Consider the following 50,103-nt stretch of genomic DNA (forward strand, 5'->3'; position numbering starts at 1 on the left):
CGGTTAATTCTTTGGAACTTCCATTGTTGTTCTGGCATCATCAGATTAACCATTTGTCCGCCGATAGAACCTGCTTCTCTTGCTGTTAAATCACCATTGTAACCATTTGATAAATTAACACCAACTTCAGAAGCAGCTTCCATTTTAAATTTTTCAAGACCTGCTTTTGCCTGTGGTACTAATGTTTTTTTAGCCATTTTCATTTCACCCCTTTAATAATTTTTAAGTAATGAGTAAATTCATTACACTATTATTATTAAACATATTTCAAAATATATTAGAGGTAATTTTATGAAATTCTTAAGATTATTTTTTTGATTTTAACCTTTTTCTTAATAGAACCATCTCAAGATCTTTTTTATTATAAGGTATAAGCGGGTATAAATAGCCTTTATTATTAATAGCCCTTGTTGTACATAATATAACCACTGCAAAAACCGTTCCTCCAATCAGTCCATACAACCCGAAGAATTCAGTTAAAATAGTTGTAATTATTCTCATAAATTTTAATGCATACCCCAATTCAACACTTGGTTGTGCAAAATTAGCAAGTGCAACTATAGACATATAAAGAATAGTATCAGGGACAAACCACCCTGTTTTAACAGCAAATTCACCTAAAAGCAATGCTCCTATAATACTGAAGGAACTAACAAGGCTGTTTGGAGTATTCACGGATGCAATTTTCAAGCCATCAATTGCAAATTCAAGAAGCAAAATCTGTATAATAAGAGGTACACTGTTTCTTTCGGCAATTTTTATTACACTAAGCCATTCGGGAACTAAGTTTTCATTATTCATAAAAAACAACCACAAAGGAATGAAAAAGTACGATGCAAGGAAAAATATATTTCTTATTATTCGTAAGTATCCACCAATAACAGGAGGAAAATAAAAGTCTTCTGCTGCCTGAACAAAATCGAAAATTGAAGTAGGAAGTATTATTGCAAGAGGTGAATTATCGACAAACACAACAATTTTTCCCTCTAAGATTGACGCCGCAGCCACATCAGGCCTTTCGGTATATCTTACTTTAGGATAAGGGTTTAATACTGATTTTCTTGTTATTGTTTCAACAAGTCCCTGTTGTGCCATTGTTATACTTTTAATTTTAATGTTATCGATTTCATCTTCAACTTTTTTTAAAAGTTTTTTATCTACCAGATCATCAATATAACCGACAGCAACGTCAAGTTTACTTCGTTCGCCTAATTCTTTAATTTTAAATATAAGTTTAGGATCTCTTATTCTCCTTCTTACAAGTGCCGTATTTACAACGATAGTTTCTACAAAACCATCTTTCGAACCTCTCAAAGTTTTTTCTTTGTCAGGTTCTTCTGTTGTTCTTGAAGGATAACTTCTTAAATCAATAAAAATTGCATCGGAATATCCATCAATAAATAATATAGATTTTCCGCTTAAGAGTTCTTTTATAACATCATCCCATTTATTAGTTGTTTCAACCTCAACATAGGGAAAATGATGATCTATAAAATCCTGCGCACTTTTATATCCTGCCATAACCGAAGGATCTATTGCATATAGAAAGTCCATTATTCTTTGCATAACGCTTCCTTTTACAAAACCGTCAACAAAGTAAAAACACGATTCTTTTCCGCCTATTTTATATTTCTTTTCTAAAATATCAAAACTTTCCGAAACAGGCAGTATGCTTCTTGCCTTTTCTATATTTAAAATCAAACTGCTTTCTATCATAAAAAACACCCTTTTTTATAAAAAAATACTTTAATACATTTATTATGCATTAAAGTATTTAAAAGTATTCTAAAAGCCATAAAACAGTTTTTCAGTTTCTATAAGTAAAAACTGACCTCCCGATATTTCGGATATTTTTTTATTTAAAACATCAAATTTATCATCTTTGCATATACCAAGTATATCTACAGTATCAGAAAATTCTTTTTCCAGTATTATTACATCATAATTTTTAAATTCATTCTCATATTTTCCAAGCAAATGATACGGAATAGATACAACAAATTTTACCGATAATTGTTTAGTTACAATCCCTGACACATTTATAACATCTTTTCCTGCTTTGGAATATGCTTTGACAAGTCCGCCGGTACCAAGCAGTGTACCTCCAAAATACCTTGTAACAACTACACATAAATCCGTCAGTTCTTCTTTTTCTATAACATCAAGTATTGGAGCCCCTGCTGTTTTAGCAGGTTCGCCATCATCAGAACATCTTGATATATTCCCTTCATTCACTTTATATGCATATACATTGTGTGTTGCATCCCAATTCATTTTGCTGATTTTTGAAATAAACGAAAGTGCTTCTTTTTCAGTGCTGACAGGACATATATAACCTATAAATCTTGATTTCTTTTCAATAATTTCACATTCCGCATATTCTTTTACAGTTTTATACTTCTCCATTTTCATACCTTTTAATTTTATTATATATTTCTATATCGCAAACGACTTCCAGATGAAATCCGTCTTCTTTCGATTCTTCTGAAATTATAGTTGATGTTTTATATATAAGCCCCAGAATGTTACCGTCTGAAAACGGGATGGTAACTTTTAACCTTTTTTTAGAACTGAAAATTACTTCTTGAATTTTTTTAATAAGACCATCTATATTTTTATTTTGTTTTACTGAAATATTGACTGAATTCATATCCTGATAATAAAGAGGAGGTTCTTTAATATCGCATTTATTAAACACCGTAATAACAGGTTTATTATCTTCATTCAGTTCATTTATAAGTTTATTTACAACCTCAATGGATTTATCAATTTCATCATTCGAAGCATCCACAAGATGAATAATCAAGTCAGCATACTTAGTTTCTTCTAAAGTAGACTTAAACGCTTCTATCAAATGATGAGGAAGTTTTCTTATAAACCCGACTGTGTCACAAATTATAAATTCCGTTTTATCAGGAAGTGTTATTTTTCTCATAAGCGGGTCTAAAGTTGCAAAAAGTTTATTTTCAACATACGCATCATTACTCTTAGTAAGCAGATTAAGGAGAGATGATTTTCCGACATTTGTATAACCAACAAGTGCAACAACAGGAATAGAATCTTCTGTCCTTTTTTTTCTTATATTACTTCTATGATTTTCTATTTCTTTTAACTCTTCCGTCAGATGTTCTATTTTTCTTCTTATATGACGCCTGTCACTTTCAAGTTTTGTTTCACCCGGCCCTCTTGTTCCTATACCACCGCCCAAACGGGATAGACTCTGCCCTATTCCGGATAATCTTGGCAAGATATATTTAAGTTGTGCAAGTTCAACCTGACATTTGCCTTCTTTTGACTTTGCTCTTAACGCAAATATGTCAAGAATAAGACGGCTTCTGTCAATAACTGAAACACCTAACTGATTTTCAAGATTTTTAGTTATAGAGCCTGATAATTCAGTATCAAAAACAGCCATATTAACATCGTTGGCATCAATAAATTCTTTGATTTCCAAAACTTTTCCGCTTCCGATAAAAGTCGAAGGGTCAATAGTTTTAATATTCTGAATAACCTCACCGACAACTTCACCATTTGCAGTTTTAACAAGTTCACAAAGTTCTTTCATAGATGCTTCATCAGTATCATTAAGGCTTTTATCTCCTATTGATGCACCGATTAAAACTACTCTGTCTTTTCTTTCTTCCATAAATACTCCTATTAAGTCATTTATCATCTGTTATAATATATTCTGATATATCGCTTTCTAAAACTTTTAATGACTTTAAATTAAATTCTTCTTTAAGTTTCTTAATATTTGCTTTCTTATTACCTATAATTTTAGAAACTAATTTTTTGTTACATTTTATAACTATACTGTCTGTATTTAATTTTAAAATATCATCCTTTATTTTATTGTAATAGATGTAACTTTCAACAAGTTCTCTGAACGAAGAATGATATGGTCCATATACGTTATTCTCATTTATATCCTCGCCTGCCATAAGTCCTATTCTTATAACATCAATATTGGCATTTTGAAACTTTGAAAGTAACTTTGCGCTTATTTCAACCGCTTCATCCAAACTGTAAGGTATATATGCTTTACAGTTATATAAGTCATACAATTTTGTTTCTTTTATTACAACAGTCGGATATATTCTAACAAAATCAGGCTTTAATTTTATTATTTCCTCACAAGTAAAAATATCGTCATCATACGTTGAGCCATACATTCCTACCATCATTTGCAGCCCTAAATTAAAATTATATTCGCGAATTTTTTTAACAGCATCTACGGTTTGTTTAGATGTAAGCCCTCTTTTATTCATATTAAGAACATTGTCATTCATAGACTGAACACCAAGTTCAATAGTTGTTACACCTTTTTTTAATAAATTTTCTAAAATATCATAAGAAATATAGTCAGGACGGGTAGAAATTCGTATCCCTTTTATTCTTTTATCATAAAAGAAAGTACCTGCAACATTAAGATACATATTTTGTTCTTCAATATCTATCCCTGTAAAACTTCCTCCAAAAAATGATATTTCAATTTCAGAATTTTCATCGCAAGTTTCAAGAAACGAAGAAATTTTATCTTTAATTTCCTCTTCTTTTTCTTTTTTATAAACACCTGTTATTTTTTTTTGATTACAAAATATACAATCATTAGGACAACCCTGATGACTGACAAAAATGGGTATGTTAATTTTTCTCATTTATACGACCTCTGTATTTTGTACCTGTAGCAATAAAGCATAGCGGTTTTATTAAAGATAAAACATAAATAACAACAAATGAAGTTAAATAAATCAATATAAATCTTAATAACAAAAATAATATTCCACCTTCAGGCTGAATAAAATAATTTAAGTTAAAGAAATTTATAACAAGGTTATGAATAAGATATATCCCAAAAGATGTTTCACTCACTATATTAAGTAACTTAGGACATTTAACATTTTCTTTATTCTTAAATATATCTTTAAAAAGCAAAAATACTGCTATAGATAAAGATGCGGTAAAAATACCTGAATAAACTTTAAAGTTTTCAAAATAACCGTTTTTTAATATATATAAAATATATGTTCCTAATGATATAATAAAAATATCTAAAATAATAAATATAATCAAATATTTCCTTTTAACTTTAAAATCTATATTATGAAGATAATATCCCAAAACAAAAAAACCGACATAACCTCCTATAATATTTAAGTTAAAAGAATAATTAAATGTAACTAAAGATTTATATTCTCCCGGCAAAAAGTTTTGTGCAGTTGTTGCAAGAACACTGAAGACTAACCAGATTAAAAACAAATATAAACTTTGCTTTTTATTAATATTATCAACTAAAATCTTTAAAAATGGCAATATAATATATATAGGAATAAGAGCATACATAAACCACAAGTGAATAGTAACAGGTTCGCTTAAAAAATGTGTTACTCTATATTTTAAAGCGGAAAAATTCAATGTACCATAATATATATATTCGGTTAAGAAATAGTAAATCAAAGCAAATAGTGACCAGAATAAAAATGGTAACACTATCTTTTTTAATCTTATCCTATATAAATCTTTTATTGAACTTGATTTTTCGCCTGACAAAAGCATCGCACCTGATATCATAAAAAATATTGGTACTGAAACGCTAAAAAGCGATGTTAAAATATTAGAAAAATGCCATACCGCTTCATTATATTCAGTTCTTAAAATGTCAGATGCAGTATGTAAAAACACAACTGCAAACATAGAAAATATTCTTAAAAAATCTATATAATAATATTTCTTTTTCATATTTTTATAAGTAAGCATACACTATATGCTTTAATCCCTTCAATTCGTCCTGTAAACCCCATTTTTTCTTCAGTTGTAGCCTTTACGGATATATTATCCTTATCAGTTTCTAAAACATTGGATAAAATATCTCTCATAGAATCTATAAAAGGTGCCATTTTAGGCTTTTCACATACAATAATTGAATCAATGTTCCCTATTTTATAGCCCTTTTCTTTTATCAGCGAATTAACATAAGAAAGAAGTTTAATACTTGATATCCCTTTATATAATTCATCCGTATCGGGAAAATGCTTTCCAATGTCCCCTAACGCCAACGCGCCAAGCATTCCATCCATTATTGCATGAACCAAAACATCTGCATCAGAATGACCTAAAAGACCAAGTTCAAAAGGAATTTCAACACCGCCTATTATGAGTTTTCTATCTTTTGAAAACTTGTGAACATCATATCCAAACCCTATTCTCATTTATATCAAATCCTTTAAATATATTAAATCTTCTTTTGTTGTTATTTTAATATTGGAATAATCGCCAAAAGTAATTTTCGTTTTAATACCCATTGTCTCAAGGATGCTTGTATCATCTGTAAATATACGGTCATTAAATTTATTAAAACCTTCCACAAGCATATTTTTATTAACAACCTGAGGCGTTTGAATATTAACAAGTTTGTCACGGTCTAAGGTTTTATTTACAAATCCGTCATTATCAATTTCTTTTACTGTATCTTTAACTTTAACGCCTAAAGTTGCAGAATTATACTTTATACCATCATTAATAACATTTAAAACGTCTTCTTTTTTAATAAATGGTCTTGCACTGTCATGAATTAAAACATACTCAAATTCTTCCGGTACACACTTAAGTCCTGAGTAAACCGAGTCTTGTCTTAAAGCACCGCCTTTAATTGTTTTAATTACTTTTTTAAAATTGTATTCTTTTATTATATTGGTTGTATATTCAATATCTTCTTCTTTTGTTACAACAATAATATTCTTTATATTATCACAACAAGATAATGTTTTAAGGGAATAATATATAAGTGGTTTATCATTAACTTTTAAAAACTGCTTTTTTATATTATTCATTCTGCTGCCACTTCCCGCAGCAAGCACAATAGCGCAAATATCTTTATTTTGCATAATTTTACTCCAATTAAATATTTATAAGTGATTTTATGTTTTTAGAAAAAATCTTCTCTAAATCTGAATTTTTAAGGTTTAAAGACATAAGCCTTTCATATTCTTTATTAAAATCCCACATTGGATAATCGGTTGCAAATAAAACCTTCTCGATTCCGTATGTATTTATAAGTTTTATAATAGTACTGTCATCCAAAAAATTAAAAGACGAACAAGTATCCACCCAGACATTTTCATCTTTTAAAATTTCCAAAGCCTCCAGCCAAACTGAATATCCGCCCAAATGCGCTGCAATAGGTTTTAATTTCGGAAACCGTTTCATAACGTTCTTAAGTCTTTGAGGATTAGAAAAATCTTTCCTCTTATCCCCTATATGAAAAAGAACAGGCATTTTATCTCCGACTATTTCGTAAATAGTATCCATACTCTTATCATCTATATTTCTCATTTGAAAATCGGGATGAATTTTTATACCTTTTAATCCGTTTTTTAACATTTTATCAAATTCTTCATCCAATTTATCATAATCAGGGTGCATTGTGCCAAAACCGATAAATTTATCAGAATTTTCAACTGTGTTAATTATAAAATCATTTATACTCGGAACTTGCTCAGGTTTAGTAGCAGTTGAATGGATAACTGCTTTTGTAATATTATTCTTATTAAGAATTTCAAGAAGTTCAGCACTCGTTCCCTTACATTTCATTTCAATCCCATAAAAATCACCTATTGCACCAACTGCTTTATTGGCAATTTTTTCAGGATATATATGACAATGTGAATCTATTATTTCCATTATTATGCTCCTTAGTAATCAGCCATATTATTAAAAAAAGATTCTCCCAATGTGATTATCGGAGAATCTTTTTTAATATTTTTAATTATTCTTGACAATCGCAATCTTCACAATCACAGTCGCAATCAAAATCTAAATCAATTTCTTCGCCGCAGTTTGGACAAACTACACCGTCATTAAATAATTCACTGTCTTCAAAACAAATAGTTTCGCCGCAGTTTGGACATTCCAATTCGAAAAATTCAGAGTCTTCATCACAATCACAATCGTCACAACCGCAATCGCAATCACAATCTCCATAAAATTCTTCTTCAAGGCTTCCTAAATCTTCGTCAATTTCATCTATAAGTTCTTGCATTTCAAACTGTTCATCATCAATATCACAAATTGTAGCAGCCATTTCATCAAGAACATCTAAAATTCCGATTATCATTTTGCCTTCTTTTGTTTCATGATTAATCTCTAATCCATCACAAAGACCTTTTAAGTAAGATACTTTTTCTGTTAAATTTTCCATAATATATATCCTCCTAAGATTATGCTCTTTCCATATAAGTACCGGTTCTTGTATCAACTCTTATAACATCGTCAATATCAATGAAAAGCGGAACATTGATAGTAGCACCTGTTTCTAATGTAGCAGGTTTTGTAGCACCTGTAGAAGTATCACCTTTAAATCCAGGTTCTGTTTCGGTAACAACAAGTTCAACAAAGTTAGGTGGTTCAACACCGAATACATTACCTTTGTATATTAAAAGTTTTACCATTTCATTTTCTTTAACAAATTTTAAAGCATCACCTAACTGATTTTCGCTAAGTGGCATCTGGTCGTATGTTTCAACGTCCATAAAATAGAATAACTCACCATCATTATAAAGATACTGCATATCTTTTCTTTCGATATGAGCTTTTTCAAATTTATCTGTTGGTCTGTATGTTTTTTCAACAACACCGCCTGTTATAACGTTTCTTACTTTTGCTCTTACAAAAGCCGCTCCTTTACCAGGTTTTACATGTTGGAATTCAACTATCTGGCATACGTTTCCATCTTCTTCAAATGTAACGCCGTTTCTAAAATCGCCTGCTGTTATCATTGTATAATTCCCCTCTCATATTTTTTTATATTCATACATATTTATTGTAATAAAAAATACCAAAAAAAGCAAGTCTTTTTTACAATATTTATATAATAATAAGGTTTTTATCAATTTTTGCTATAGATTCAGCACCATTATTTGTAATAATATAAGTATCTTCTATTCTTATACCAAATTTATTTTTAAAATAAAGTCCCGGTTCAACTGTTACAACCATACCTTCTTTTAAAACATCTTCACTCTTTGCGCTCAGGGTTGGAAATTCATGAATATCAATACCCACTCCATGCCCTAAAGAATGAATAAAATAATCTTTATATGAAAAACTTTCAATATAATCTCTTGCAATTTTATCAATATCAGAACATTTCACACCTGGTTTTAGTGCTTTGGAAGAAAGAATATGCGCATTATAAACTATATCGTAAATTTTCTTTTTTTCTTCGTTTACAGTGCCAAATGCAACTGTTCTTGTCATATCACTTCTGTATCCATTATAAGTTGCACCAAAATCAAACAATATAAAATCTCCGTCACAAATTTTTTTATTACTTGGAACTCCATGACAGTCAGCACTTTCCTCTTCATTTACAACAATTGTTGAGAAAGCAGGCTCCTCGCTTCCTAACTCATTCATTTTATAGTTAAGAAGTGATGCGATTTTACTGGTAGTATCTCCCGCTTTAATGGTTTTTAATACATATAAAAAGGCTTTTTCACTAATTTCCTGTGCTTTTTTTATATTTTCAATCTCTTCCTTAGTTTTTACAATTCGTAATTCTTTAGTTATATTTTCACAATCGACCAAGTTTATTTTTTCAGACAATTTTTTATAGTTTTTGTGATTTATATATTCAGGATCAATCATTACCTTTTTAAGATTAAGTTCTTTTACCAAATCACATACGCTTTCTATAATTGATTTAGTAACACATACAGGTTCAAATATTTCCTGACGTTCAATCATATATTTATATCTTCCGTCAGATAGAACATAAGATTTATTATTTGTAATTAAAAGCAAAATGTTAGAGGATTTTAATCCTGAAATATATCTTATTTCACTGTCATTTGTAACAATATATCCGTCACAGTTGTTTGTTAGAAGTTTTTCTTTTATTCTTAGAAGTCTTTTATCCATTTATTAGCCCTTCCAGTGCAAGAATATATGAATACGCTCCAAATCCGCTTATCAAGGCTTTTGAGGCTTTTGCAGTCATAAGAGTCTGCCTGTGTTCTTCCCTTTTAAAAACATTGGAGATATGAACTTCAATAGTATCAATGTTAACTGCTTTTATTGCATCTAATATAGCTCCGGAGTAATGAGAATAAGCACCCGGATTTATAATTATACCATCAATTTTACCATAAGCAGAATGAATTGCATTAATAATTTCGCCTTCAATATTACTTTGAAAAAAAGATATTTCACATTTTAATTCTTCTGCTTTTTTTAAAAGCATTTCATTTATACTATCTAACGATAATGTGCCATAAATATCCTTTTCTCTTATACCCAACATATTAAGATTAGGACCGTTAATAACCAAAATTTTTTTCATTATTTATTCATCCTTTCATAACATTCTTTCATATATAAAGCATCAATCCCCTGTGTTCCTGCAGATTCACATATAATAACAGGAGTAAGACCTTTTTTGTATATTATTTCAGCCAAAGGTTCAAACTGAGGGCCATAAACATCATCTGAGAAAGTTAAGTGTTTCACTTCTCCGCCATTTTGAGAATATTCTATTTTAGAAAAATGAGAATGGAATATTTTGAGTCTGTCTTTACCTAATTTATTTTCTATCTTATTTAAAATTTCTTCATAATCCTCTTTTGTTCTGATGCTTCCAAATGTTCTTGAATTAAGATGCCCGAAATCTATTGTAGGAAGAAACGAATCATCAACAAGACAAAGTTCTATAACTTCATCAAGATTTCCTAACTGATTGATTTTTCCCATTGTTTCAGGACAAATATGAATATCATAATACCCTTCACTTTTTGCTCGTTCAATTGTTTTTTTCAAGGTATCCTTTGCATAAAAAAGTGCTTCTTCTCTTGATATTTTAGAGCAAGAGCCACTGTGAACAACAATTCTTTTTGCATCAAGAACTTTCGATATTCTCAGTGAGTCCATTATATATTCAATACTCTTATTTCGCTTTTCTTCCTCAATGCTTGACAAACTTATATAATACTGGCTGTGAACAGAAAGATAAATATTATTTTCTTTTGCTTTTTCACATAACAAAGAAGCAGTTTTTTCCGATATTTTAACACCTTTATTGCATTGATATTCATAAGCATTAAGACCAATTGAATTTAAATACTCGGGCATATCAACAGATGATTTATACCCTGCCTCAGAAAAAGCGAGTGGATTTCCTCCCGGTCCGAATTTTATATCCATATTAATTATCCTCCTACTTATTACTATTTTTATTATATATAATATCATTAAAAATTTCAAGAAAAAAAGCCTTATAAAAGGCTTTTTTTAAGAAGATATTTGTTTTTTCGTTTCTTTTTTAATTATAACAGGTTTTTCAGTCTTTAAAGAAGCCTTTTTTGTAACAATAACTTTTTCAACATTCCTGAGTGACGGAACTTCAAACATAGTTTCCTGCATAATTTCTTCTATAATCGCTCTTAATCCTCTGGCACCTGTATTTCTCTTTATAGCCTCTTTGGCAATGTTTTTAAGAGCATCATCTTCAAACTCTAATAATACACCGTCAAATTCAAATAATTTTTTATACTGTTTAACAAGTGAATTCTTAGGTTCATTAAGCACAGATACAAGCGCTTTTTCATCAAGATTATCAAGAGTAACAATAACGGGTACTCTGCCTATAAATTCAGGAATAAGACCAAATTTAAGTAAATCCTGAGGCATAATCTTCTTAAGAATATTATTTGATTTATCACTCTTTATTATAATATCAGAGTTAAAACCTAATGTACTTTTTCCAACTCTTTGTTCTATGATTTTTTCAATACCATCAAACGCTCCGCCGCATATAAAAAGAATGTTCGATGTATCAATCTGAATAAATTCCTGATGAGGATGTTTTCTTCCACCCTGCGGAGGTACAGAAGCAACAGTACCTTCTAAAATTTTAAGAAGTGCTTGTTGAACTCCTTCGCCGCTAACATCTCTTGTTATAGAAGGATTTTCGCTTTTTCTTGCGATTTTATCAATTTCATCAATATATATTATTCCTTTTTCAGCAAGTTCAACATCATAATCCGCTGCCTGAATAAGTCTTAATAAAATATTTTCAACATCTTCTCCGACATAACCTGCTTCGGTAAGTGTTGTTGCATCAGCAATCGCAAAAGGAACATTTAATATTTTTGCAAGTGTTTGTGCAAGAAGTGTTTTGCCACATCCTGTTGGACCAAGCACCATTATATTACTTTTTTGAATTTCAACATCTTCATATTTTATCTTGGAATTTATTCTTTTATAATGATTATATACAGCAACAGACAGAGCCTTTTTTGCTTCCTCCTGACCAACAACATACTGGTCTAAGATATCCTTTATTTCAGCAGGTTTTAAAAGTGGTCCGTTATCGTTTGAATATTTTTCCGAATCATCTATTTCTGAAAAGACAATTTCATTACAAAGTTCAACACACTCATTACATATATTGGCATTTGGACCTGCAATGATTTTATCAACCATATCAGATGTTTTACCACAAAAAGAGCAACGGCTCTTTTCTATCTTATTTTTATCCATAAATTCTCCTTTTATCTTTTTTCAATAACTTTGTCTATTAAACCATATTCTTTGGCTTCGTAAGCAGACATAAAATTATCTCTTTCGGTATCTTTACAGATAATATCATAAGGTTTGCCTGTATTAGCACTTAAAATTTCATTCAAATGTTTTTTCATTTTTATAATTCTTTCAGCGTGAATCTGAATATCTGTAGCCTGACCTTGTGTTCCTCCTAAAGGTTGGTGAATCATTATTTCACTGTTAGGAAGTGCAAATCTTTTACCTTTTGCACCGCTTGATAATAAAAATGCACCCATACTTGCAGCCATACCAACACAAATTGTCGATACATCAGGTTTAATATACTGCATTGTATCATAAATAGCCATTCCTGCAGTAATTGAACCACCCGGACTGTTAATATAAAAACTTATATCTTTTTCAGGATCTTCTCCCTCTAAAAATAACAATTGAGCAACTATTAAACTTGCTGTTACGTCATTAACTTCTTCTGATAAAAAAATAATTCTGTCTTTAAGCAAACGGGAGTATATGTCATACGACCTTTCACCTCTGCTTGTTTGTTCTAAAACGTATGGTACCAATGCCATAATAATCGCCTCCGTTATAAATTAATTTTAGGCACTCGGAAGTCGAACACCTTATGGTTTAAAATTAGAAATTTCGCTTAATACGGCAGAAATTCCTGCGAATATACGAAAGTATTATCCTTGAAATTTCTTTGTCTAAAACAAAATTTCTGAATTTTAAACTCTTCGACCTTAAACGCAGGGAAATTTCTAAGATTTTTAATGCGAAGGACGATGTCAGGCCGTCGCCTTACGAGGACGCCAAATTAAAAAGATTAAAATTTAACAAGTTTAAGGCATAAGGGGTTCAACTCCCGAGTGCCTATAGTTTTGAGGTTTAAAACCAAAATTTTAAACCTCAATTAAAATACTATTTATCTGCTTTTTTAGTAGTTGTTGTTTTCTTGGTTGTAGTCTTTTTAGCAGGTGCTTTTTCTGTTTCTTTTTCAGCAGTTTTTTTAGTAGTAGTTGTTTTTTTAGCAGGTGCTTTTTCTGTTTCTTTTTTAGCAGTTGTTTTCTTAGTAGCAGGTTTCTTTTCTGCTGTTTCTTCTTCAGCTACAGCATTTTCAACTAAAAATTCAACAGTTTTTGACATTTTAAGATCTTCTTTTAAGTCATCAGGGTTGATAAACTGTTTAATCTTATCAACTTCCATATTATAACTTTCAGCCATCTTAGTTAATTCTTTTTCAACATCTTTTTCAGAAACTTCAATTTTTTCCTTGTTTGCAATTTCTGAAAGTGCTAAAGTCATTTTAACCTGACTTTCTGCTCTGTCTTTAAACTGGTTTTTAAATGCTTCGTTAGTCATACCTGTATATTCAAGATATTTAGAAAGTTCCATACCCTGAGATTGCAGTCTATAACCAAAGTCATTTGCTAAAGATTCACATCTTTCTTCTATCATACAGTCAGGAATTTCAACTTTAACAAGTTCTACAACTTTTTCTAAAACTGCATTTTCAAATTCCTGCTTGGTTCTTTGTTTTGCATTTTCGGTTAATTTCTTCTTAATGTCTGCTTTAAGTTCTTTAAAAGTATCAAATTCACTTACATCTTTTGCAAAATCATCGTCAAGTTCAGGATATTCTTTTTTCGAAATCTTATTTACTTTGATTTTAAATGTTGCATCTTTACCTTTTAAATCTTCAGCATGATATTCCTTAGGGAATTTTACATTTATTTCAGTTTCAACTAATTTAGCACCTAAAAGAGCATCTTCAAAACCAGGTATAAACTGACCTGAACCGATTGTTAAATCAAAGTTTTCAGCTTTTCCGCCCGAAAAAGCAACTCCATCGCAGAAACCTTCATAGTCTATATTAACGATATCGCCTTTTTCAACTTCGCCGTCTTCTTTTTCAATAATTCTTGCTGTTTTTTCTTTTAAAGCATCGATTTCTTTATTTACATCATCACTTTTTACAGTATACTCGTTTTTCTTCGCTTTTATACCTTTATATCCTTTTATTGCCACTTCAGGTTTTAAAGTAACTTTTGCAGTAAATACAAAACCTTCTTCAACACTGATGCTTGTAATATCAACTTCAGGTTTAGAAACAATGTCTAACTTAGAGTCTTTAGCTGCTTCTTCGTATTTTGCAGGAATGATTTCATTAACTGCATCTTCATAAAGCACTTCAACTCCATAATATTTTTCAACCATTTTTCTTGGCACTTTGCCTTTTCTGAATCCAGGAATAGAAAAATACTTTTTATTTTTGTTAAAAGCAAAATCTAATCCTTTTTGAAATTCTTCACTTGAAACAACAATTTCTAAAGTTGCTTCCTTTTTGTTATTCTCTTTAATAGAATAGTTCATTTTAGTTTTCCTCCCTAATATAACTCACTAATTAGATATTATATCATATATTTTTTAAAATTTCTACTATTATTTTACAAAATTTTCTTTGGTGTAAAATTAAGATAATCACTGGATATCAGTTCAAACAAAATCCCATCAATCTCCTCGCAAAAAGCAAGATGATGGCTCCTTGAATGAAGATGACCGTAATAGCATTTTTTTATACCGTATTCCTTTAATATATAATAAAACAAATTGTTGTTATATTTTCCTTCTTTAATAACAGGCGGATAATGCATAAATACAAGCACATCATCAAATCCTGCTTTCTTGGCATCAAGTATTGATTTTTCAAGCCTTCCCGCTTCCCTGTTCTCAATCTTTATTGCCTCTTCAGTTGTAGGCTTTTTTGTTATATCAATACCTTTCGTTCCACATATTGCGACATTTTTATAAGTATAAAAATTATTGTGGAGCATTTTAATAGTTGAAATATTATTTTCATTAAAAAAATTATACAACTTGTTAACTGTAAGAAACCAGAAGTCATGATTTCCTTTTGAAATAATTTTTTGACCGTTCAGATTATCTAAAAATTTAAAATCCAAAACAGCATCTTCTAAATATGTTTCCCACGAAATATCTCCGGGAATAACAACAAGATCGTCTTTTTTTACTAAATTATTCCAATTATATTCAAGTTTCTCTATGTAATCTTTCCATACTCCGCCAAAAACTTCCATCGATTTATTTGTATTAAGAGAAAGGTGCAAATCTGAAATAGTAAATAATGCCATTATATTTTTCTCCTGATGTTATATAATATTAATACGGAGTAAAAAGCTCCTTATTTTAAACAAGAACCTTAAGAAATTCTAAAGTAATTTAAATTACCGGTATTTCTAAAAGCCTTGTTATATTCACAATAAAGAAAGGATTAATACTATGGATAACAAAATTTATTGTAAAGCATGCCACTGCAAATATCACAACGAAAACGACGAATGTGAAGCATCAGAAATTATGGTAGGAAATCCAAGTGCTAGTTGTTCTAAAGAAACTTGTTGCGATACCTTCGTTTCTAAAAATTAGCAAAAAAGCCGGTATATCCCGGCTTTTACATATTAAGCCCCGATTTAACAGTTTTCTTCATTTCTTCTTTTTTGCAAATATTATTAAACTTAATTTTTTTGTCTTTCAGTTCTTTTAATGACTTAGGAATCGTTGTACCTGTCATATCAGATAAGTCCTCAAGTTTGCAAAAATCATTCTTATTTAAATCATAAGTCGGTGAAACTGCACCTATAACGCTGTTTAAAAATTTATAAGGACTTGCAGTTGATGCAATAACAACAGGTTTTAAATCATTTGTTTCAAAAACATATTTATCATATACAGCTTTTGCGACCGCAGTATGAGTATCGATTAGATAGTTATATGTATCAAATGTTTCTTTAATAGTTTCAACTGTTTTTTCATCATCGCAATATCCACCATAAAAATTATCTTTAATAATTTTTTGCATATCTTCGGATATTTTATATTTTCCTTCTTTTGAAAGTTCACTCATATATTTTGAAATCAGTTTATCGTCTTTATCACTTATTTCATACAGCAATCTTTCAAGATTACTTGAAATTAAGATATCCATAGAAGGAGAAACAGTTAAATTAAATTCTCTGTTTTTATCATATATTCCTGTATTTATAAAATCAGTAAGAACATTATTCTTATTTGATGCACAAATTAATTTATCAATCGGAAGTCCCATTTTTTTAGCATAATATGCTGCTAATATATTACCAAAATTTCCTGTAGGAACAACAACATTGATTTTATCTCCGATTTTTATTTTTTCATCTTTACAAAGTGTTATATAAGATGAAAAATAATAAACAATCTGAGGAACAAGTCTTCCAAAGTTTATTGAATTAGCAGATGATAAAACAACACCTTTTTTAAATAATTCATTTTTAAAATCATCATCCGTAAAAATCTTTTTAACTCCATTTTGGGCATCATCAAAGTTTCCGACAACACCGTTAACCAGGACATTATCTCCTTCCTGTGTTATCATTTGTAATTTTTGAATATCAGAAACTCCATCTTTAGGATAAAAAACTATTATTTTAGTTCCTTTAACATCTTTAAAGCCCTCTAAGGCAGCCTTACCGGTATCTCCTGATGTCGCGACAAGTATTGTAACCAGTTTGTCCTCTCCTGTTTTTTTAACAGAGGTGGTAAGAAGATGAGGAAGAAGTTGTAATGCCATATCTTTAAAAGCACAGGTTGGTCCGTGCCATAATTCCAAAAAATGCACTCCGTCTTTAAGTTCATATAACGGAGCAATTTCTTCCGTTTCAAATTTTTCTTTTGAATAAGCAGAATTAATACAATTATCAAGTTCTTCACTGCTAAAATCAGTAAGATATTTTGACAAAACAAATTTTGCAATATCATTATAACTTTTATTTATTAAGTTTTCTATTTCATTAAGTTCAACCTGAGGAAAAGACTCAGGAACAAACAAACCACCTTCAGAAGACAAACCTTGCTTTATAGCCTGTGCGGAAGAAACTTTTAAATTATTATCTCTTGTACTTGAAAATAACATTTTATTCTCCTTCTCCGCACGAATGACAGTTAGAGCAACATCCAGTGCATCCTGTAATTTTAGATGTATCCATTCCGTTTCTTTCGTAGTAATCAAGTATTGCTGCCTTTATAGCTTCTTCAGCTAAAACGGAACAATGAATTTTAGGTGCAGGTAATCCGTCAAGAGCCTCAATAACAGCTTTATTTGTTATCTCTAAGGCATCTTCAACTTTTTTCCCTTTAACAAGTTCAGTTGCCATACTGCTTGTTGCAATAGCAGCACCACATCCAAAAGTTTTAAATTTAACATCTTTAATAAAACCATCTTCAATGTCCATATATATTTTCATAATATCTCCGCATTTAGCGTTTCCTACTTCGCCAACTGCGTTTGCGTTTTCAATTTCTCCGACATTTCTCGGATTTGAAAAATGATCCATTACTTTATCACTATACATTTTCTTTATTCCTTTCTACACTCTCATATAAAGGAGACATCGCTCTGAGTCTTGCAACAATTTCCTTTAATTTTTCTATAATATAGTAAACTTCTTCTTCAGTATTAAAATCACCAAATGTTATTCTGAGTGACCCGTGTGCTATTTCATGAGGAAGCCCGATAGCAAGCAGCACATGAGATGGGTCAAGCGAACCAGATGTACACGCTGAACCGCTTGACGCACATATACCAACTAAATCAAGGGATAAAAGCAACGCTTCACCTTCAATAAACCTAAAGGAAATATTTGCATTGTTGCAAAGTCTTTGGGTTCTGTGACCGTTAAGTCTGACATAAGGGATTTCCTTTAAAACTGTATCTATATATAAATCTCTTAATTTAGATATTTTTTCTGCCTTTTTATCTATATTAGAAACTGCTAATTCCATCGCTTTACCAAAGCCGACAATACCTGCGACATTTTCAGTCCCGGCACGTCTGCCTTTTTCCTGACCGCCGCCGTGAATATATGGGAAAAGTTTAACACCTTTTTTAACATAAAGGGCACCGACACCTTTAGGTCCGTATATTTTATGAGCAGTAACTGACATTAAATCTATATTAAGTTCTTTAACATCTATTTTAACATTTCCGACTGCTTGTACAGCATCGGTATGAAATAATATATTATGTTCTTTTGCGATTTCACCAATTTCTTTAATAGGCTGTATCGTTCCAATTTCATTATTTGCAAAAATAATTGAAATAAGAATTGTTTTATCGCAAATTGCATTTTTAAGTTGATTTAAATCAATAAGACCGTTTTCGTCAACATCAAGATATGTTACTCTAAAACCGTTCTTTTCTAAGAATTCAGTTGTATGAAGAACTGCGTGATGTTCAATCTTTGTTGTAATAATATGATTGCCTTTATCCTTCATAGAATCTGCAATGCCTTTAATTGCCCAGTTGTCTGCTTCAGATGCACCTGATGTAAATATTATTTCTTTAGGGTCTGCATTAAAAGCATTTGCAATTTTTTGGCGTGCATTTTCTATAGCACGTTTTGAATTAGAAGCAAACTTATAAATAGATGATGGGTTACCATATTCTCTTTCTAAATACGGCATCATTTCATCAATAACTTCTTTTTTCAATCTGGTTGTTGCAGCATTATCCACATATATAAATTTATCCATATTTTTACATACCTTCTTGTAAATATTATTAACTAATTATATAATACACTATTTTTTTCTATTTTACAACTGTTTAATTATAAAATATTATTAAATATTTTAAAAATTTTTTATGACTTTTATACTAAAATATGGCTTGATTGATTATAAAAACTGTTATATAATAAAGTAAAACGTTTAATGAAAGGAATAATTATGAAGATTTTTGATACGATTTGCGCAATTTCAACGCCCATTGGTACAGGCGGAATTTCTGTTATAAGAATAAGCGGTGAAAATGCTTTTTTGATTTCTCAAAAAATATTTAAATCAAAGTATGGAAAAACAATAGATGATATGAAAAGTTTTTCTATTCTTTTTGGGAATATATATGATAAAGATGGTCATGAAATTGATGAGGTTCTATTATCAAAATTTGAGGCTCCCAACTCATTTACGGGAGAGAATGTCATCGAGCTATCCTGTCACGGAGGTATGGCTGTTACAAAAATGATTTTAAAAGAGTTAATACGTGCAGGTGCGCGCATGGCTGAAAACGGTGAATTTACAAAAAGAGCATTTTTAAATGGGAAAGTTGATTTATCTCAGGCAGAAGCAATTATTGACATCATAAATGCAAACGATGAATATAATGTTTATTCAGGCGAAAATCAATTAAAAGGAAAACTCTCTGAAAAGATAAACTCTATAAGAGAAAGTTTAATAAATGCAACCGCATCTATTATTGCAGTTATTGACTATCCCGAAGAAGACATTGACGAAATTACAACAAAAGATATTGTAAATGTTTTAGAATCATCGAAGGATAAAATAAATGAACTTATTAAAACATATAATACAGGTAAAATAATAAGAGAAGGGGCAAAAATCGTTATTGCAGGAAAACCTAATGTCGGGAAATCTTCTCTTCTTAACGCACTATTAAAAGAAAATCGTGCCATTGTAACAAATATTGCAGGTACTACAAGAGATACTTTGGAAGAAGTAATTAATATTGACGGTCTTAAAGCAAATATTGTTGATACAGCAGGAATAAGAGAAAGTGATGATATTGTTGAAAGTCTTGGGATTGAAAAAGCTTATGAGATGATAGATGAAGCCGATCTTATATTATTTATTATTGATTCATCATCTCAACTTTCAGATGAAGACATAGAAATTGCAAATAAAATTAAAGATAAAAACACTTTTGTTATATTAAATAAAACAGATTTAAATAATAAATTTGATATTACACCTGTAAAAGAAATAATAAACAATGCAAAATATATCGAAACAAGTGCAAAAGAATTAACAGGTATTAATGAGCTTACAGACCTGATTAAGCACTCTATTTTAAATGGCGAAATAAATATAAAAGAAAATTTATATATAACAAATGAAAGGCATTTTGAAAAATTGACTATTACCCTTTCATATATTGAAAAAGCTATTAATGATATTAAATCCGGCGTTTTTCCTGATATAGTATCAATAGAGATTGAAAATGCAATTTCGGAACTTGGCGAAATCACAGGACTTACTGTAAGCGAAGAAATTATCAGTAACATTTTCTCAAGATTTTGTCTTGGCAAATAACAATAATTAATATAAAAAACAACAAATCATCAGATTTGTTGTTTTTCATAGGGATAGGAAAAAAGTTTCAGAATGGACAAACTTATTTAAGAATTTATCTTAAAGAACATTTTCAATAATTTACCAACAAATTTAGTAGGTTTATAAACAACAATTTTCATAAAAGCCCTCCTTTTTACCGACAATTCTTAAATACTAAAAAGCCTATGTATATAACTATTAAAGTCAGTATAATTACAAGAAACTCCATAGGCAGAATAAAACTTATAATTAAACCGATTCCAAAAATCATAAGTAATATTCCAAGTCCTTTACCCCAACAGTTCCACATAATTACACACCTTTATTTGTTATTTCTACTATATTATATTAAACAAAAATAAAAATGTTAAAAAACCCATATTAATTTTATAAAATATCAATATACTCACCGTTTAATGCCTTGTTCATACTTCTTAACGCACAAAACTTGCCACACATAGAACAACTTTCTTCAATTTCAGGTTTTCTGTCATCACGTATTTTCTTTGCCGTTTCAGGATCAATAGAGTATTCCCATTGTTTTTCCCAATCAAAATTTCTTCTTGCATCAGCCATTTTATCATCAATATCTCTCGCATGCGGAATCTTTTTTGCAATATCGGCTGCATGTGCTGCAATTTTCGATGCAATAATTCCTTGTTTTACATCATCTACATTCGGGAGAGCCAAGTGTTCTGCCGGCGTTACATAACAAAGAAATGCTGCCCCATTAGACGCCGCTATCGCTCCACCGATTGCAGAAGTTATATGGTCGTAACCGGGTGCAATATCCGTTACAATTGGACCCAGCACATAAAACGGTGCTCCCATACAGATTGTCTGTTGAAGTTTCATATTGGATTCAATCTGATCAAGAGGCATATGACCCGGGCCTTCTACCATAACCTGAACATCTTTTTCCCAAGCACGCTTTGTAAGTTCTCCAAGTCTTACTAATTCTTCTATCTGGCAAACATCACTTGCATCTGCAAGACATCCGGGCCGACAAGCATCTCCAAGTGAAATGGTTACATCATATTCACGGCAAATATCAAGTATTTCATCATAATATTCATAAAACGGATTTTCTTCACCTGTCATGCTCATCCATGCAAATACAAGTGAGCCTCCACGAGACACAATATTCATCTTTCTTTTATGGTTCTTAATCTGTTCTATTGTTTTTCTTGTGATACCACAATGGATAGTTACAAAATCAACACCATCTTGTGCATGAAGTCTTATAACATCAATAAAATCCTTTGCGGTAAGTGTACTTAAATCTCGTTGATAATGTATTACACTGTCATATACCGGAACTGTTCCTATAATCGCCGGACATTCTCTTATCAATTTTTGTCTAAATGGTTGAGTATTTCCATGAGAAGACAAATCCATTATAGCCTCTGCTCCCATATTTACTGCTGCCATAACCTTTTTAATTTCGATATCATAATCTTTGCAGTCTTTGGAAACGCCTATATTTACATTAATTTTTGTGCGCAGCATTGAGCCTACTCCATTTGGATCAATACAGGCATGTAATTTATTTGCACAAATTACAACCTGACCTTTGGCAACAAGTTCTCTGATTTCCTCAGCTGTTCTGTATTCCTTTTTTGCAACCACCTTCATTTCAGATGTTACAATACCTCTTTTTGCAGCATCCATTTGTGTTGTATAATTTCTCATTAAATCACTTCCCTTCAATCAGTTCTTTCCCTCAGCAAAATATGATTTTAGATCAAAATTGTGCATCAATGGTCCGGAGCCTTGTCCTAAATCAAGCTGTGCTAAAATAGCATTCGAAATATATTCCTTTGCTCTTTGCACAGACTCAACAAGTGTGAATCCTTTGGCAAGATTTGATGCGATAGCAGAAGATAAGGTGCATCCTGTACCATGTGTATTTGGATTATCTATTCGTTTTCCCTTGAACCAACGATATTCTTTGTTTGCATATAAAAGATCATTTGCATCATTTATGCTATGTCCGCCTTTTAAAAGTACAGCACAACCAAACCTGTCACCAATAAACCTTGCTGCCAAAAGCATTTCTTTTTTTGTTTGAATATTTATACCTGACAGAACACATGCTTCTTTTATATTAGGCGTAACTATAGTTGCCAATGGAAAAAGTTCATTTGTAAGTGTTCTAACCGCATCTGTTTTAATAAGTGCAGAGCCACTCGTTGCTATCATAACAGGATCGAGAACAACATTTTTTACTTCATAAAGTTTTAGACTGTCCGCAACAACATGAATTAGTTCACCTGAAGATATCATTCCTATTTTAACGGCATCAGGATAAATATCCTCAAAAACGGAATCCAATTGTTGTTTTAAAAAATCAGGAGTTGACTCCATAATTGCTCTAACACCTGTTGTATTTTGAGCAGTAAGTGCTGTTATAACACTCATTGCATAAACACCATTCATTGTCATAGTTTTTATATCGGCTTGAATACCTGCCCCACCGCTTGAGTCACTTCCCGCAATTGTCAATGCAGTTTTCATTTTTTCTCCTCACTTTAAAATAACTTTTTTTGTTTCTTCCTTTAAATTTTTTGTTGCCAATTCAATATCATCCGATGCAAATATTGCGCTAATTACTGCTATTCCAGAAATTCCGCTATTTTTAAGTTTTGATACATTGTCAACACCAATTCCACCAATTGCAACTACAGGAATATTGACGGCAGTGCATATTTCTTTTAATGTATCAAGACTTACATTATCCGCATCCAATTTTGAACCAGTAGGAAAAACAGCACCTACACCAATATAATCAGCACCTTCTTTTTGAGCATACAATGCCTGTTCAACGGTTTGTGCTGATACGCCGAGTATCTTATCATTTCCAAGAATTGCTCTTACATTTTCGGCTTTCATATCACTCTGCCCTACATGAACACCATCTGCATTTATTTTTCTTGCAATTTCAACATTATCATTGATAACAAAAGGAATGTTGTACTTTTTACAAAGTATTTGTATTTCTAACGCTTCATTTAAAAAACTTTTTTCATCAAGGTTTTTCTCACGAAGTTGAACAAAGGTTACTCCGCCTTTTATTGCTTTCTCAACTTGTTCATACAAAGTTTCTCCATTAAGCCATGTACGGTCAGTTACTGCATATAAAAGCAATGATTTTTTATCGCACTTCATATTTTGCTCCTTTATTAAGTTTATCTGCATTCATATTGTATATTGCATCTATAATGTGATTACGAAGGCTTGAATTACCCTCATTGTCTTTCATATTTGACACTCCAATTTCCCCTGCAAGTCCCATAAGACACACTGCTGTCGCAACTGCTTCGGTTATATTATCAGGATTTGCAACTGCGTATGCTGCAGCAAGTCCTGACAGCATACATCCTGTTCCTGTAATACGACTCATCATTGGAGAACCATTACGAATTATATAACACTTTTCGCTGTCAGATACCAAATCTATAGCACCTGTTATTGCAATAACTGCTCCCGTCTTTTTGGAAAATGCTTTTGCAAACTCTATCATACACTCAAGATTTTCTTCTGTTACAATATCTGCATTATCAGCATCAACACCTTTGGTTGTTCCGAATCCTGATACAAGAGTTTTAATCTCCGATATATTCCCTCTTATAATATCAGGTTTAATTTTATCCATAATATCAAGTGCAATTTCAGTTCTTAATTTACTTGCACCTGCACCAACAGGGTCAAGAAGTACAATATGCCCAAGTTCCTTTGATTTTTTACCGGCAATAAACATTGCCTCTATACTTCTCTTATTCAGTGTTCCAATATTTATATTAAGTCCTCCGCAAATAGATGTAATATCCATAACATCATCAGGTTCATCAGACATAATAGGGCTACCTCCTGATGCAAGCAGTGTATTTGCAACATCATTAACTGTAACATAGTTCGTGATGTTATGAATTAGGGGTGTTTTTTCCTTCACATTTTCAAGACATTTTCCAAACATAATTTACCTCTTTCTCCGAATTTATTTCGGCTTTAAATTTTATTAATTTAACAGCAGGATTTGCAAACAAAAAAGAGGACACCGACTTGGCATCCTCCAACATTTACTATAATTTTAGAACACATATCAGGCATCCCTACGTTGGCATTATCCAAATCAGGTTATCGGTCGAAGGTCACACCTTCCTCTCAGCCTGTCATACAAGCTCCCGCTATTTTATTTCACTTTTATATATAAAAAAGAAGCCACCGATTTGGCAGCTTCATTAATTCGTGTATTTCTTATAATATTACACAGACATTCCTACGTTGGCATTATCCAAATCAGGTTATCGGTCGAAGGTCATACCTTCCTCTCAGCCTGTAACACAAGCTCCCGCTTCTTTAATATTCATTTAAATATTATTTAATCATACTTGCAACTTCGTCAGCAAAGTTATCTTCTTTCTTTTCTAAGCCTTCGCCTTTTTCAAGTCTTGCAAAAGATTTAATTTCAATTTTTCCGCCAAATTCTTTTGCTTTGGCTTCAACATATTTTTTAACTGATAAATCAGGATCTTTAACATATTCCTGGTCAAGTAAACATACTTCTTTATAGAATTTGTTAATTCTTCCCATAACCATTTTTTCAGCAATATTCTGAGGTTTACCTTCATTTAAAGCCTGAGCCATAAGAATTTCCTTTTCTTTTTCTACGATTTCAGAAGGAACTTCTGACTGGCAAACATACTGAGGTTTAACAGCAGCAATCTGCATTGCAATATCTTTACCAAACTCAGCAAAACCAGGATTTGATGCAACGTCTGTATCAAATTCAACTGCAACACCGATTCTTCCGCCACCATGAATATAAGTAGCAACTGTACCAGCATATCTTACGAATCTTCTTATGTTCATATTTTCGCCGATAACTAAGATTTTTTCTCTTAAAGCATCAGCAACTGTATTTTCTGCATCATATTTTAATTCGTTTAATGCTTCAATATCTGCAGGGTTTTCTTTAGCAACGATTTTTGCTAAGTTTGAAACAAATTCAACAAAACTTTCATTTTTAGCAACGAAGTCTGTTTCAGAGTTAACTTCAATTAACGCTGCAACTTCGTCGTCTCTATAATCAGCAACAATACCTTCTGCGGCAATTCTTCCTGCTTTTTTCTGAGCAGCAGCAAGACCTTTTTCTCTAAGGATTTCAGTTGCTTTTTCCATATCACCGTTTGCTTCTGTTAATGCTTTTTTACAGTCCATCATACCACAACCGGTTGATTCTCTTAATTCTTTAACCATAGCTGGTGTAATCATAACATTAATCCTCCAATATATGTGATTATTCTTCTGTAGATTCTTCAGTTTCTTCTACTGTTTCAACCAAGCTGTCAACACCCTGTCTGCCTTCGATAATAGCATTAGACATTGTTTCAGCAATAAGTTTAACTGCACGGATAGCGTCATCGTTACCAGGGATAACGTAATCAACTTCATCAGGGTCACAGTTAGTATCAACTATAGCAACTACAGGAATACCTAATTTTTTTGCTTCCAAAATAGCATTTTTTTCTTTTCTTAGGTCAACAACAAATAATGCTGCAGGTAACTTTTTCATATTTTTGATACCGCCTAAGAATTTTTCTAATTTTTCTCTTTCGCCTTTAAGTTTAATAACTTCTTTTTTAGGTAATAAATCAAAAGTTCCGTCTTCTTCCATTTTTTCTAATTGGAAAAGTCTGTCAATTCTTTTTCTTATTGTTTTGAAGTTTGTAAGCATACCACCAAGCCATCTTGCGTTAACATAGTACATGCCAACTCTTTCAGCTTCTTCTTTGATAGCGTCAGTTGCTTGTTTTTTGGTACCTACGAAAAGGATTTCTCCGCCTTCAGCAGCAATGTCTCTTACAAAGTCATATGCTTCAACAATTTTTTTAACTGTTTTCTGAAGGTCAATGATATAAATACCATTTCTTTCTGTGAAGATGTATTCACCCATTTTAGGATTCCATCTTCTTGTCTGATGTCCAAAATGAACACCTGCTTCTAAAAGTTGTTTCATTGAGATTACGCTCATGTTTTTTTCCTCCATTTTTGGTTATTATTTTCCTCCGGACTACTCATCTAATATAAGAACCATTATTCAGGCACCCTCTTAAATTATCATAATCCGTGCGCATTAGCCATAATATTATACCAAACATTTTTTAAAAATGCAATAGTTTTTTTATATTTTTTCCTGTAAATGAAATTTTATCCTGCGGGCCAACCCAATTCTCTTCCTGCAATCATATGAAAATGTATATGGAATACAGTCTGCCCTGCTATTTTATTGCAATTTGATACAATTCTGTATCCATCTTCTGCAATTCCCTTTTCTTTTGCAATATTTTTAGCAGCTAAGAATATTTTACCTATAAGTTCACAATCTTCCTCTTTGACATCGTTAATTGTGCTTATATGCTTTTTAGGGATTATAAGCACATGAACAGGTGCAGTAGGACTTATGTCGCAAAATGCGTAGACATATTCATCTTCATATACCTTTTGAGATGGAATTTCACCGTTTATAATTTTACAAAACAAACAATCCATAATAATTATCCTTTCACTTGATTTTCTACAATTTCAAGTGCTTTTTTGAAAGCATCATCTATTTTAGCAAGATCTTTTCCTCCGCCCTGTGCCATATCAGGTTTACCTCCGCCTGAGCCTCCTGCAACAGCCGTTACTTCTTTTATAATCATACCACAATGTATGCCAAGAGATACGGCGCTCTTTGTAGCACTTGATAAGAACATTATTCTTCCGTCTTCAACGCCACACAAAACTGCAACACATGGCTCGTCTTTCGCATTTTCCTTAATAGCATCACTTAACGAACGAAGAGAGTTAACATTAACATTTTCCTGTTTTGCAACAATAACTTTAACGCCTTTTACAACCTGGCTGTTATCCATAATGTCGGAAACTGCACCTTTTGAAAGTTTCTGCTGAAGGCTTTCTATCATTTGTTTATTTTCTTTGTTTTCATTAAATAAAGCAGTTGCTTTTTCAGGTAAATCAAAAGGATTATTTATTTTAAATATTTTTGCTGTATCGTTTAATACTTTTATATTCTCATTAAAGAATTTAAGGAAATTAACACCTGTTGCCGCTTCAATTCTTCTTACACCTGCAGCAACCCCGCTTTCAGATAAGATTTTAAAGAATCCAACCTGAGCAGTATTTTTTAGATGTGTTCCTCCGCAAAATTCTTTTGAAAAATCACCCATTGATACAACTCTTACTGTTTCACCGTATTTTTCTCCAAATAAAGCCATAGCGCCCGATTTCTTTGCTTCTTCTATATTCATTAGTTTGCAATCAATGTCCATAGAATCAAGTATTGCTTTGTTGACAAGCTCTTCAACTTTACAGATTTCTTCATCGGTCATTGCTTCAAAATGAGAAAAGTCAAATCTTAATCTGTCAGAAGAAACAAACGAACCCGCTTGATTTACATGGTCGCCAAGAACTGTTTTTAATGCTTTTTGCAATAAATGAGTAGCAGAATGATTTCTTGCGGTTGACATTCTTGTTTCTTTATCAACTGTAAGTTTTACATTATCTCCTACTGAAATAATTCCTTTTTCCGCTTTAACAGAGTGACCTATTTTACCTTCGGAATATTTAACAGTATTTACTACAGATAATTCACATTTTTCTGAAATGATTGTACCAATATCTCCTGCCTGTCCTCCGCTTTCGCCATAAAATACTGTTTTATCAGTAATAACAATTGCTTCTTCGCCTGCAACAAGTTCAGATACTTTTTCGCCATCTTTTATAATTGCGATAATTTTAGCATCGCAGGAAAGATTATCATATCCTATAAATTCGCAATTATCTAACTCTTTTAGCATTTTAGCAATATCATTTTCCCAGCCGAGTGTAGATGTATCTCCTCTTGCATTTTGGGATTGTTCTCTTTGCTTTTTCATTTCTTTTTTATAAGTTTCTTCATCAACATCAAATGAATTTTCACTCATAATTTCTTTTGTCAAATCAAGAGGAAAACCGTATGTATCATGAAGTTTAAACGCAGTTTCTCCGTCTAATGTCGTGATATTTTTCTCTTTCATTGAAGATATAATATCATTAAGAAGAAGCATTCCTGAATCAATTGTTTTATAGAATTTCTTTTCTTCTACGCTAATTATCTTTTTGATATATTCCTGATTTTCATAAAGTTCACTGTAAGCATCTTTTGACTGAGAAATCACAACATCTGCTAAATCAGTTAAGAACATATCTTTTATACCAAGAAGTTTTCCATGCCTTGCTGCTCTTCTTAATAACCTTCTTAAAACATAACCTCTGCCCTCATTTGAAGGAATAACACCGTCACTTATCATAAATGTTGTACTTCTTATATGATCGGTAATTACACGGATAGAAACGTCATCTTTCGCATTTTCTCCGTATTTTTTATTACTTATTTTACAAACAGTATCAAGAATACTTCTTATAGTATCAACTTCGAACAGGTTATTTACGCCCTGCATAATAACTGCAAGTCTTTCAAGACCCATACCAGTATCTATATTAGGCTTTGCAAGTTTATTATAATTACCATTTTCATCTTTATCAAACTGAGTGAAAACAAGATTCCAGAATTCAACAAATCTGTCACAGTCACAACCTATTTTACAATCAGGCTTGCCGCAACCACATTCTTCTCCTCTGTCAAAATATATTTCTGAACATGGACCACATGGACCTTGCCCGATTTCCCAGAAGTTATCTTCTTTGCCCATTCTGACAATTCTGTCAGGAGCAACGCCGACTTTCTTAGTCCATATATCAAATGCTTCATCATCATCAAGATATATAGTTACCCACAATTTATCAACAGGCATTTTCATAACCTTTGTTATAAATTCCCACGCCCACTGTGTTGCTTCTTCTTTAAAATAATCTCCAAAAGAAAAGTTGCCTAGCATTTCAAAAAATGTACCATGCCTTGCTGTTTTACCAACATTTTCAATATCCGGTGTTCTGATACATTTCTGACATGTTGTAACTCTTGTTCTCGGGGGAACTTCCTCTCCTGTGAAAAACTTTTTAAGAGGTGCCATACCTGCATTTATTAAAAGTAAAGACGGATCATTATTCGGTACAAGTGAAAAACTTTTCATTTTCAAATGACCTTTACTTTCAAAAAACTTAAGATATTCTTCTCTGATTTGATTTAAGCCTAATTTTTCCATATATAAAACCCCTTTACTGTGTTAAACCGTATTTTTCTTTAAATTCCTGTTTTCTCTTGGCACTTATATATAACATACATCCAATAATCATAATAAAAATCATGTCAAAAGTTACATTATACATAGCCATTGTTCTTGATATATCAACAAGTCCTGATGTTATCATCGGAACATTGAATAAAACAATGTTCATAATAGATAATGATACGCCAAGCACCAGATATCCTTTATTAAATATTTTCTTATATGCGATAAGCATACCAATAAGAAGTAGCGGAATTAAATATATAAACCATAATGTTTTAGGGAAAAGTTTGGATTTAATAAGATTATAAATTCTAAAACCACCCGCAACATCATAAGGACTTTTTCCGCTTGATAATGAAAAATTACCTGCATATTTAGGATAAGTTTCAAAAGCATTCCAACCAACATATTTAAACTGTTTTACATATTCTGAAGGATTGGATAAATAATATTTAAATATATCAGAATACGAAACCTTATTTAAAACATCTTCCTTAAACTTTTCGGTTTTAATATCAATATCCAGTTTATCAAATTGGTTTTTACCTGCTAAAGATATATAATTTTTATCAACATTTAACTTATCAAGAGTTTTGCCCGGATTTTTATTTTCATATAATATTCCGTAAAAAATACTATGGAATTTATCAGTATCTTCGTTTTGATAATCCGAGTAATTTAAAACAGGATAAATAATAAATAAAAGTGAAAGTATTCCTACAATTATTCTATAGGTAATTGATTTTCTCTTATAAATCAAATAACCAGCCATAAAAACAAATGGAATGATAATAAAGAACATATTCGCTTTTAATCCGCATAAAATAAGTGGCACCAAACAAAAAACAACAGATGTAGGAAGTTGAGGCTTATTGGAATTTATAAGTTTTATATATAAACTTACTTCAAATACCAAAAGCACATAAAACATTCCCTCAGCATACAGTGTGTTAAGATACACAAGATACGACAAGTCAAATACAACAAAAATAATAAGCACCGCAAATATTGTATCAAGCACTTTATTTCCAAAATTAACATATTTATTAAGGTAAAAAACGCTGATTAAAAGCAGTATTAAATATATAAACGATAATATCCTTATATCAAAATAATCTGAAAAAGCATCACATAATGCAACAAGAGGTCTGATAACTTTATACATTGAACCGTTTATAACAGTTGGGTTTTCCAAAATAGAATAACCTGTATAAAAATATCCGTCATTAGCGCCCTGAAGCCCGACTGCAGTTTCAAAAGATGAATTGTTTCCCGCGTGATTCAAACCGATTGCAAACGGAGAGAGGCAATATATAAATATAAGAACGAAAGATATTATCATACTTGAATATGTAATTATTTTCTTTTCTCTGGCCATAAAAAAACCTCCTATTAGATTATGATACTATATTTAAAGATTTTTTTCAATAAGAAATTTAAGTTTTTCAATAAAATAAGCATCCATTGTTTTATCTCTTTTAGACGGTCCTTTCAATCTTACTCCGCTCATTCTTAATTTTTTAGATGTATGCCTCACATTAAGCAAAGATAAAATATTCCCGTCATCAAAGATTATACCATTCTGATTTATAACAAAAGCATTTTTTGCAAGACACATTGCCGCAAGACCATAATCCTGAGTAACAACAATATCGCCTTTATCAATTATATTTACTAAAAAAAAGTCAACACTGTCTGCACCTTTGGAAACTGTTATTGTTTCAACATCAGGGTAATTAAAAATATGTGATGTATCGCATATTATAACACATTTCAAATTATATTTTCCGGCTTCTTTACATGTTATTTCTGTAACAGGACATCCGTCTGCATCAATCAAAATTTTCATTATATACCAACTTTAACTTTTCGTTTATTTTTTCTAATTTCTCAGTATCGTTATTTAAAAATTCACATAAAATAAAGGCTTTCATTCTTGCTAAGAATTCTCTTTTTTGCTGATAATTAAGTTGTTCATCAGAATAATCTTCGCAAGCAACACCATAAGCATTTACACCTAATTTCTTCGCAAAATATAATGCTCTTTTTAAATGTTCATTTTGTGTAACAAAAATTACACTTTCGGGATTGAAATTATCTTTAAGATGAGAAACCGAATTAAATGTATCAATCCCTGAATGATCCATAACGATATGATTTTCAGGAACTCCTTTTTTAACAAGATAATCTTTCATAGCAGAAACTTCGTTATAATCTTTCAAAAGATGGTCTCCTGAAACAATAATATTTTCCGCCTTTCCATTCTTATACAAATCATAGACTGTATCAAGCCTTTGTGACAAAGCGTGTGAAACTTTATTGCCGTTAACCGATGCACCAAAAACAAGAATGTATGGTGCACTTTCTACAGTATCTTTATTTCTTATATTCCTATCACCTGTTTTTAAAACGTAAAAATTAGCACAAAAACAAGCAAAAGAAAAAATTAAAACTATGGAAATTATAAAGTAAATAACTCCTTTTATTATTTTAATCATGCAACCCCCTTGCTGTCAGTTTACTCTCCAGAACTAACCCAAGTATTTTTTTAAATATTTACCCGTATATGATTTTTTGTTTTTCGCTACCTCTTCAGGTGTTCCTGCCGCCACAATCTCTCCGCCTCTGTTACCGCCTTCAGGTCCTAAATCAACAATATAATCTGCTGTTTTGATAACATCAAGATTATGCTCAATAACAATTACTGTATTACCGTTATCGGCAAGTTTTTGTAATACATCGATAAGTTTTTTTACATCATCTGTATGAAGTCCTGTTGTTGGTTCATCAAGAACATAAATAGTCTTACCTGTAGGCTTTTTGGAAAGTTCTGTTGCAAGTTTGACTCTCTGCGCTTCTCCGCCCGATAGTGTAGTCGACGGTTGACCGAGTTTAATATAAGAAAGCCCTACATCTTTTAGCACTTGTAATTTTCTTTTGATTTTAGGTATGTTTTCAAAAAATTCTATACCTTCTTCAACAGTCATATCAAGAACTTCAAATATATTTTTATCCTTATATTTTATCTCTAAAGTTTCTCTGTTATATCTTTTACCTTTACATACATCACAGGTAATATTTACATCAGCAAGAAAATGCATTTCTATTGTAACAACACCATCGCCCTGACATGCTTCACATCTTCCGCCTTTAACATTAAAACTAAAACGGCTTGAATCATAACCTTTAAGTCTTGCCTCTAAGGTTGATGCAAACACTTCACGTATATCTGTAAATACGCCTGTATATGTCGCTGGATTGGAACGAGGCGTTCTTCCTATCGGTGATTGATCTATATTTATTATTTTATCAAGATTGGAAAGCCCTTTAATGTCTTTAAAATTTCCACCTCTTAAACGCGCACCATTTAATCTATGCGCCAGTTCTCTATATAAAATCTGATTTACGAGAGAACTTTTTCCAGAACCCGAAACACCTGTAACAGCACATAAACAGCCTAACGGAAATTTTACATTTATATTTTTCAAATTATTTTCTTTAGCACCTATAATTTCAAGATAGTTTCCGTTGCCTTTTCTTCTTTCTTTAGGAACATTTATTTTCTTCTTACCTGTAAGATATTTTCCTGTGATAGATTTAGTACACTTTGAAATCTCATCAACTGTTCCTGCTGCAACGATTTCTCCACCGTGAATACCTGCACCGGGACCAATATCAACAACATAATCTGCACTTCTTATAGTATCTTCGTCATGTTCAACAACAATAAGTGTATTACCTAAATCTCTTAATCTTTTTAAAGTTGCAAGTAACCTGTCATTATCACGCTGATGGAGCCCTATGCTTGGTTCGTCAAGAATATATAACACTCCCATAAGTGATGAGCCAATCTGGGTTGCAAGTCTTATTCTTTGTGCTTCTCCACCCGATAAAGTTCCTGCACTCCTTGATAAAGTAAGATATTCAAGACCTACATCTTTTAAGAAAAATAATCTTTCCTTAATTTCTTTTATGAGTAAATTTGCAATCTTCTGTTCCCTTTCTGACAATTCTAAATTTTCAAAAAATTCAAGAAGTTCTATAATAGTAAATTTAGTTATCTCTGCAATATTTTTACCATCTATTGTGACAGACAGAGCCTCAGGTTTAAGTCTTGCTCCTCCACACACATGGCAATCCGCCTTTGTCATCAAAGATTCAATATCATTTCTTATCCAGTTTGATTTGGTTTCTTTATATCTTCTTTCCAAATTATTGATTATTCCCTCAAAATCACCCATAAAAGAGCCGCCACCGTACTTCTTTTTATAGGTCATTTCAAATTTAGCACCGTTCGTACCATAAAGAATAATATCAATAATATTTTCCGGTAAATCTTTAATAGGTACATCCAAGGAAAAATTATACTTATTAGATAAACCATTAAGATACATCGCCATCATTGTATCGTCGCTTTTATAGTTACATCCGTTTGCGACAATACCACCATCTCTTATTGAAAGTTCCTTATTAAAAACATAGTTTTTATCGACTTTCATAAGATGCCCGAGCCCACCGCATTCAGGGCATGCGCCCATTGGATTGTTAAAAGAAAACATTCTCGGAGAAAGTTCTTCTATACTTATATTACAATCAGGGCATGCGTAATTTAAACTGTAACTATAGTCTTTATCTCCTATATTATGGATTATGACTACACCGTCTGATAAACTCGTTGCAGTTTCAACTGAATCGGTAAATCTCGCTTTAATTTCTTCTTTAACAACTAAACGGTCAACCACAATTTCTATATTATGTTTTTTGTTTCTGTCAAGTTTTATTTCTTCGGATAAATCATAAATATCTCCGTCAACCCTTACACGAACATAACCACTTTTTTTAGCATTTTCAAACACTTTTAGGTGCTCACCTTTTCTGCCTCTGACAACAGGTGCTAAAACAAGAATTTTACTTCCCATACCATAATTTAAAACTGCATCGGTAATCTGGTCGATTGTTTGCTGTTTGATTTCCTTTTTACAGTTAGGACAATGAGGAACACCTATTCTTGCATATAAAACTCTAAGATAATCGTATATCTCAGTAACAGTTCCAACTGTTGAACGAGGATTTCTGCCTGTTGTTTTCTGGTCAATTGATATTGCAGGAGAAAGCCCGTCTATTTTTTCAACATCAGGTTTTTCCATTTGCCCTAAAAACATACGTGCATAGGAAGACAGGGATTCTACATATCTTCTCTGCCCTTCGGCATATATTGTATCAAAAGCAAGAGAACTTTTTCCTGAACCTGAAAGTCCTGTAAAAACAACAAGTTTATCTCTTGGTATTTCTAAAGATACATTTTTTAAATTATGTTCTTTTGCTCCTTTTATTATAATTTTTTCCATAAAATCACCTTGTTAATTTGTTAATTTTATCTCTTAACATTGCCGCTTTTTCAAAATCGAGATTTTTAGCAGCCGCATACATCATTTCAGTTAATTCTTCAATAGTTGTATCAATATCTTTATCTTCAACTTTTTCTTCTTTTGTAGTTTTTGTTATTTCAATAATTTCTCTTATTGATTTTGAAACAGATTTTGGAGTAATATTATTTTCTTTGTTATACTCGTCTTGTATCTTTCTTCTTCTCTCGGTTTCCTTAATTGCATAATTCATTGAATCGGTTATTCTATCAGCATACATAATAACCTTTCCGTCAACATTTCTTGCAGCACGGCCTATGGTTTGTATCAAAGATGTATCAGAACGCAAGAAACCTTCTTTATCAGCGTCCAATATAGCAATTAACGATACCTCAGGTATATCAAGACCTTCACGAAGTAAATTTATACCAATTAAAACATCAAATTCTCCAAGTCTTAAATCACGGATAATTTCCATTCTTTCTATGGTATCAATATCCGAGTGAAGATACCTCACTTTTATACCTGCCTTAGTATAGAAGTCAGTTAAATCTTCTGCCATTCTTTTTGTAAGAGTTGTTATAAGAACACGGTTACCTTTATCTACAGTCTTTTTAATTTCCGACTGAAGATGGTCAATCTGTCCTTTAGTTTCTACAACTTCTATAACAGGATCTAAAAGTCCTGTAGGTCTTATTACCTGTTCAGCTGTTACTGAAGAAATATCTTTTTCAAGTTTACCGGGTGTTGCTGAAACAAACACTGCCTGATTAATTTTTCCCATAAATTCATCAAAATTAAGAGGTCTATTATCATAAGCGGACGGTAACCTGAAACCATACTGAACAAGTGAATCTTTTCTTGCTCTGTCTCCAGCATACATTCCTCTTACCTGAGGAAGAGTAACATGCGATTCATCAACAAACAGCAAAAAATCATCAGGAAAATAATCCATAAGTGTATATGGCGAACTTCCGGGTTCTCTTCCGCTTATATGTCTTGAATAGTTTTCAATACCCTGACAAAAACCAACCTGAGCAAGCATTTCCAAATCATAATTAGTCCTTTGTGCAATTCTTTGTGCTTCAAGAAGCATACCTTCCTGTTCAAAATATCTTATTCTCTCTTCAAGTTCTTTTTCTATTGATAAAATTGCCCTTTGCATTTTTTCTTTAGATGTAACATAATGAGATGCAGGGAAAATTGCCGCATGGGTTAATTCCCCTAATATTTCGCCTGTAAGAGGGTCAACAGATAAGATTTTTTCTATTTCATCTCCAAAAAAATCAACTCTTACAATATTTTCATTTGTATTTGTCGGAAAAATATCCAGAGTGTCACCTTTTACTCTGAATTTTCCTCTTGAAAAGTCAATATCATTTCTTTCATATTGAATTTCAACAAGTTTTTTTAAAATCTCATCTCTGTCTTTCACCATTCCAGGTCTTAAAGACACAACCAAGTCTGTATAATCTTCCGGGTCTCCCAATCCATATATGCAAGAAACGGAAGCAACAATAATAACATCTTTTCTTTCAAATAAAGATATAGTGGCAGAATGCCTTAATTTATCTATTTCATCATTTATTGAAGAATCTTTTTCAATATAGGTATCCGTATTAGCAATATACGCTTCAGGCTGGTAATAATCATAATAGGAAACAAAATATTCTACTGCATTTTCAGGAAAAAATTCTTTGAATTCACTGCAAAGTTGCCCTGCAAGAGTTTTGTTATGTGCAAGAACTAAAGTAGGTTTATTTACTTTTTCAATTATTTTTGCCATAGTATAAGTTTTGCCTGACCCTGTTACTCCAAGCAAGGTTTGAAACTTATTATTATCTTTTATGCTTTTTACCAAAGTATCAATAGCCTTGGGCTGATCTCCGCACGGAGAAAACTCTGATTTTAATTTAAACATATTTCTTTTCCTTTATTTTTTATAAATATTATAACCTATTATATTATAATAACACATTTTATTGCTCTTTACAATACAAAAAATTTACAAAAAAAGAACTGAAAAACAGTTCTTTTTAATCTTCATAAAAAAATTCAGGAATATATTCTTTTGTTGCCGACTCTGTTCCTTGTATATATACGTTTTTAATACCCTTATATTCTATGTATTCTATCATTGTTTCATAATGTTTAGGACTGAGATTTCTGTTAAGCCTTTTGACTTTACATACGTTGTCAGTCGGTGTATATTGACTCATAAGGCTTATATATATGTCATCTTTAAATGTATCATATAAATAATCAATAATTTTTTTCGAGTCAAACAAAAGATAAGGAAGCATAAGATGTCGCACTATTACACCTTTTGTCATTATTCCGTTTTTATCAAACAACGGACTCCCAACCTGTTTAACCATTTCACAAACAGCATCTTTTGCTATATTAAAATAGTTTTTTGCCGAAGAATATTCTATTGAATACTTATCAGAAAAATATTTCATATCGGGAATATAGATATCAATATATCCTTTAAGCATTTTTAACGTATCAACTTTTTCATATCCTCCTGAGTTATATACAATCGGAATAGTAAGGCCTTTACCTTTAGCGATATCAAGTGCCTTTATAATATCATATACAAAATGTGTGGGTGTAACCAGATTTATATTGTTAGCGCCTTTATATTGCAACTTTAAAAAAATATCCGATAGTTTTTCTACTGTTATATTATACCCTTTATTAAGTGTGCTGATGTCATAATTCTGACAAAATATGCATTTCATATTACACCCTGAAAAGAAAACAGTTCCGGAGCCTTTTTCTCCAGATATACATGGTTCTTCCCAAAAGTGCAAATCAGCACGGGCTATTTTTATATTATTCGAAAGTCCGCAAAAACCAAGTTCCCCTTTTTCCCTGTTAACTCGGCATTCTCTTGGACAAAGTATGCATCTTTTATACATATTTTATCTCCTGATACGATAAATGTTTTATAATTTTATTATATATACCTTTTTATATCTTTTCAATATTTTTAAAAAAATTATTGACAATTTTGTAATTTCATAGTATCATAACTGTATTAGTACACATAGTACAGTTGAAAGGAGGAAAGAAATGATAATAATTGACTATAAAGACAGTCGAAGTCTTCACGAACAAATTGAAGATGGTATAAAAAATCTTATAATAAACAATGCATTAAAAGAAAATGAACAACTTCCCTCTGTTCGTGAATTATCAGTGAGTCTGACTGTCAATCCCAACACTGTTCAGAAAGCATATAAGCAATTAGAAACAGAAGGTTATATTTATTCGGTTAAAGGTAAAGGAAATTTTGTTGCATCTTATTCCAATGCCAAAGACAGTAAAAAAATAAGCGAACTTTATAATAATTTACAGAATGTTTTAAAATCGCTTGTTTATTTAGGTGAAAGCGAAGAAAAGATATATAAATTCATAAAGGAGAATATTAAATGATAAAAGTATCAAATGTTTCAAAACACTATGATGATTTTCAAGTTTTAAATTCTATAAATCTTAATGTCAGAAAAGGAACGATTTACGGACTTGTAGGACCTAATGGTGCAGGTAAAACCACTATAATAAATCATATTAACGGTGTAATCAAACCTGAGTCAGGTACAATAACTGTAAATAATGAACCTGTATATGAAAACGAACAAATAAAACAACACATTTTAAACATTTCTGATGACTGGTTTTATTTTTCTACATACACTGTAAAACAGATGGCAAATTTTTATAAAGACCTCTACCCTTCTTTTAACAAAGAAAGATATGAAAAACTAAAGGAAATCTTTAAAATTGACGAAAAAAAGCAAATAAGAAAAATGTCTAAAGGTCAGATAAAACAAGTGGCATTCTGGCTTTCACTGTCTTGTATGCCTGATGTACTTATACTTGACGAGCCTCTTGACGGACTTGACCCTGTTATGAGAAAGCAGGTTTTAAACCTTGTAATATGCGATGTTGCCGACAGAGAATTAACCGTTCTTGTATCTTCTCATAACTTAAGAGAATTAGAAGATATATGTGATTGGGTTGGTATTATTCACAAAGGAGAAATAATAATAGAAAAACCGCTTGACGATATAAAAGGAAATGTATGTAAATATCAGATTTCATTTTCTTCAAATATGGAAGAAGAATTATCAAAAATAGAAGGCTTATTAAACATTTCTAAAACAGGTTCGGTTTATAATCTTATTATTAAAGGAAACAGTGAAGAAATACTAAGTAAATTAAAAGAAATGTCTCCGATACTTTTAGAAAGAATCAGTCTTACGTTAGAAGAAGTATTTATTTATGAACTTGGAGGTTTAGGTTATGACTTTAAAAACATCATTTTTTAATAAAGCAATATATAAATCAACTGTTAAAAGATATGCATGGGGTTCTTTTTTATACTTTATACTCCTCTTTATTTCTACTGCATTATCAGTGCTTTTAAATACAGAAAGAGATTTTTCCCGCATGCCTGAAAATTATTTTTCAGATTACCCTGTAATACTACATGGTCAATATATTACGTTTCCTGTTTTACTTGCAATTGTTGTTCCTACCATTGTGGCTCTTTTAATATTCAGATTTATACACTCTAAAAAGCAAGTAATATTCACACACAGTATTCCTGTGTCAAAAAAAGCAAACTACATATCATCAATTCTTGCAGGTTTTACTCTTATGTACCTTCCTGTTATATTGAACGGTTTAATACTAATTTTAATATCACAAACAGGATATTCATCATATTTTACAGTTAATAACTGTTTTACCTGGATAGGATATAATTTAATCGGGATATTTATGATGTTTTCAGTTGCAGTATTTTCAGCAACTATAACAGGAAACAGTTTTGCAACAATAGTTTTAAATATACTTATCCATTCTGTTTTATTTATAATTTATGCATCTTTTAACAGTATGGCTGATGTATTCCTATATGGTTATAATGGCGGAGCAGATGATATATTTCAGATACTGTTTGATAATAATTTTGCAGTTGTTGTTTATGGTTTTATGGATAAATATTTCAGAAGTGATATAACAACTATTAAGTATGTTATATACTCGGTTATTTCCCTTTCATTTTATGTTATATCATACTTTATATATAAATTAAGAAAACCTGAAACCGCATCGGATGTTGCAGGATTTAAATCCTTAAACAGTGTATTTAAATATCTTGTATCATTTTTAGTTACAATGTTTGGTTTTGCTATATTCTCGTCATATATTAAAAACAACATAATTGTATTCTTTATAATAATATTCTTTATAAGCCTGATAGCATACTTTGCATCTGAAATGGTTCTTAAAAAGACAATAAATGTTTTATATTCCTGGAAAGGATATTTGGGTTTTGTTTCTATTTTTATACTGATAGTTGTTATTTTTGGTCAAACATCTTTCTTTGGATATGAAACCAGAATTCCTGATAAAAATAACATAGAAAGTGCAACAATGTACAACTACTATCACAACATAAATGAGCCATTTACAACAAATCCTCAGATTATAGATTTGATAATTAAAACGCACGAGAACTTTATTAACGAAGATTTTCCGAAAATCAGGCAAACATCACTTTATCAGACACAGGACAATACTCGTCTGCATATAAAATACAATTTGAAAAACGGAAAAACATTAAACAGGATATATCCGATTTCAATGACAAATTGTATTGATATTATGAACAAACTGTATTCTTACGAAGATTTCAAAAAATTAAGTGAAGTTATATTTACAGATGACAGTCTTATTAACAGTCTGCACTTAAATCATGAAACTCTTATAAAAGAACCTTATGAACTTTTAAGTATTATTAGAGAAGATGTTCTTAATATGAATTATGAAAAACTGCACGGATTCAGATACACAAATGACGAATACAGTCTGCGCATAGAATTAAGAGAAAAACAGCCAATTGTTATAAAAGGTATTCCTCAGGCAACAGCTACAAGAAGAGAGTATATGAATATTACAAAAGATTTTGTAAAAACAATAAAATGGCTTACTGAAAAAGGATATTTAAAACAATAGTTTAAATACAAAAACCCCGAAATACATCTGTATTTCGGGGTTTTAAAATCAAAAGCCTTTAATAATTAACATTGCTTTATTCCGCAACCAATAATTTTTTTTGCTTTGATATCTTCCTGAATTTTATTTAAACATTCACCGAATCTCTGGAAATGAACAACTTCTCTTTCTCTTAAAAATTTGATAACTTTTGTTACATCAGGATTGTCGCACATTTTCAGAATATTATCATAAGTTACTCTTGCTTTTTGTTCTGCTGCCAAATCTTCAACTAAATCTGCAATAGGGTCACCTTTAACACCGATATATTCTGCTTTCCAAGGATTACCTGATGCTGCTGCAGGATAAACACCTTTGGCATGATCTATATAATAAGGAGCCATTGGACTATTTTCAATTTCGCCGGTTGTCGCATTCTTGGTTAACTGATGGATTAAAGTTGCGACCATCTCTAAATGCGCCAGTTCTTCTGTTCCGATATCAGTTAAAAGTGCTTTTGCCATATCATCTTTCATTGAGTACCTTTGAGATAAATATCTCATTGATGCTCCTAATTCTCCGTCCGGACCGCCATATTGGCTTACTATAAATGCCGCAAGTTTAGGGTCAGGATTTTTAATATTGATTGGTATTTGTAATTTTTTTTGATATTCCCACATAAACTAACTTCCCCTTTCCTTTTAGCAATTTTCCCATGGCCATGGACCTTTGATCCATTCCCATGCTTCTGTATTATTATTTGCAGACGGAGTTAAAGGTCCGAATAATTTTTCATAATCATATTTTAATTGTTTTGCTTTTTTTTCGTATATATTAAACATTTCCAATGCTTCTTTTGAGCACGGATGAGTATCTAAATAAAGATTAAGTTCTTTTAAAACAAAATCTACTTGTTTTATTTCTTTTAAAAGTTTGCATTTAGAAACTATTTCAACCATTACATTTATCCTCCTTAACACCGTTTAAATATTCGCACATGCTAAGGCTTAGTTCAGGAAATAAAGTCCCGCATTCCAATGCTTTTTCAGGAGTAAAAGTATTAAATGTTGTTTGTGGCGGCACATATGCATATCCCACAAGCATATTTATATTATTCATTATATATCCTCCTAAAAGATAAAAGCAGACAGATTATACTGTCTGCTATATTTTATGAATAATATTTAGAAGTGTTAATTATTATATCCAAGTTCAAAGGCTTTAAGATTCACGTCCAAAAACTTTTCAGGAACTGTTTTTTTAATTATTTCAATCCACTTTTCATAAGGGATATCAGTGCTTTTTGCCATAACACCAATCAAAACAACATTAACTGCTTTCATATTTCCTGCTTGCTTTGCAAGGTTAAGTGCATCTATAGGAAGAGTATTTACCTTTTCAGATAATTTTTCTACTATATTTTCAGGATATGAAGCCATACCTGTTATAACAGGCATCGGGTCAATTGACTGAGTATTAACTATTATTTTGCCACCCTTTTTCAGATATGGTAATGCTCTTAGCGCTTCCAAAAGTTCAAATGCAAGAATAATATCTGCTTCTCCTCTGTCAATAATCGGAGAATAAACTTTATCGCCGTATTTAACATAAGTTACAACACTTCCGCCTCTTTGGCTCATACCATGAACTTCAGAAACTTTAACATCATATCCTTCTTCAATAACTGTATTCCCTAAAATTCTGCTGGCAAGTAAAGTTCCCTGACCTCCAACACCAACAATCATAATATTCTTAGTCATATTAGTTATCCTCCTTTTCTATAGCACCGAAAGGACAAACGTTAACGCATAATCCACAACCATTACATTGTGAAACATCAATAACCACTTTTCCCTCTTTTATTGTTATAGCAGGACATCCTAATTTCATACACATTTTACAGTCTTTACACTTGTCAGTGATTTTACAATGACCTGTATATTTAACAGTTTTAAGAAGCGCACAAGGTCTTTGGGATATAATTACCGAAGGTTCATCTTTTGCAATTTCTTCTTTAACTGTTTTTTCAAACTCTTTAACATCAAAAGGATCACAAACTCTGATACTTTCAATACCGATTGACTTACAAAGAGCAACTAAATTAACTTGTTTAGTTTCTTCGCCGCGTATTGTGTAACCTGTTGTCGGATTGTTCTGATGACCTGTCATACCTGTTATCGAGTTATCTAAAATTATAACCGTATTGTTCCCTTTATTATATACAATATCAACAAGACCTGTTATACCTGAATGCATAAATGTTGAGTCACCAATAACTGATACAAGTTTTTTATTAAATTCTTCTCCTCTTGCTTTAGCCATTCCATGAGCAGCACTTACAGAAGCACCCATACAGATAGTTGTATCAACTGACTGCAATGGAACAGTCGCTCCGAGTGTATAACAACCTATATCGCCTGAAACAGTAAGTCCTAACTTTTTAAGAACATAAAATGCTCCTCTGTGAGGACATCCTGCACACATAACAGGAGGTCTTACAGGAATCATTTCATCAATTGTTTCATATTCTGCCGCCATCTCACCTAAAACTGCTTTTTTAATCATCGCAGGAGTATATTCTCCTAATAAAGTAAGTAAATCTTTACCGTAAACTTCAAGTCCTAATGATTTGCAATAATCTTCTATTACAGGGTCTAATTCTTCAATAACAAATACTTTATCATATTTTTTTGCAAATTCTTTTATCTTCTTTTCAGGAAGCGGATAAACCATACCAAGTTTTAAATAGTCAACTTTATCGCCTAATGCTTCTTTAGCATACATATATGCTATACCTGAAGAAATAACACCGATATTTGAATTATTGGTTTCAACTTTATTTAAATCAGAAGTTTCAGCATATTCTTTTAATTTTTCTATTCTTTCTTCAACAACAACATGCCTTTTTATAGCATTACCCGGCATCATAACATATTTGGCAATATTCTTTTCATAAGGTTTTAGTGCTACATCTTCTCTATCACATATTTCAACCATACTTTGTGAGTGAGAAACTCTTGTTGAAAGGCGGATAAAAACAGGCGTATCCATTTCTTCAGATAATGAAAAAGCCATTTTAGTATACTCTTTGCATTCCGAAGAATCAGCAGGTTCTAACATAACAATTTTAGAGGCTTTGGCATAATGCCTTGAATCCTGTTCATTCTGAGAAGAATGCATACCAGGATCATCTGCAACACAAAAAACAAGTCCGCCGTTAACACCTGTATAACTTACTGTAAAAACAGGGTCTGCCATAACATTAAGACCAACGTGCTTCATACAACTCATTGCTCTTGCGCCACCAATAGAAGCACCGATTGCAACTTCCGCAGCAACCTTTTCATTAGGTGACCATTCTGCATATATTTCATCAAATTTAACTATTTCTTCAGTTATTTCTGTACTTGGAGTACCGGGATATGAAGCAACAACATTTACACCTGCTTCATAGGCACCTCTGGCAACCGCAGCGTTACCAAGTAATAATTTCTTCATTTTTAGTTATTCCTTTCAGTTTTATTTTATTTCATTTTGTTTTGCGACTACACTTTCGCCGCAATAGATTTCTCTTAATTTTGGTTTTTCTATTTTACCTGTCGGATTTCTTGGAACGTCTGCAAAAATGATTTTATGAGGTCGTTTATATCTTGGAAGATCAAGACAAAAATCTGTAATTTCCTCTTCAGTTATTGAAATTCCATCTTTTGCCTGGATAATTGCAGCCGCAATTTCTCCAAGTCTTGAATCAGGAAGACCTATTACAGCAACATCACTGATTTTTTCATATTTTCTTAAATAATCTTCTATTTGTACAGGATATATATTTTCTCCTCCCGAAATAATAACATCTTTCTTTCGGTCAACAAGGTAAATGAAACCATCTTCATCTTCCTGAGCCATATCCCCTGTATATAGCCATCCGTCTTTTAAGACTTCGTTTGTAGCATTTTCATCTTTGTAATATGCTGTCATAACACCAGGACCTTTAACAGCAAGTTCGCCCACTTCGCCTTTTTTTACTTCGTTTTTATATTCATCAACAATTTTAGTTTGCCATCCGAATCCTGCCTTGCCTATTGCTCCGACCTTATGCTCATTTTCGATACCAAGATGAACACAGCCCGGACCTATAGATTCTGACAGTCCATAGTTTGTATCATAAGAATGATTTGGAAAATATGTTTTCCATCTTTTAATAAGACTCGGAGGAACTGGTTGAGCACCTATATGCATAAGTCTCCACTGCGATAGTTCGTAATCAGATAATTTCAAGTCGCCTCGTTCAATTGCATCTAAAATATCCTGAGCCCATGGAACAAGCAACCATACGATTGTACAATGTTCTTCAGAAACTGATTTCAAAATCCATTCAGGTTTTATACCTTTTAAAATTACTGCTTTTCCTCCTACCAAGAAACTGCCAAACCAGTGCATTTTAGCGCCTGTATGGTATAAAGGAGGAATACATAAAAATACATCATCTTTTGTCTGCATATGATGGTTTTGTTCAGTCATTGCAGAATGTGTTAAACTTCTGTGTTTATGTATTATAGCTTTTGGAAATCCGGTTGTGCCTGAAGAAAAGTAAATTGCTGCATTATCATCATCTGTAAGTTTAATATCTGGATTTATTTCTGAAAAATATGTTGTCAACTTGTCATAACTTTCAGCAAATGTAGGACAATCTTCTCCGTGATATAACCATATTTTTATTTTTTTAACCTTATGGCATATTTCTTCAACACGCCCCGTAAATTCAGGTCCGAACACTAAAACATCAACGTCTGCAAGGTCAAGACAATATTTGATTTCATCAGCCGTATATCTGTAATTAAGAGGAACTGCCATAGCGCCTGCTTTTAAAACGCCAAAATATATTGGAAGCCATTCAAGACAATTCATAAGTAAAATTGCAACTTTATCCCCTTTTTTTATACCTCTTGAAAGAAGGAGATTAGCAAATCTGTTTGATTTTTTATTAAATTCACTCCATGTAATTTCTTTACGGTATGCTTCAAAAGGATTGGCTTCAATAAGTGAATATTCCCTCCAGGTCATACGGGTTTGGTTTTCTAATTTTGGATTTATTTCTACCAAACTGACATCATTCGGATAGAAATCTGCATTTTTTTGTAAAATATCGGTTATAGGCATTTTATATTTTCCTTTCAAAAATACTATATATTAAAACTATTTTCCTAAAGACTCTTTAGTATGAACAACTACTTCTTCTTCGTAACAAGAAAACATTTCATTCGTTTTTTGAGTATTAAGTTTAGGTGTAAATAAACTGATAACAGGAACAAGAATAAGTCCTCCAAGCATTGCAATAACACCACAGTTTATCGGAGATTGCAAAAGTGTTGGGAAATATGGTCTTATTAGCATATTGAGCATCATTATACCTGCACCGAAAATAAAACTTATCCAAACTGATATTTTTGTAGTTTTTTTCCAGTACAATCCATATAAGAACGGAGCAAGAAATGCACCTGCTAATGCGCCCCAAGATATTCCCATCATATCTGCTATATAACTTAATTTGTCTTTATTAAGAGCAATTACTGCTGAAATTACAATAAATACAACAATAAAAATTCGCATAATAAAAATTTGTTTCTTTTCACTCATATTTTTAATAATATGACCTTTTAACATATCAAGTGTAAGTGTAGAACTTGAAGTTAGAACAAGTGATGATAATGTTGACATTGAAGCAGAAAGTACAAGAACAATTACAATCGCAATAAGCAAATCCGGTAATGTTTCAAGCATTTTAGGAATAATTGCATCATATGAACCTTCAGGTATGCCATTTATTATATTAAATTTATCTGTAAACAGTCTTCCGAAACCACCAAGGAAATAACAACCACCTGCAACAATTACAGCAAACAAAGTTGAAATTATTGTACCTTTATTGATATCATTTTCGCTTTTAATTGCATAAAATTTCTGGACCATCTGAGGAAGTCCCCATGTTCCAAGAGATGTTAATATAACAACAAATAAAAGCCCCAGTGGATCAGGTCCGAAAAATGAATTATACACGCCCGGTATATCGCTTTCGATTTGTGCAAGACCATTTAACGACTCTATAAAACCACCATTTGAAGAAAGTACTGCACCAATTACAGCAACTATTCCTATAAGCATTATAATGCCTTGTATAAAATCATTAATAGCAGTTGCCATATATCCTCCTGCTATAACATATATACCTGTAAGAACAGCCATAATGACAACACAAACTGAATAATCAACGCCATTAAATGCCATTTCAAACAGTCTTGACAGACCATTATATAATGAAGCAGTATATGGAATTAAAAATATAAATACTATTATTGAAGCAGCTATTTTTAATGATGGACTTAAATATCTTTTTCCAAAAAATTCAGGCATTGTAGCACTGCCAAGATGCTGAGTCATAAGTCTGGTTCTTCTTCCTAATACAATCCACGCAAGAAGAGAACCTAAAACAGCATTACCAATACCAATCCATGTCGATGCTATGCCAAACTTCCATCCAAACTGACCTGCGTAACCAACAAATATTACGGCAGAAAAATATGATGTTCCGTATGCAAAAGCAGTAAGCCAAGGACCGACTGAACGGCCACCAAGTACAAAACCGTTAACATCTGTTGAGTTTTTTCTGCAATATAGCCCAACACCGATCATAAAAGCAAAAAAAACAACCAGCAATAAAATCTTGATTAACATTTTAATACCCCTTTTCTTTTTTACGGGCGGATAATAAAAAAACGCCCTCCAATTTAAAATTTTGTGAGGACGAGATATTCCCGTGGTACCACCTCTGTTCATCAGAATCTCACAATTCTGACCTTAACAGGTAAATTATACCTTTGCTCTGTAACGGGAGCACCCGACACAGCCTACTAAGATAACTTTTCGGTGTGCGGCTAACAAAATGTATTCTGTACTACTCTACTTATTATCTTTCACCAACCGATAACTCTCTGGAAGTTTTAATAATACATACTTTTTTCTGCTCAAACGCCTTTACAGATTATATTTTACTACAGTAAAGTACCTAAGTCAAGTTTTTTTTGCATAATTCTTCATTTAAGATTATTATTATTTTTTAAAACTCTGTAATAAATTGATTAATAAATGTGTATAATATTAACAAGTATAAATAATATATTTTTTTAAAAATAAATCTTGACAAAGTCCATTTAATATGATATATTAATTTAGTAATATGTTGACGCGGAGTGGAGCAGCATGGTAGCTCGTCGGGCTCATAATCCGAAGGTCGTTGGTTCAAATCCAGCCTCCGCAACCAGAAAAAAGCATCAATCTTGATACAAGATTGATGCTTTTTTCATCTAAATCCGTCTTGCGACGAAATAAATCTGCTTACGCAGGTGAAATCACTTTGCGATGAAATCCGACTTTGTCGGGATATAAAGACAGATTTGATTTCATAAAAAACTTGTTTGGATTTCATAGTGAACAAAGTGAACGATTTCATTAAAATAACGGTATTTAAACCGTTTTTTCTACTTTTTCTCCTTAGTTTTAAAAATTAGAGAAACTAAAAAACCAAAAAATATTGCTGCCGTTATTCCTCCACTTGTTGCAGTAAGTCCTCCGGTAAAAGCGCCTAATAAACCTTTTGTATCAATGCCCTCAATAACGCCCTTTCCAAGTGAATAACCAAATCCTGTAAGCGGAACAGTTGCACCACAACCTGCAAGTTCGACTAAAGGTTGATATAATCCAAGAACAGTTAAAACAGTCCCTGATACAACATATATAACGAGTATTCTTGCAGGTGTTAATTTTGTTAAATCAATGAGAAGTTGACCTACTACACAAAACAATCCTCCAATTACAAATGCCCAAAAATAATTCATATTAACACCTACCCTCTTTGAATTTCTACAAGATGTGCAATTCCCGGGATACTTTCACCTTGTTGTGTTGTTGTTGTACTCATCAAGGCTCCTGTAGCCATAAATAAAACATTTTTATATTTTCCGTTTATGATTTCTCCTAATATATAACTCGTAAGAACACTTGCAGAACATCCGCATCCGCTTCCACCTGAATGAACATCTTGTCTTTTAAGATCATATATCATAAGCCCACAATCATTTAACTTATTTGTTACATATCCGTTATTCTTAAGAATATCTTTTAACATTTCAAGTCCCAATGACCCTAAATCACCTGTTACAATTAAATCATATTTGTTTAAATCTTCTTTTGTATCTTCTAAAAAAGTAATTAGGGTATCTGCTGCAGCAGGGGAAAATGTCAAGGGTACACCATAATTTTTTTATTTTTGTTTATTTTATATAATTTAAAGTTCATTTTTATGTGTAAATTTACATAGCAAGACTCCTGCATTTCATTATACCTGCAGGAGCCTTTTGTTTAAGCGGTCTTAATAACTTCCTTATTCATTTCAATATATTCCACAGCATCTTTATAGGCATCATCAAATTTGAATTTTACTGTGATGTTGCCGCCTTCGTGAATCAGAATTACATCAATCAATTCAAGCAAAAGACCTCTTGTAAGTTTTTTAATCTTACCGAACTTTTTAAAATGACCTATGAATTCATTTTCTTCGCTTACGCCTTCTTCGTAACTCCTTGCAGTTTCGGTAAGACTTTCAATCATTTTATCAAGATTTTCTATTTTTTCTGAAATATCCTGCTTCAATATCAGATATTCCTCCTGACTGATATGACCATTCTTCCAGTCAGGAT

Annotated in this window: 50 protein-coding genes, 1 tRNA gene and 2 riboswitches; of the genes, 6 read left to right on the forward strand and 45 right to left on the reverse strand. The window is 31.6% G+C overall.

All coding sequences use genetic code 11. The features are described 5' to 3' along the window. The 18 genes from E7419_05330 to E7419_05415 form a co-directional block, all read right to left on the reverse strand. Window positions 1-203, reverse strand: a 203-nt coding sequence (locus E7419_05330) for an alpha/beta-type small acid-soluble spore protein (protein MBE7014610.1), incomplete at its 3' end; no start/stop codon positions are given. 103 nt (window positions 204-306) lie between these two features. Beyond that, window positions 307-1,716, reverse strand: a complete 1,410-nt coding sequence (locus tag E7419_05335) for a spore germination protein (GenBank protein MBE7014611.1) — start codon at window positions 1,714-1,716, stop codon at window positions 307-309. A gap of 69 nt (window positions 1,717-1,785) precedes the next feature. After that, the gene (locus tag E7419_05340) at window positions 1,786-2,406 is read right to left on the reverse strand and encodes a YigZ family protein (protein MBE7014612.1); all 621 of its coding nucleotides are present in this window, start codon (window positions 2,404-2,406) and stop codon (window positions 1,786-1,788) included. Beyond that, the gene (gene hflX, locus E7419_05345; protein MBE7014613.1) at window positions 2,393-3,673 is read right to left on the reverse strand and encodes a GTPase HflX; all 1,281 of its coding nucleotides are present in this window, start codon (window positions 3,671-3,673) and stop codon (window positions 2,393-2,395) included. The genes E7419_05340 and hflX overlap by 14 nt, the downstream gene beginning before the upstream one ends. Next, window positions 3,663-4,658 (reverse strand): radical SAM protein, encoded by a 996-nt coding sequence (locus tag E7419_05350; protein MBE7014614.1) that lies wholly within the window; start codon window positions 4,656-4,658, stop codon window positions 3,663-3,665. Before E7419_05350 ends, hflX begins: the two co-directional genes overlap by 11 nt. After that, window positions 4,645-5,757, reverse strand: a complete 1,113-nt coding sequence (locus tag E7419_05355; GenBank protein MBE7014615.1) for an acyltransferase — start codon at window positions 5,755-5,757, stop codon at window positions 4,645-4,647. Before E7419_05355 ends, E7419_05350 begins: the two co-directional genes overlap by 14 nt. Further along, window positions 5,736-6,209 (reverse strand): 2-C-methyl-D-erythritol 2,4-cyclodiphosphate synthase, encoded by a 474-nt coding sequence (locus tag E7419_05360; protein MBE7014616.1) that lies wholly within the window; start codon window positions 6,207-6,209, stop codon window positions 5,736-5,738. Before E7419_05360 ends, E7419_05355 begins: the two co-directional genes overlap by 22 nt. Next, on the reverse strand, window positions 6,210-6,884 hold the full coding sequence (gene ispD / locus E7419_05365; GenBank protein ID MBE7014617.1) for a 2-C-methyl-D-erythritol 4-phosphate cytidylyltransferase: 675 nt from the start codon (window positions 6,882-6,884) through the stop codon (window positions 6,210-6,212). 13 nt (window positions 6,885-6,897) lie between these two features. Continuing rightward, the gene (locus E7419_05370) at window positions 6,898-7,680 is read right to left on the reverse strand and encodes an amidohydrolase (GenBank protein MBE7014618.1); all 783 of its coding nucleotides are present in this window, start codon (window positions 7,678-7,680) and stop codon (window positions 6,898-6,900) included. An 85-nt stretch (window positions 7,681-7,765) separates the two neighbouring features. Continuing rightward, a complete protein-coding gene (locus E7419_05375; protein ID MBE7014619.1) occupies window positions 7,766-8,197 on the reverse strand; it encodes a hypothetical protein in 432 nt (143 codons plus the stop codon). Between the two features lie 19 nt (window positions 8,198-8,216). Further along, window positions 8,217-8,774 carry an elongation factor P gene (gene efp / locus E7419_05380; protein ID MBE7014620.1) on the reverse strand — a complete coding sequence of 186 codons (558 nt, stop codon included), beginning with the start codon at window positions 8,772-8,774 and terminating at the stop codon, window positions 8,217-8,219. Between the two features lie 88 nt (window positions 8,775-8,862). Then, window positions 8,863-9,918 carry an aminopeptidase P family protein gene (locus tag E7419_05385; GenBank protein ID MBE7014621.1) on the reverse strand — a complete coding sequence of 352 codons (1,056 nt, stop codon included), beginning with the start codon at window positions 9,916-9,918 and terminating at the stop codon, window positions 8,863-8,865. Continuing rightward, the gene (aroQ, locus tag E7419_05390; protein MBE7014622.1) at window positions 9,911-10,339 is read right to left on the reverse strand and encodes a type II 3-dehydroquinate dehydratase; all 429 of its coding nucleotides are present in this window, start codon (window positions 10,337-10,339) and stop codon (window positions 9,911-9,913) included. The genes E7419_05385 and aroQ overlap by 8 nt, the downstream gene beginning before the upstream one ends. Beyond that, window positions 10,339-11,196, reverse strand: coding sequence for an endonuclease IV (locus E7419_05395; protein ID MBE7014623.1), 858 nt, complete (start codon window positions 11,194-11,196; stop codon window positions 10,339-10,341). Before E7419_05395 ends, aroQ begins: the two co-directional genes overlap by 1 nt. A gap of 87 nt (window positions 11,197-11,283) precedes the next feature. Further along, window positions 11,284-12,534, reverse strand: coding sequence for an ATP-dependent Clp protease ATP-binding subunit ClpX (clpX, locus tag E7419_05400; protein ID MBE7014624.1), 1,251 nt, complete (start codon window positions 12,532-12,534; stop codon window positions 11,284-11,286). Window positions 12,535-12,545: 11 nt separating this feature from the next. Beyond that, complete coding sequence (gene clpP, locus E7419_05405) at window positions 12,546-13,127, reverse strand: ATP-dependent Clp endopeptidase proteolytic subunit ClpP (protein MBE7014625.1); 582 nt, start codon at window positions 13,125-13,127, stop codon at window positions 12,546-12,548. 349 nt (window positions 13,128-13,476) lie between these two features. Next, the gene (locus tag E7419_05410) at window positions 13,477-14,928 is read right to left on the reverse strand and encodes a trigger factor (protein MBE7014626.1); all 1,452 of its coding nucleotides are present in this window, start codon (window positions 14,926-14,928) and stop codon (window positions 13,477-13,479) included. Between the two features lie 74 nt (window positions 14,929-15,002). Then, a complete protein-coding gene (locus E7419_05415) occupies window positions 15,003-15,707 on the reverse strand; it encodes a serine/threonine protein phosphatase (protein MBE7014627.1) in 705 nt (234 codons plus the stop codon). Between the two features lie 148 nt (window positions 15,708-15,855). Between E7419_05415 and E7419_05420 the strand changes: the two genes are divergently transcribed. Then, entirely contained in the window at window positions 15,856-16,002 is a 147-nt protein-coding gene (locus E7419_05420; GenBank protein MBE7014628.1) for a DUF1540 domain-containing protein, read from the forward strand. 25 nt (window positions 16,003-16,027) lie between these two features. Here E7419_05420 and E7419_05425 read toward each other — a convergent pair whose 3' ends face one another. From E7419_05425 to nifS, 3 genes are read right to left on the reverse strand one after another with little or no spacing between them, the layout of a single operon-like run. After that, window positions 16,028-17,524: a threonine synthase gene (locus E7419_05425; protein MBE7014629.1), complete on the reverse strand. Its 1,497-nt coding sequence runs from the start codon at window positions 17,522-17,524 to the stop codon at window positions 16,028-16,030. A 1-nt stretch (window position 17,525) separates the two neighbouring features. After that, entirely contained in the window at window positions 17,526-17,963 is a 438-nt protein-coding gene (gene nifU / locus E7419_05430; GenBank protein MBE7014630.1) for a Fe-S cluster assembly scaffold protein NifU, read from the reverse strand. After that, window positions 17,956-19,143, reverse strand: a complete 1,188-nt coding sequence (nifS, locus tag E7419_05435; GenBank protein MBE7014631.1) for a cysteine desulfurase NifS — start codon at window positions 19,141-19,143, stop codon at window positions 17,956-17,958. The genes nifU and nifS overlap by 8 nt, the downstream gene beginning before the upstream one ends. A gap of 195 nt (window positions 19,144-19,338) precedes the next feature. Between nifS and mnmE the strand changes: the two genes are divergently transcribed. Beyond that, complete coding sequence (mnmE, locus tag E7419_05440) at window positions 19,339-20,721, forward strand: tRNA uridine-5-carboxymethylaminomethyl(34) synthesis GTPase MnmE (protein ID MBE7014632.1); 1,383 nt, start codon at window positions 19,339-19,341, stop codon at window positions 20,719-20,721. Between the two features lie 408 nt (window positions 20,722-21,129). Here mnmE and thiC read toward each other — a convergent pair whose 3' ends face one another. The 14 genes from thiC to E7419_05510 form a co-directional block, all read right to left on the reverse strand. Further along, on the reverse strand, window positions 21,130-22,434 hold the full coding sequence (thiC, locus tag E7419_05445) for a phosphomethylpyrimidine synthase ThiC (GenBank protein ID MBE7014633.1): 1,305 nt from the start codon (window positions 22,432-22,434) through the stop codon (window positions 21,130-21,132). Window positions 22,435-22,452: 18 nt separating this feature from the next. Then, window positions 22,453-23,259, reverse strand: coding sequence for a bifunctional hydroxymethylpyrimidine kinase/phosphomethylpyrimidine kinase (gene thiD / locus E7419_05450; GenBank protein ID MBE7014634.1), 807 nt, complete (start codon window positions 23,257-23,259; stop codon window positions 22,453-22,455). Window positions 23,260-23,268: 9 nt separating this feature from the next. Further along, window positions 23,269-23,910, reverse strand: a complete 642-nt coding sequence (locus tag E7419_05455; GenBank protein ID MBE7014635.1) for a thiamine phosphate synthase — start codon at window positions 23,908-23,910, stop codon at window positions 23,269-23,271. Continuing rightward, a complete protein-coding gene (gene thiM / locus E7419_05460) occupies window positions 23,897-24,718 on the reverse strand; it encodes a hydroxyethylthiazole kinase (GenBank protein ID MBE7014636.1) in 822 nt (273 codons plus the stop codon). Before thiM ends, E7419_05455 begins: the two co-directional genes overlap by 14 nt. A gap of 116 nt (window positions 24,719-24,834) precedes the next feature. Then, window positions 24,835-24,940, reverse strand: a riboswitch (TPP riboswitch). 60 nt (window positions 24,941-25,000) lie between these two features. Further along, window positions 25,001-25,107, reverse strand: a riboswitch (TPP riboswitch). A 12-nt stretch (window positions 25,108-25,119) separates the two neighbouring features. Then, window positions 25,120-26,016, reverse strand: coding sequence for an elongation factor Ts (locus E7419_05465; GenBank protein ID MBE7014637.1), 897 nt, complete (start codon window positions 26,014-26,016; stop codon window positions 25,120-25,122). Between the two features lie 25 nt (window positions 26,017-26,041). Further along, complete coding sequence (gene rpsB / locus E7419_05470) at window positions 26,042-26,776, reverse strand: 30S ribosomal protein S2 (GenBank protein MBE7014638.1); 735 nt, start codon at window positions 26,774-26,776, stop codon at window positions 26,042-26,044. A gap of 176 nt (window positions 26,777-26,952) precedes the next feature. Next, window positions 26,953-27,297: a histidine triad nucleotide-binding protein gene (locus tag E7419_05475; GenBank protein MBE7014639.1), complete on the reverse strand. Its 345-nt coding sequence runs from the start codon at window positions 27,295-27,297 to the stop codon at window positions 26,953-26,955. A gap of 2 nt (window positions 27,298-27,299) precedes the next feature. Further along, window positions 27,300-29,951: an alanine--tRNA ligase gene (gene alaS / locus E7419_05480; protein ID MBE7014640.1), complete on the reverse strand. Its 2,652-nt coding sequence runs from the start codon at window positions 29,949-29,951 to the stop codon at window positions 27,300-27,302. Between the two features lie 13 nt (window positions 29,952-29,964). After that, entirely contained in the window at window positions 29,965-31,356 is a 1,392-nt protein-coding gene (locus tag E7419_05485) for a hypothetical protein (protein ID MBE7014641.1), read from the reverse strand. Between the two features lie 33 nt (window positions 31,357-31,389). Then, window positions 31,390-31,830 carry a YaiI/YqxD family protein gene (locus E7419_05490; protein MBE7014642.1) on the reverse strand — a complete coding sequence of 147 codons (441 nt, stop codon included), beginning with the start codon at window positions 31,828-31,830 and terminating at the stop codon, window positions 31,390-31,392. Beyond that, window positions 31,811-32,476, reverse strand: a complete 666-nt coding sequence (locus E7419_05495; GenBank protein MBE7014643.1) for a hypothetical protein — start codon at window positions 32,474-32,476, stop codon at window positions 31,811-31,813. The genes E7419_05490 and E7419_05495 overlap by 20 nt, the downstream gene beginning before the upstream one ends. Before the next feature lie 33 nt (window positions 32,477-32,509). Beyond that, the gene (gene uvrA, locus E7419_05500; GenBank protein MBE7014644.1) at window positions 32,510-35,326 is read right to left on the reverse strand and encodes an excinuclease ABC subunit UvrA; all 2,817 of its coding nucleotides are present in this window, start codon (window positions 35,324-35,326) and stop codon (window positions 32,510-32,512) included. A 4-nt stretch (window positions 35,327-35,330) separates the two neighbouring features. Then, window positions 35,331-37,265, reverse strand: a complete 1,935-nt coding sequence (gene uvrB, locus E7419_05505; GenBank protein MBE7014645.1) for an excinuclease ABC subunit UvrB — start codon at window positions 37,263-37,265, stop codon at window positions 35,331-35,333. A 115-nt stretch (window positions 37,266-37,380) separates the two neighbouring features. After that, window positions 37,381-38,268, reverse strand: a complete 888-nt coding sequence (locus tag E7419_05510; protein MBE7014646.1) for a radical SAM protein — start codon at window positions 38,266-38,268, stop codon at window positions 37,381-37,383. Window positions 38,269-38,422: 154 nt separating this feature from the next. On the opposite strand from E7419_05510, the gene E7419_05515 reads away from it, so the two are divergent. Genes E7419_05515 through E7419_05525 form a run of 3 tightly spaced genes read left to right on the forward strand, consistent with a single transcriptional unit; the run spans window position 38,423 to window position 41,374 of the window. Further along, on the forward strand, window positions 38,423-38,785 hold the full coding sequence (locus tag E7419_05515) for a GntR family transcriptional regulator (protein MBE7014647.1): 363 nt from the start codon (window positions 38,423-38,425) through the stop codon (window positions 38,783-38,785). Then, window positions 38,782-39,681, forward strand: coding sequence for an ABC transporter ATP-binding protein (locus E7419_05520; protein ID MBE7014648.1), 900 nt, complete (start codon window positions 38,782-38,784; stop codon window positions 39,679-39,681). The genes E7419_05515 and E7419_05520 overlap by 4 nt, the downstream gene beginning before the upstream one ends. After that, the gene (locus E7419_05525) at window positions 39,656-41,374 is read left to right on the forward strand and encodes a hypothetical protein (protein ID MBE7014649.1); all 1,719 of its coding nucleotides are present in this window, start codon (window positions 39,656-39,658) and stop codon (window positions 41,372-41,374) included. Before E7419_05520 ends, E7419_05525 begins: the two co-directional genes overlap by 26 nt. A 65-nt stretch (window positions 41,375-41,439) precedes the next feature. Here E7419_05525 and E7419_05530 read toward each other — a convergent pair whose 3' ends face one another. The 7 genes from E7419_05530 to E7419_05560 all read right to left on the reverse strand — a co-directional run bounded on the left by E7419_05530 (window position 41,440) and on the right by E7419_05560 (window position 48,082). Next, window positions 41,440-42,033 carry a manganese catalase family protein gene (locus tag E7419_05530; GenBank protein ID MBE7014650.1) on the reverse strand — a complete coding sequence of 198 codons (594 nt, stop codon included), beginning with the start codon at window positions 42,031-42,033 and terminating at the stop codon, window positions 41,440-41,442. 21 nt (window positions 42,034-42,054) lie between these two features. Then, a complete protein-coding gene (locus E7419_05535; GenBank protein ID MBE7014651.1) occupies window positions 42,055-42,312 on the reverse strand; it encodes a spore coat protein CotJB in 258 nt (85 codons plus the stop codon). Further along, complete coding sequence (locus E7419_05540; GenBank protein MBE7014652.1) at window positions 42,305-42,457, reverse strand: spore coat associated protein CotJA; 153 nt, start codon at window positions 42,455-42,457, stop codon at window positions 42,305-42,307. Before E7419_05540 ends, E7419_05535 begins: the two co-directional genes overlap by 8 nt. A gap of 89 nt (window positions 42,458-42,546) precedes the next feature. Then, window positions 42,547-43,113: an indolepyruvate oxidoreductase subunit beta gene (locus E7419_05545; protein ID MBE7014653.1), complete on the reverse strand. Its 567-nt coding sequence runs from the start codon at window positions 43,111-43,113 to the stop codon at window positions 42,547-42,549. A 1-nt stretch (window position 43,114) separates the two neighbouring features. After that, window positions 43,115-44,851 carry an indolepyruvate ferredoxin oxidoreductase subunit alpha gene (gene iorA, locus E7419_05550; GenBank protein MBE7014654.1) on the reverse strand — a complete coding sequence of 579 codons (1,737 nt, stop codon included), beginning with the start codon at window positions 44,849-44,851 and terminating at the stop codon, window positions 43,115-43,117. A 21-nt stretch (window positions 44,852-44,872) separates the two neighbouring features. Continuing rightward, window positions 44,873-46,510 (reverse strand): acyl--CoA ligase, encoded by a 1,638-nt coding sequence (locus E7419_05555; GenBank protein MBE7014655.1) that lies wholly within the window; start codon window positions 46,508-46,510, stop codon window positions 44,873-44,875. A 36-nt stretch (window positions 46,511-46,546) separates the two neighbouring features. Beyond that, complete coding sequence (locus tag E7419_05560; GenBank protein MBE7014656.1) at window positions 46,547-48,082, reverse strand: sodium:solute symporter; 1,536 nt, start codon at window positions 48,080-48,082, stop codon at window positions 46,547-46,549. Between the two features lie 509 nt (window positions 48,083-48,591). On the opposite strand from E7419_05560, the gene E7419_05565 reads away from it, so the two are divergent. After that, window positions 48,592-48,668, forward strand: a tRNA-Met gene (locus E7419_05565). Window positions 48,669-48,885: 217 nt separating this feature from the next. Here E7419_05565 and spoVAE read toward each other — a convergent pair. The 3 genes from spoVAE to E7419_05580 all read right to left on the reverse strand — a co-directional run bounded on the left by spoVAE (window position 48,886) and on the right by E7419_05580 (window position 50,056). Beyond that, entirely contained in the window at window positions 48,886-49,242 is a 357-nt protein-coding gene (spoVAE, locus tag E7419_05570) for a stage V sporulation protein AE (GenBank protein MBE7014657.1), read from the reverse strand. An 8-nt stretch (window positions 49,243-49,250) separates the two neighbouring features. After that, entirely contained in the window at window positions 49,251-49,649 is a 399-nt protein-coding gene (locus tag E7419_05575; GenBank protein ID MBE7014658.1) for a hypothetical protein, read from the reverse strand. Between the two features lie 116 nt (window positions 49,650-49,765). Then, complete coding sequence (locus tag E7419_05580; protein ID MBE7014659.1) at window positions 49,766-50,056, reverse strand: DUF4368 domain-containing protein; 291 nt, start codon at window positions 50,054-50,056, stop codon at window positions 49,766-49,768. Window positions 50,057-50,103: the final 47 nt, after the last annotated feature.

This window comes from Oscillospiraceae bacterium (genome assembly GCA_015068525.1).
Classification (GTDB): domain Bacteria; phylum Bacillota; class Clostridia; order UMGS1840; family HGM11507; genus SIG450.

Excerpts from the sequence above, each read along its gene's own strand:
- E7419_05335 (MBE7014611.1), bottom strand. The coding sequence starts at position 1,716 with ATGATAGAAAGCAGTTTGATTTTAAATATAGAAAAGGCAAGAAGCATA.
- E7419_05340 (MBE7014612.1), bottom strand. The coding sequence starts at position 2,406 with ATGGAGAAGTATAAAACTGTAAAAGAATATGCGGAATGTGAAATTATT.
- hflX (MBE7014613.1), bottom strand. The coding sequence starts at position 3,673 with ATGATAAATGACTTAATAGGAGTATTTATGGAAGAAAGAAAAGACAGA.
- E7419_05350 (MBE7014614.1), bottom strand. The coding sequence starts at position 4,658 with ATGAGAAAAATTAACATACCCATTTTTGTCAGTCATCAGGGTTGTCCT.
- E7419_05355 (MBE7014615.1), bottom strand. The coding sequence starts at position 5,757 with ATGCTTACTTATAAAAATATGAAAAAGAAATATTATTATATAGATTTT.
- E7419_05360 (MBE7014616.1), bottom strand. The coding sequence starts at position 6,209 with ATGAGAATAGGGTTTGGATATGATGTTCACAAGTTTTCAAAAGATAGA.
- ispD (MBE7014617.1), bottom strand. The coding sequence starts at position 6,884 with ATGCAAAATAAAGATATTTGCGCTATTGTGCTTGCTGCGGGAAGTGGC.
- E7419_05370 (MBE7014618.1), bottom strand. The coding sequence starts at position 7,680 with ATGGAAATAATAGATTCACATTGTCATATATATCCTGAAAAAATTGCC.
- E7419_05375 (MBE7014619.1), bottom strand. The coding sequence starts at position 8,197 with ATGGAAAATTTAACAGAAAAAGTATCTTACTTAAAAGGTCTTTGTGAT.
- efp (MBE7014620.1), bottom strand. The coding sequence starts at position 8,774 with ATGATAACAGCAGGCGATTTTAGAAACGGCGTTACATTTGAAGAAGAT.
- E7419_05385 (MBE7014621.1), bottom strand. The coding sequence starts at position 9,918 with ATGGATAAAAGACTTCTAAGAATAAAAGAAAAACTTCTAACAAACAAC.
- aroQ (MBE7014622.1), bottom strand. The coding sequence starts at position 10,339 with ATGAAAAAAATTTTGGTTATTAACGGTCCTAATCTTAATATGTTGGGT.
- E7419_05395 (MBE7014623.1), bottom strand. The coding sequence starts at position 11,196 with ATGGATATAAAATTCGGACCGGGAGGAAATCCACTCGCTTTTTCTGAG.
- clpX (MBE7014624.1), bottom strand. The coding sequence starts at position 12,534 with ATGGATAAAAATAAGATAGAAAAGAGCCGTTGCTCTTTTTGTGGTAAA.
- clpP (MBE7014625.1), bottom strand. The coding sequence starts at position 13,127 with ATGGCATTGGTACCATACGTTTTAGAACAAACAAGCAGAGGTGAAAGG.
- E7419_05410 (MBE7014626.1), bottom strand. The coding sequence starts at position 14,928 with ATGAACTATTCTATTAAAGAGAATAACAAAAAGGAAGCAACTTTAGAA.
- E7419_05415 (MBE7014627.1), bottom strand. The coding sequence starts at position 15,707 with ATGGCATTATTTACTATTTCAGATTTGCACCTTTCTCTTAATACAAAT.
- E7419_05420 (MBE7014628.1), top strand. The coding sequence starts at position 15,856 with ATGGATAACAAAATTTATTGTAAAGCATGCCACTGCAAATATCACAAC.
- E7419_05425 (MBE7014629.1), bottom strand. The coding sequence starts at position 17,524 with ATGTTATTTTCAAGTACAAGAGATAATAATTTAAAAGTTTCTTCCGCA.
- nifU (MBE7014630.1), bottom strand. The coding sequence starts at position 17,963 with ATGTATAGTGATAAAGTAATGGATCATTTTTCAAATCCGAGAAATGTC.
- nifS (MBE7014631.1), bottom strand. The coding sequence starts at position 19,143 with ATGGATAAATTTATATATGTGGATAATGCTGCAACAACCAGATTGAAA.
- mnmE (MBE7014632.1), top strand. The coding sequence starts at position 19,339 with ATGAAGATTTTTGATACGATTTGCGCAATTTCAACGCCCATTGGTACA.
- thiC (MBE7014633.1), bottom strand. The coding sequence starts at position 22,434 with ATGAGAAATTATACAACACAAATGGATGCTGCAAAAAGAGGTATTGTA.
- thiD (MBE7014634.1), bottom strand. The coding sequence starts at position 23,259 with ATGAAAACTGCATTGACAATTGCGGGAAGTGACTCAAGCGGTGGGGCA.
- E7419_05455 (MBE7014635.1), bottom strand. The coding sequence starts at position 23,910 with ATGAAGTGCGATAAAAAATCATTGCTTTTATATGCAGTAACTGACCGT.
- thiM (MBE7014636.1), bottom strand. The coding sequence starts at position 24,718 with ATGTTTGGAAAATGTCTTGAAAATGTGAAGGAAAAAACACCCCTAATT.
- E7419_05465 (MBE7014637.1), bottom strand. The coding sequence starts at position 26,016 with ATGATTACACCAGCTATGGTTAAAGAATTAAGAGAATCAACCGGTTGT.
- rpsB (MBE7014638.1), bottom strand. The coding sequence starts at position 26,776 with ATGAGCGTAATCTCAATGAAACAACTTTTAGAAGCAGGTGTTCATTTT.
- alaS (MBE7014640.1), bottom strand. The coding sequence starts at position 29,951 with ATGGAAAAATTAGGCTTAAATCAAATCAGAGAAGAATATCTTAAGTTT.
- E7419_05485 (MBE7014641.1), bottom strand. The coding sequence starts at position 31,356 with ATGGCCAGAGAAAAGAAAATAATTACATATTCAAGTATGATAATATCT.
- E7419_05495 (MBE7014643.1), bottom strand. The coding sequence starts at position 32,476 with ATGATTAAAATAATAAAAGGAGTTATTTACTTTATAATTTCCATAGTT.
- uvrA (MBE7014644.1), bottom strand. The coding sequence starts at position 35,326 with ATGGAAAAAATTATAATAAAAGGAGCAAAAGAACATAATTTAAAAAAT.
- uvrB (MBE7014645.1), bottom strand. The coding sequence starts at position 37,265 with ATGTTTAAATTAAAATCAGAGTTTTCTCCGTGCGGAGATCAGCCCAAG.
- E7419_05510 (MBE7014646.1), bottom strand. The coding sequence starts at position 38,268 with ATGTATAAAAGATGCATACTTTGTCCAAGAGAATGCCGAGTTAACAGG.
- E7419_05515 (MBE7014647.1), top strand. The coding sequence starts at position 38,423 with ATGATAATAATTGACTATAAAGACAGTCGAAGTCTTCACGAACAAATT.
- E7419_05520 (MBE7014648.1), top strand. The coding sequence starts at position 38,782 with ATGATAAAAGTATCAAATGTTTCAAAACACTATGATGATTTTCAAGTT.
- E7419_05525 (MBE7014649.1), top strand. The coding sequence starts at position 39,656 with ATGACTTTAAAAACATCATTTTTTAATAAAGCAATATATAAATCAACT.
- E7419_05530 (MBE7014650.1), bottom strand. The coding sequence starts at position 42,033 with ATGTGGGAATATCAAAAAAAATTACAAATACCAATCAATATTAAAAAT.
- E7419_05535 (MBE7014651.1), bottom strand. The coding sequence starts at position 42,312 with ATGGTTGAAATAGTTTCTAAATGCAAACTTTTAAAAGAAATAAAACAA.
- E7419_05540 (MBE7014652.1), bottom strand. The coding sequence starts at position 42,457 with ATGCTTGTGGGATATGCATATGTGCCGCCACAAACAACATTTAATACT.
- E7419_05545 (MBE7014653.1), bottom strand. The coding sequence starts at position 43,113 with ATGACTAAGAATATTATGATTGTTGGTGTTGGAGGTCAGGGAACTTTA.
- iorA (MBE7014654.1), bottom strand. The coding sequence starts at position 44,851 with ATGAAGAAATTATTACTTGGTAACGCTGCGGTTGCCAGAGGTGCCTAT.
- E7419_05555 (MBE7014655.1), bottom strand. The coding sequence starts at position 46,510 with ATGCCTATAACCGATATTTTACAAAAAAATGCAGATTTCTATCCGAAT.
- E7419_05560 (MBE7014656.1), bottom strand. The coding sequence starts at position 48,082 with ATGTTAATCAAGATTTTATTGCTGGTTGTTTTTTTTGCTTTTATGATC.
- spoVAE (MBE7014657.1), bottom strand. The coding sequence starts at position 49,242 with ATGAATTATTTTTGGGCATTTGTAATTGGAGGATTGTTTTGTGTAGTA.